Annotated in this window: 49 protein-coding genes and 1 tRNA gene (1 of these 50 cut by a window edge); 25 read left to right on the forward strand and 25 right to left on the reverse strand. The window is 64.4% G+C overall.

Annotated features, from left to right (window positions below; genetic code table 11):
- Window positions 1–52: 52 nt before the first annotated feature.
- The 4 genes from E3U47_RS10720 to rpoE all read right to left on the reverse strand — a co-directional run bounded on the left by E3U47_RS10720 (window position 53) and on the right by rpoE (window position 3,835).
- Window positions 53–1,453, reverse strand: coding sequence for a DegQ family serine endoprotease (locus tag E3U47_RS10720; RefSeq protein WP_372239502.1), 1,401 nt, complete (start codon window positions 1,451–1,453; stop codon window positions 53–55).
- 200 nt (window positions 1,454–1,653) lie between these two features.
- Window positions 1,654–2,619, reverse strand: a complete 966-nt coding sequence (locus E3U47_RS10725; RefSeq protein WP_134691417.1) for a MucB/RseB C-terminal domain-containing protein — start codon at window positions 2,617–2,619, stop codon at window positions 1,654–1,656.
- A gap of 12 nt (window positions 2,620–2,631) precedes the next feature.
- Entirely contained in the window at window positions 2,632–3,222 is a 591-nt protein-coding gene (locus E3U47_RS10730; protein WP_134691418.1) for a sigma-E factor negative regulatory protein, read from the reverse strand.
- A 31-nt stretch (window positions 3,223–3,253) separates the two neighbouring features.
- Entirely contained in the window at window positions 3,254–3,835 is a 582-nt protein-coding gene (gene rpoE, locus E3U47_RS10735) for an RNA polymerase sigma factor RpoE (protein WP_010220971.1), read from the reverse strand.
- 439 nt (window positions 3,836–4,274) lie between these two features.
- On the opposite strand from rpoE, the gene nadB reads away from it, so the two are divergent.
- Window positions 4,275–5,882 carry an L-aspartate oxidase gene (nadB, locus tag E3U47_RS10740; RefSeq protein WP_134691419.1) on the forward strand — a complete coding sequence of 536 codons (1,608 nt, stop codon included), beginning with the start codon at window positions 4,275–4,277 and terminating at the stop codon, window positions 5,880–5,882.
- A 40-nt stretch (window positions 5,883–5,922) separates the two neighbouring features.
- Here the strand turns inward: nadB and E3U47_RS10745 are convergent, their stop codons facing one another.
- Window positions 5,923–6,378 (reverse strand): protein YgfX, encoded by a 456-nt coding sequence (locus E3U47_RS10745; RefSeq protein WP_134691420.1) that lies wholly within the window; start codon window positions 6,376–6,378, stop codon window positions 5,923–5,925.
- Entirely contained in the window at window positions 6,362–6,616 is a 255-nt protein-coding gene (locus E3U47_RS10750) for a succinate dehydrogenase assembly factor 2 (RefSeq protein ID WP_134691421.1), read from the reverse strand. The genes E3U47_RS10745 and E3U47_RS10750 overlap by 17 nt, the downstream gene beginning before the upstream one ends.
- Window positions 6,617–6,749: 133 nt before the next feature.
- Here E3U47_RS10750 and E3U47_RS10755 point away from each other — a divergent pair, with 133 nt between their 5' ends.
- Both E3U47_RS10755 and E3U47_RS10760 read left to right on the forward strand, forming a co-directional pair.
- The gene (locus E3U47_RS10755) at window positions 6,750–7,691 is read left to right on the forward strand and encodes a folate-binding protein YgfZ (RefSeq protein ID WP_134691422.1); all 942 of its coding nucleotides are present in this window, start codon (window positions 6,750–6,752) and stop codon (window positions 7,689–7,691) included.
- A 55-nt stretch (window positions 7,692–7,746) separates the two neighbouring features.
- Window positions 7,747–8,553 (forward strand): HDOD domain-containing protein, encoded by an 807-nt coding sequence (locus E3U47_RS10760; RefSeq protein ID WP_134691423.1) that lies wholly within the window; start codon window positions 7,747–7,749, stop codon window positions 8,551–8,553.
- Between the two features lie 86 nt (window positions 8,554–8,639).
- Here E3U47_RS10760 and E3U47_RS10765 read toward each other — a convergent pair whose 3' ends face one another.
- Together E3U47_RS10765 and E3U47_RS10770 are read right to left on the reverse strand one after the other, a co-directional pair.
- Window positions 8,640–10,019, reverse strand: a complete 1,380-nt coding sequence (locus tag E3U47_RS10765) for a sensor histidine kinase (protein ID WP_134691424.1) — start codon at window positions 10,017–10,019, stop codon at window positions 8,640–8,642.
- A complete protein-coding gene (locus tag E3U47_RS10770; protein ID WP_134691425.1) occupies window positions 10,012–10,683 on the reverse strand; it encodes a response regulator in 672 nt (223 codons plus the stop codon). Before E3U47_RS10770 ends, E3U47_RS10765 begins: the two co-directional genes overlap by 8 nt.
- Before the next feature lie 202 nt (window positions 10,684–10,885).
- Here E3U47_RS10770 and E3U47_RS10775 point away from each other — a divergent pair, with 202 nt between their 5' ends.
- From E3U47_RS10775 to E3U47_RS10800, 5 genes are all read left to right on the forward strand, one after another.
- Entirely contained in the window at window positions 10,886–12,175 is a 1,290-nt protein-coding gene (locus E3U47_RS10775; protein ID WP_134691426.1) for an OprD family porin, read from the forward strand.
- 45 nt (window positions 12,176–12,220) lie between these two features.
- Window positions 12,221–13,201 (forward strand): tripartite tricarboxylate transporter substrate binding protein, encoded by a 981-nt coding sequence (locus tag E3U47_RS10780; protein ID WP_134691427.1) that lies wholly within the window; start codon window positions 12,221–12,223, stop codon window positions 13,199–13,201.
- Window positions 13,202–13,369: 168 nt separating this feature from the next.
- On the forward strand, window positions 13,370–13,828 hold the full coding sequence (locus tag E3U47_RS10790) for a tripartite tricarboxylate transporter TctB family protein (RefSeq protein WP_134691429.1): 459 nt from the start codon (window positions 13,370–13,372) through the stop codon (window positions 13,826–13,828).
- A 3-nt stretch (window positions 13,829–13,831) separates the two neighbouring features.
- Window positions 13,832–15,346 carry a tripartite tricarboxylate transporter permease gene (locus E3U47_RS10795; protein WP_134691430.1) on the forward strand — a complete coding sequence of 505 codons (1,515 nt, stop codon included), beginning with the start codon at window positions 13,832–13,834 and terminating at the stop codon, window positions 15,344–15,346.
- Window positions 15,339–16,370, forward strand: a complete 1,032-nt coding sequence (locus E3U47_RS10800; protein WP_134691431.1) for an AbrB family transcriptional regulator — start codon at window positions 15,339–15,341, stop codon at window positions 16,368–16,370. Before E3U47_RS10795 ends, E3U47_RS10800 begins: the two co-directional genes overlap by 8 nt.
- 69 nt (window positions 16,371–16,439) lie before the next feature.
- Here the strand turns inward: E3U47_RS10800 and E3U47_RS10805 are convergent, their stop codons facing one another.
- The 4 genes from E3U47_RS10805 to ung all read right to left on the reverse strand — a co-directional run bounded on the left by E3U47_RS10805 (window position 16,440) and on the right by ung (window position 24,315).
- On the reverse strand, window positions 16,440–18,971 hold the full coding sequence (locus tag E3U47_RS10805; protein ID WP_167659470.1) for an autotransporter outer membrane beta-barrel domain-containing protein: 2,532 nt from the start codon (window positions 18,969–18,971) through the stop codon (window positions 16,440–16,442).
- 239 nt (window positions 18,972–19,210) lie between these two features.
- Window positions 19,211–21,445: a hypothetical protein gene (locus E3U47_RS10810; protein WP_134691433.1), complete on the reverse strand. Its 2,235-nt coding sequence runs from the start codon at window positions 21,443–21,445 to the stop codon at window positions 19,211–19,213.
- A 70-nt stretch (window positions 21,446–21,515) separates the two neighbouring features.
- Window positions 21,516–23,504 carry a hypothetical protein gene (locus E3U47_RS10815; RefSeq protein WP_134691434.1) on the reverse strand — a complete coding sequence of 663 codons (1,989 nt, stop codon included), beginning with the start codon at window positions 23,502–23,504 and terminating at the stop codon, window positions 21,516–21,518.
- Between the two features lie 118 nt (window positions 23,505–23,622).
- On the reverse strand, window positions 23,623–24,315 hold the full coding sequence (gene ung / locus E3U47_RS10820) for a uracil-DNA glycosylase (RefSeq protein WP_134691435.1): 693 nt from the start codon (window positions 24,313–24,315) through the stop codon (window positions 23,623–23,625).
- Window positions 24,316–24,443: 128 nt separating this feature from the next.
- Between ung and E3U47_RS10825 the strand changes: the two genes are divergently transcribed.
- Window positions 24,444–25,550: an enoyl-CoA hydratase/isomerase family protein gene (locus E3U47_RS10825; protein ID WP_134691436.1), complete on the forward strand. Its 1,107-nt coding sequence runs from the start codon at window positions 24,444–24,446 to the stop codon at window positions 25,548–25,550.
- Between the two features lie 48 nt (window positions 25,551–25,598).
- Here the strand turns inward: E3U47_RS10825 and E3U47_RS10830 are convergent, their stop codons facing one another.
- Window positions 25,599–25,994, reverse strand: a complete 396-nt coding sequence (locus tag E3U47_RS10830; RefSeq protein ID WP_134691437.1) for a hypothetical protein — start codon at window positions 25,992–25,994, stop codon at window positions 25,599–25,601.
- Between the two features lie 200 nt (window positions 25,995–26,194).
- Here E3U47_RS10830 and E3U47_RS10835 point away from each other — a divergent pair, with 200 nt between their 5' ends.
- From E3U47_RS10835 to E3U47_RS10850, 4 genes are all read left to right on the forward strand, one after another.
- Entirely contained in the window at window positions 26,195–26,416 is a 222-nt protein-coding gene (locus tag E3U47_RS10835) for a cysteine-rich CWC family protein (RefSeq protein ID WP_134691438.1), read from the forward strand.
- A 17-nt stretch (window positions 26,417–26,433) separates the two neighbouring features.
- Window positions 26,434–27,126, forward strand: coding sequence for a 16S rRNA pseudouridine(516) synthase (locus tag E3U47_RS10840; RefSeq protein ID WP_134691439.1), 693 nt, complete (start codon window positions 26,434–26,436; stop codon window positions 27,124–27,126).
- Between the two features lie 613 nt (window positions 27,127–27,739).
- Window positions 27,740–28,624 carry an alpha/beta fold hydrolase gene (locus E3U47_RS10845; protein ID WP_134691440.1) on the forward strand — a complete coding sequence of 295 codons (885 nt, stop codon included), beginning with the start codon at window positions 27,740–27,742 and terminating at the stop codon, window positions 28,622–28,624.
- A gap of 116 nt (window positions 28,625–28,740) precedes the next feature.
- A tRNA-Gly gene (locus tag E3U47_RS10850) sits at window positions 28,741–28,814 on the forward strand.
- 106 nt (window positions 28,815–28,920) lie between these two features.
- Here E3U47_RS10850 and cynS read toward each other — a convergent pair.
- Together cynS and E3U47_RS10860 are read right to left on the reverse strand one after the other, a co-directional pair.
- Complete coding sequence (gene cynS / locus E3U47_RS10855) at window positions 28,921–29,391, reverse strand: cyanase (protein WP_134691441.1); 471 nt, start codon at window positions 29,389–29,391, stop codon at window positions 28,921–28,923.
- Window positions 29,392–29,422: 31 nt separating this feature from the next.
- A complete protein-coding gene (locus E3U47_RS10860) occupies window positions 29,423–30,082 on the reverse strand; it encodes a carbonic anhydrase (RefSeq protein ID WP_134691442.1) in 660 nt (219 codons plus the stop codon).
- A gap of 112 nt (window positions 30,083–30,194) precedes the next feature.
- Here E3U47_RS10860 and cynR point away from each other — a divergent pair, with 112 nt between their 5' ends.
- The 4 genes from cynR (at window position 30,195) to nadS (ending at window position 33,700) form a co-directional block, all read left to right on the forward strand.
- Entirely contained in the window at window positions 30,195–31,079 is an 885-nt protein-coding gene (cynR, locus tag E3U47_RS10865; RefSeq protein WP_134691443.1) for a transcriptional regulator CynR, read from the forward strand.
- A 185-nt stretch (window positions 31,080–31,264) separates the two neighbouring features.
- Window positions 31,265–32,965: a SulP family inorganic anion transporter gene (locus tag E3U47_RS10870; RefSeq protein ID WP_134691444.1), complete on the forward strand. Its 1,701-nt coding sequence runs from the start codon at window positions 31,265–31,267 to the stop codon at window positions 32,963–32,965.
- 130 nt (window positions 32,966–33,095) lie between these two features.
- Window positions 33,096–33,416 carry a type II toxin-antitoxin system RelE/ParE family toxin gene (locus E3U47_RS10875; protein WP_134691445.1) on the forward strand — a complete coding sequence of 107 codons (321 nt, stop codon included), beginning with the start codon at window positions 33,096–33,098 and terminating at the stop codon, window positions 33,414–33,416.
- Window positions 33,413–33,700: a NadS family protein gene (nadS, locus tag E3U47_RS10880; protein WP_134691446.1), complete on the forward strand. Its 288-nt coding sequence runs from the start codon at window positions 33,413–33,415 to the stop codon at window positions 33,698–33,700. The genes E3U47_RS10875 and nadS overlap by 4 nt, the downstream gene beginning before the upstream one ends.
- A 25-nt stretch (window positions 33,701–33,725) precedes the next feature.
- Here nadS and E3U47_RS10885 read toward each other — a convergent pair whose 3' ends face one another.
- The 5 genes from E3U47_RS10885 to E3U47_RS10905 form a co-directional block, all read right to left on the reverse strand.
- On the reverse strand, window positions 33,726–35,327 hold the full coding sequence (locus tag E3U47_RS10885) for an alpha/beta hydrolase-fold protein (protein WP_134691447.1): 1,602 nt from the start codon (window positions 35,325–35,327) through the stop codon (window positions 33,726–33,728).
- A gap of 7 nt (window positions 35,328–35,334) precedes the next feature.
- Window positions 35,335–37,698, reverse strand: coding sequence for a TonB-dependent receptor (locus E3U47_RS10890; protein ID WP_134691448.1), 2,364 nt, complete (start codon window positions 37,696–37,698; stop codon window positions 35,335–35,337).
- An 89-nt stretch (window positions 37,699–37,787) separates the two neighbouring features.
- Window positions 37,788–38,750, reverse strand: a complete 963-nt coding sequence (locus E3U47_RS10895; RefSeq protein WP_134691449.1) for a FecR family protein — start codon at window positions 38,748–38,750, stop codon at window positions 37,788–37,790.
- Complete coding sequence (locus tag E3U47_RS10900; protein WP_134691450.1) at window positions 38,743–39,279, reverse strand: RNA polymerase sigma factor; 537 nt, start codon at window positions 39,277–39,279, stop codon at window positions 38,743–38,745. The genes E3U47_RS10895 and E3U47_RS10900 overlap by 8 nt, the downstream gene beginning before the upstream one ends.
- A 74-nt stretch (window positions 39,280–39,353) precedes the next feature.
- On the reverse strand, window positions 39,354–40,412 hold the full coding sequence (locus E3U47_RS10905; RefSeq protein WP_134691451.1) for a glycerophosphodiester phosphodiesterase family protein: 1,059 nt from the start codon (window positions 40,410–40,412) through the stop codon (window positions 39,354–39,356).
- Window positions 40,413–40,555: 143 nt separating this feature from the next.
- On the opposite strand from E3U47_RS10905, the gene E3U47_RS10910 reads away from it, so the two are divergent.
- The 4 genes from E3U47_RS10910 (at window position 40,556) to E3U47_RS10925 (ending at window position 45,793) form a co-directional block, all read left to right on the forward strand.
- Window positions 40,556–41,572, forward strand: coding sequence for a DUF4917 family protein (locus E3U47_RS10910; RefSeq protein WP_134691452.1), 1,017 nt, complete (start codon window positions 40,556–40,558; stop codon window positions 41,570–41,572).
- Window positions 41,573–41,649: 77 nt separating this feature from the next.
- Window positions 41,650–42,171: an RNA polymerase sigma factor gene (locus E3U47_RS10915; protein ID WP_134691453.1), complete on the forward strand. Its 522-nt coding sequence runs from the start codon at window positions 41,650–41,652 to the stop codon at window positions 42,169–42,171.
- Complete coding sequence (locus E3U47_RS10920; RefSeq protein ID WP_134691454.1) at window positions 42,168–43,115, forward strand: FecR domain-containing protein; 948 nt, start codon at window positions 42,168–42,170, stop codon at window positions 43,113–43,115. The genes E3U47_RS10915 and E3U47_RS10920 overlap by 4 nt, the downstream gene beginning before the upstream one ends.
- 137 nt (window positions 43,116–43,252) lie before the next feature.
- Window positions 43,253–45,793, forward strand: a complete 2,541-nt coding sequence (locus tag E3U47_RS10925) for a TonB-dependent receptor (protein ID WP_134691455.1) — start codon at window positions 43,253–43,255, stop codon at window positions 45,791–45,793.
- A 42-nt stretch (window positions 45,794–45,835) separates the two neighbouring features.
- Here the strand turns inward: E3U47_RS10925 and E3U47_RS10930 are convergent, their stop codons facing one another.
- From E3U47_RS10930 to E3U47_RS10945, 4 genes are all read right to left on the reverse strand, one after another.
- Complete coding sequence (locus tag E3U47_RS10930; protein WP_134691456.1) at window positions 45,836–46,333, reverse strand: AlpA family transcriptional regulator; 498 nt, start codon at window positions 46,331–46,333, stop codon at window positions 45,836–45,838.
- Window positions 46,333–46,605, reverse strand: a complete 273-nt coding sequence (locus tag E3U47_RS10935; protein ID WP_134691457.1) for a hypothetical protein — start codon at window positions 46,603–46,605, stop codon at window positions 46,333–46,335. Before E3U47_RS10935 ends, E3U47_RS10930 begins: the two co-directional genes overlap by 1 nt.
- A 172-nt stretch (window positions 46,606–46,777) precedes the next feature.
- Window positions 46,778–47,998: an SAM-dependent methyltransferase gene (locus tag E3U47_RS10940; RefSeq protein ID WP_134691458.1), complete on the reverse strand. Its 1,221-nt coding sequence runs from the start codon at window positions 47,996–47,998 to the stop codon at window positions 46,778–46,780.
- A gap of 98 nt (window positions 47,999–48,096) precedes the next feature.
- Complete coding sequence (locus E3U47_RS10945; protein WP_134691459.1) at window positions 48,097–48,705, reverse strand: TPM domain-containing protein; 609 nt, start codon at window positions 48,703–48,705, stop codon at window positions 48,097–48,099.
- 201 nt (window positions 48,706–48,906) lie between these two features.
- Between E3U47_RS10945 and bglX the strand changes: the two genes are divergently transcribed.
- The 4 genes from bglX to E3U47_RS10965 all read left to right on the forward strand — a co-directional run bounded on the left by bglX (window position 48,907) and on the right by E3U47_RS10965 (window position 56,003).
- Window positions 48,907–51,198: a beta-glucosidase BglX gene (gene bglX / locus E3U47_RS10950; protein ID WP_134691460.1), complete on the forward strand. Its 2,292-nt coding sequence runs from the start codon at window positions 48,907–48,909 to the stop codon at window positions 51,196–51,198.
- Between the two features lie 119 nt (window positions 51,199–51,317).
- The gene (locus E3U47_RS10955) at window positions 51,318–53,075 is read left to right on the forward strand and encodes an ATP-binding protein (RefSeq protein ID WP_134691461.1); all 1,758 of its coding nucleotides are present in this window, start codon (window positions 51,318–51,320) and stop codon (window positions 53,073–53,075) included.
- Window positions 53,069–54,400, forward strand: a complete 1,332-nt coding sequence (locus E3U47_RS10960) for a sigma-54 dependent transcriptional regulator (protein ID WP_134691462.1) — start codon at window positions 53,069–53,071, stop codon at window positions 54,398–54,400. The genes E3U47_RS10955 and E3U47_RS10960 overlap by 7 nt, the downstream gene beginning before the upstream one ends.
- A gap of 283 nt (window positions 54,401–54,683) precedes the next feature.
- Window positions 54,684–56,003, forward strand: a complete 1,320-nt coding sequence (locus tag E3U47_RS10965) for an MFS transporter (RefSeq protein ID WP_134691463.1) — start codon at window positions 54,684–54,686, stop codon at window positions 56,001–56,003.
- 63 nt (window positions 56,004–56,066) lie between these two features.
- On the opposite strand, the gene E3U47_RS10970 is transcribed toward E3U47_RS10965, so the two are convergent.
- Window positions 56,067–56,800: the 3' portion of a hypothetical protein gene (locus tag E3U47_RS10970; protein WP_134691464.1), read on the reverse strand. It continues 19 nt past the right edge of the window; the window shows 734 of its 753 coding nt (coding positions 20–753); its start codon lies off the right edge, out of view; its stop codon occupies window positions 56,067–56,069.

The following is a 56,800-nucleotide window of genomic DNA, read 5'->3' on the forward strand; positions in this document are numbered from 1 at the left end:
TCTTCATGAAAAAAGGCAGCCGAAGCTGCCCTTTTCCTACCCTTCATCCCGCTTATTCAGCCAGCTTGAAGGTGATGAAGCTGGCACGCCCCTGACGCAGCACGCGCATCGACACCGAACGGTTCTTCGGCAGTTCCTTGGCGATTTCGGTGAACTGCTTGGCCGAGATGATCGCCTGGTTGTTCAGGTGACTGATGACATCGCCTGGGCGCAGGCCGATCAACGCTGCCGGGCCGTCCTGAACTTCCTTGATGACCACGCCGCCCTTGAGCTCCAGGGACTTTTTCTGCTCGGCAGTCAAGTCGGTGACCGAAACGCCCAGACGATTGCTGCTGCGCTCGGCGCCGCCTTGGCCGCCGGTGCCAATGTCTGCGTCCTCTTCTGGCAAGGCGCCAACAGTGATATCGAGGTTCTGGCGTTTACCGTTGCGGATGATCTCAAGCTTGGCCTTGGCGCCATCCTTGAGGCTGCCCACCAGGTGCGGCAGGTCGGCGGACATGACGATCGGCTGGCCATTCATGCTCAGGATCACGTCGCCCACCTGCAGGCCGCCCTTGGCGGCCGGGCCGTTTTCCAGGACCTGGGCCACCAGGGCACCAGCCGGCTTGTCCAGGCCGAACGACTCGGCCAGGTCCTTGTTGACCTCCTGGATCACCACGCCCAGCCAGCCGCGGCTGACCTTGCCGTCTTTCTTCAACTGGTTGGAAACATCCAGCGCCACGTCGATCGGGATGGCGAACGACAGGCCCATGAAGCCGCCGGAGCGGGTGAAGATCTGCGAGTTGATGCCTACTACCTCACCTTTCATGTTGAACAGCGGGCCACCGGAGTTACCCGGGTTGATGGCCACGTCGGTCTGGATGAACGGCACATAGGTGTCGTTGGGCAGGGTGCGCCCCTTGGCGCTGACGATGCCCTTGGTCACCGAGTGGTCGAAGCCGAACGGCGAGCCGATGGCCAAGACCCACTCACCGACCTTGAGTTTTTCCGAATCGCCCAGCTTGACGATCGGCAGGTTCTTGCCCTCGACCTTGAGCAGGGCCACGTCGGTGCGTGGGTCGGTGCCGACCAGCTTGGCCTGCAGCTCGCTGCGATCGGACAGGCGGACGATGATCTCATCGGCATCGGCGACCACGTGGTTGTTGGTCAGCACGTAGCCGTCGCTGGAAATGATGAACCCCGAGCCCAGCGACTGGGCCTCACGCTGGCGGTCGCCGCGAGGCGAACGCGGCTGCTGCGGCATGTTGCGCTCGAAGAACTCGCGGAACATCGGCGGCAGGCCTTCGAGGTCGGGCATCTGCCCGGCGGCGACGCGGCGGTCCGGCAGCTTTTGCTTGGTACTGATGTTGACCACCGCCGGCGAGGCCTGCTCGACCAGGGTGGTGAAGTCCGGCAGGGACTCCTCGGCCTGGGCGCTGAGCACCTGGCCGAGCATGAGCACGGCGGCGAACATCGATAGGTAGGTTTTCAAGCGTGGTATTGACATACGGCTCCCGTCACAACGAGCGTAGTTAGCAGTAAGGTCCCTGCAAACGCAGGAAAGGCCAGACTCCGAGAAGCCTGACCTATAGAAAATTTGCGGCTGGATTGCAAATGACAATGCTTTAATTTCATGTCAGCTCTGTGTAACAAGAGCTGTCAGGGACTGTGCCGTCATTGCCGTGCCTGGACATCCTGGGCCCGCATCGACAGGGCGACGCGTTCGGCGGTACCCAACGGGATCTCGCCGACCACCGTGACCATCACCTTGCCTTTGGGGGTGTTCAGCCGCCGCGACACGGCAACTGTCGGGCCGAGCTGGGCACGGGTATCCACGCCAGACTCGTTGCCGATCGGCTCGAGGAATACCGAGAAGCGGGCCAGGCCGTCGTCGTACATCAGGCTGCTGACCGTGCGCTTGCTCGAGGGATCACGCCGCTGCGCGCTGTTGACCAGCTCGAAACCCGGCGGCAGCCAGTCCGAGCGCCAGCCGGCAACGGCCACGGCCGCGCCGGAGGCGCCTCGCTCGACCGGCTTGCAGGCGGCGCTGGCCGTGAGGTCGGCGTCGCTGGGCAAGGTTTCGGTGTCCAGGCGGGTCATCTGGAAACGTTCGAGCAACTGGCCCTTGTCGTTGAGCATCAACGAGCGCAGCGGCAAGCCGCTACGACGGTCCAGGTGCAATTCGAAGGCGTAGCGATGCTGGTCGCGCGGGGTCAGCGTGACGATCACCGCGTCGCGCCCGGCGACGCGTGACTTGCCCGCCACGCTCAGGTCGTACCAGCTCATCAGTTTCAGGGGATCGAGCACGCGCGGCGCGGAATCGGGGGGCGTGCCCACACCGCTGGCCAAGTCGCCACTGACGCATTGCACCTTGCCATCGACCCGCACGATTTCCTGGGCCGAGCCGTCGAGCTGCAACAGCCGCTCGCTGACCTTGCCGTCCTGGACGCGATGCCAGATATCGTGGGTTGAGAAGCTGCCGTTGCGTTCGTAGACGAAGGCGCCCTGGTAACTCTGCGCCTGTTCGGCCCGTGCCAGCTTGTTCAGCCACTCGCTCGCCTCAGGCGAGGAGTTGGCCGCCAGTGCCTGCACCGTCAGGCTGCTGCCGAGCAGCAGCGACAGGAGAGGTAGCGCGCGCATGATCCTCCTTACTTAGCGGTTTTCCAGGCTGGCGGCGCGGGCGTAGGGCAGTGCCGTCTCGTTGCCCTTGAGCGCGGACTCCTGGGCGTGCTGGCGCAGGTAGCCTGGCAGGCGCTGATCCCAGCCGGCCTGGTTCTGCAGCACACCGTTGGCCATCGGCCCGGTGGGTTGTTCACTGCTTTCACTATAGCCTGCCAGAACGGCCGGGCCCTGTGCCTGTGGCATGCTCAGCCCCTGCTGGGCAGGTTGCTGGGCGGCAAGTTCGACACCGGTGATCTCGTCCTGGTTATAAAAACGCACACCGGCCAGCACGGCGACGGTCACCGAGGCGGCCACGGCCAGGCGACCGATGCTGCGCCAAGGGCCCTGCCTGACCTTGGCTGGCACGGCCTCGTCGGCCAGCGCCGCGGAAACCGCCGAGGCGATATCCAGCTTGGGCAGCAGCAGTTCCTTGTGCATGGCGGCACGGGCAACCTGGTAACGCGACCAGGTGGCACGGGTTTCGGCGTCGTCGACGGCGTTCAGCACGCGACGCAGTTCAAGTTCGTCCGCTTCGTTATCCATCACCGCGGACAGCGATTCCTGCAAAGCTTCACGACTCATGGCGGTTCCTCTCTTGGCTGTCGCCGCTGTCTCAGGTTTCCTGCAACAAAGGTTGCAGGGCTTTGTCTATGGCCTCCCGAGCGCGGAAGATTCGAGAGCGCACGGTACCCACCGGACATTGCATGACACTGGCAATGTCTTCGTAACTCAGTCCATCGAACTCGCGCAGCGTCAATGCTGTACGCAGGTCTTCCGGCAGTTGCTGGATGGTGCGATGGACAGTGCCTTCGATTTCATCCCGCAACAACGCGCGCTCTGGGGACTCGAGATCCTTGAGACCATGATCGCCGTCGTAAAACTCCGCATCCTCGGAGCTCACATCGCTGTCTGGTGGCCGTCTTCCACGGGATACCAGGTAGTTCTTCGCCGTGTTGATGGCGATGCGGTACAGCCAGGTATAGAACGCACTGTCACCGCGAAAATTCCCAAGCGCACGGTATGCCTTGATGAAGGCTTCCTGCGCCACGTCCTGCGCTTCATGGGTGTCGTGAACAAAACGCACGATCAACCCGAGAATCTTGTGCTGGTACTTCAGCACCAACAGATCGAACGCTCGCCTGTCACCGCGCTGCACGCGCTCGACAAGCTGCTGATCCTCTTCCTGGGTTAGCATGAACACTCCTCGGTAGTCTCGAAGGAGCGTTGCAACAGCCATCGTTCAGGCTTGCAACCATAGACTCGGGCTTTGCGCAAAAGTTCTCCCCTCCAAGCAAGTTTCCTAACGGCCCTTGGTTGGCTCGCACGGAAGACGCAGCGCGGTCACGGCCGGCTGCGTCGATAATCTGGTCTCATGTACGCAGGTGTCAGCCCAAGATAGAGCTGCCGCCCTGCATCGCCTCGGCAAACTGTGAGGTATGGGCAGCCTTCATAGGATTTCCCAGGGTATCGGAAAGTTCCCACGAAGATCGTCGCAACCTGCGCAAGCGCCATTGGAAATCAGGCACCTGGGGCTGCTATAAAGGCATCCCGGTCTGCTTTCACGATAGTTTCACAGTGCCATCTGCGCTCGACTATTGTGCCGTGCCCCCTCCAAAGATTACTAGTGTCCCGACATGAGCCAACAATTCCAACATGATGTCCTGGTGATCGGCAGTGGTGCCGCCGGTCTCAGCCTGGCACTGAACCTTCCTGGCCACCTGCGCATCGCCGTGCTGAGCAAGGGCGACCTGGCCAACGGTTCGACCTTCTGGGCCCAGGGCGGCGTCGCCGCGGTGCTCGATGACACCGATACCGTGCAGTCCCATGTCGAGGACACCCTCAACGCCGGCGGCGGCCTGTGCCATGAAGACGCCGTGCGTTTCACCGTCGAGCACAGCCGCGAGGCCATCCAGTGGCTGATCGAGCAGGGCGTGCCGTTCACCCGCGACGAACACTACAGTGTCGACGACGGCGGCTTCGAGTTCCACCTGACCCGTGAGGGCGGCCATAGCCATCGGCGCATCATCCATGCCGCCGACGCCACTGGCGCGGCGATTTTCAAGACCCTGCTCGACCAGGCCCGCCAACGCCCGAACATCGAGCTACTGGAGCAGCGCGTTGCGGTCGATCTGATCACCGAGCGGCGCCTGGGCCTTGCGGGCGAGCGCTGCCTGGGCGCCTATGTGCTCAACCGCGACAGCGGCGAAGTCGACACCTTCGGCGCGCGCTTCACCGTACTGGCCACCGGCGGCGCGGCCAAGGTCTACCTCTATACCAGCAACCCCGATGGCGCCTGCGGCGATGGCATCGCCATGGCCTGGCGCGCCGGCTGTCGGGTCGCCAACCTTGAGTTCAACCAGTTCCACCCTACCTGCCTGTACCACCCGCAAGCCAAGAGCTTTCTGGTGACCGAGGCCCTGCGCGGCGAGGGCGCGCTGCTGCGCCTGCCCAATGGCGAGCGCTTCATGCCACGCTTCGACCCTCGCGAAGAGCTGGCGCCACGGGATATCGTCGCCCGCGCCATCGACCACGAGATGAAGCGCCTGGGCGTGGACTGCGTATACCTGGACATCAGCCACAAGCCCGCAGACTTCATCAAGAGCCACTTCCCCACCGTGTATGAACGCTGCCTGGCCTTCGGCATCGACATCACCCGCCAGCCGATCCCGGTGGTGCCGGCTGCCCACTACACCTGTGGTGGGGTCATGGTCGACGAGCGCGGCCACACCGACGTGCCCGGCTTGTACGCCATTGGCGAAACCAGCTTTACCGGCCTGCATGGCGCCAACCGCATGGCCAGCAACTCGCTGCTCGAATGCTTCGTGTATGGCCGCGCCGCCGCCGCCGACATCGAGGCGCACCTTGGTCAAGTCAACATGCCCCGTGCCCTGCCCTGCTGGGATGCGAGCCAGGTCACCGATTCGGACGAAGATGTGATCATCGCGCACAACTGGGACGAACTGCGGCGTTTCATGTGGGACTATGTCGGCATCGTGCGCACCAGCAAGCGCCTGCAACGCGCCGAGCACCGGGTGAGGTTGCTGCTGGATGAAATCGACGAGTTCTACAGCAACTACAAGGTCAGCCGCGACCTGATCGAGCTGCGCAACCTGGCCCAGGTGGCCGAATTGATGATCCGCTCGGCAATGCAGCGCAAGGAGAGCCGAGGGTTGCACTACACCCTGGATTATCCAGGCATGCTGCCCGAAGCCGTGGACACCATCCTAATCCCCACCCTGTAGGAGCCAGCCTTGCTGGCGAAGCAGGCGCTGCGGTGACGCATCACCCCGGCACTTCGGCCCAACGCCGCCGGCTGAATTTCAGCCGCACCCGCAAACGCCGATGCTGCTCATGCCCCAGTGCATCCCTCGGGATGCACTGCCCCTCGCTCCACCACCGCCCCTTGCGCACGAAGCGCAATACCACCAGCCCCGGCAGCGCGACACTGTCACGGCACAGCCGCACCGCCTGCCAGCCCCGCGCGCGGCTGTACAGGCGCCACCCACGCGCATCACGGCGCAAGCCGGTGATGGCCTGGGGATGGGTCAGCAGGATGCGACGGGGGATGGCCCAGCAGGCGTGGGCAAGGCAGGCGATCGCCAGCAGGCAACGCAGCCAGGCCGGCAAGGTGAGCACAACGAGGGTCAGCAGCGCCAGCACCAAGCTGGCCAGGTAGGCCGTCAGCAGCAGGCGCGAGCCCTGCCAACGGCACTCGAATACTTCACTTGGGCTGGACACGGTCCAGGATGATGCGGACCATGCGTTGCAGCTCCGGATCTTCCGACTCGGTGCGCTCCATGAACCAGCCGAACATGTCCTGGTCTTCGCAGGTCAGCAGGCGACGGTACAGCTCGCGGTCGGTTTCGCTCAGGCTCGGGTAGACTTCCTGGGTGAAGGGGACCAGCAGCACGTCCAGTTCCAGCATGCCACGGCGGCTGTGCCAGAAAAGCCGGTTGAGTTCAGTTTGTTCGACCATGGGGCCCTCCTCGAGTGGGCGCGCAGTATACCGCGCGGCGAACGAAGCGGCACAAGGCGTTGGTCTAGTCACCTACCTATTTTGTTACTGGCGTTCTATGATGACCGCCAGTCTCTAGCTACCGCGATGACCCATGGCCGATTCCGCTTTCTTCTGTTCCCTCACCCATGAGGGCATCCTCGCCGTCCGCGGCTCCGACGCCGGCAAGTTCCTGCAAGGTCAGCTGACCTGCAACATCAACTACCTCAGCGACGATCATGCCGGCCTTGGCGCCCGCTGCATGGTCAAGGGCCGCATGCAGTCGAGCTTCCGTATCCTGCCTGAGGGCAACGGCTATCTGCTGGCCATGGCCTGCGAGCTGCTCGAGGCGCAACTGGCTGACCTAAAGAAGTACGCGGTGTTCTCCAAGGCCACCCTGGCCGACGAAAGCGCGGCCTGGGTGCGCTTCGGCCTGCATCAGGGCGAGGCCGCCCTGCGGGCGCTGAACCTGTGCGTGGCGGACGAGGCCGGCGCGACCGCCCGTCATGACGGGCTGATTGCCGTCCGCGCCTCGGCCGGTCGGGTCGAACTGTGGGCGCCTGCCGACCAGGCTGGCGCCGTTCACGAGAAATTGGCCGCCACGCTGCCCGAGGGTACGCTCAACGACTGGCTGCTGGGCCAGGTCCGCGCCGGCATCGGCCAGGTGATGGGCCCAACCCGCGAGCTGTTCATCCCCCAGATGATCAACCTGCAAGCGGTCGATGGGGTCAGCTTCAAGAAAGGTTGCTATACCGGCCAGGAAATCGTCGCCCGCATGCAGTACCTGGGCAAGCTCAAACGCCGCCAGTATCGCTTGGCGCTGGCCGAGACAGCGGTACCCCAGCCGGGCGCCGAGATTTTCTCGCCCACCCATGGCTCGTCGGTCGGCGAGGTGGTGATCGCTGCCAGCAGCGGCAGTGCCGTCGAACTGCTGGCCGTACTCAGCGCCGACGCGGTAGCCGATGACAACCTGCACCTGGGCAACCTGGAAGGCCCGCGCCTGACGCTGCTCGACCTGCCTTACGAACTGGACCGCGACCGGGAAATCCAGCGCTGACCAGCCCGCCCCGTGGTAAAAGCGGGGCTGCACCACCATTGCCGTAGAGACGTTCATGAACAAGCTGGCCGAAATGGTCCAGGCGCAATTGCTCGCCGCCATCGACAAGGACGACCTGGTCCTGCCGACCCTGCCGGAAGTCGCCCTGAGCATCCGCGAAGCCGCCGAGGACAGCGACATCAGCGTGTCCGCCCTGAGCAAGGTGATCGGCCGGGATGCCGCGCTGTCGGCGCGCCTGATCAAAGTAGTCAACAGCCCGCTGATGCGCGCGGCGGTAGAAGTCACCGACCTGCACACCGCCATCACCCGCCTGGGTATCAACTACAGTTGCAACCTGGCCATCGGCCTGGTGATCGAGCAGATCTTCCATGCCCGGGCCCCGGCGGTGGAGCAGAAGCTTCGCGATATATGGGCCAACAGCTTGGAAGTCGCAGGCATCAGCTATGAACTGTGCCGCCGCTACACCCAACTCAAGCCCGACCAGGCCACCCTCGGCGGCCTGGTCCACCAGATCGGCGCCCTGCCGGTGCTGATCTACGCCGAGGAGCATAACGAGCTGCTCTCCGACCCGGTCTGCCTGCATTTCGTGATCGAGCAGATCCAGCCGGTGCTGGGCGACAAGATCCTCAGCGCCTGGGAGTTCCCCGAGCAGTTGATTACCCTGCCCGGCCAAGTGCAGGACCTCGACCGGCGCACCGACCAGATCGACTACATCGACATCGTGCAGATCGCCCGCTGCATCAGCCAGCGCGGGCGCAGCCGGCCATTGGCGGCGTTGCCGGCCTATCGGCACCTGGGGCTGCCGTTCGGTACCGAACTGGATATGCAGGAATTGCTCGATGCGCGCAGCATGCTGCGCTGAGTCGCCAGGGCTGATCATCGGGCATGCCTGCTCCAGGTTGCGCCAGTGCCACCGGTGGCAACGGGCTTGCCCGATGAAGACCTTGGTCAATCCGCAATAAAACTCACCCGCACCTTCAACCCACCCCGCTCGCCGTCATGCAAGCTGATCTGCGCCAGGTGCGCCCGGCAGATCTCGCCGACGATCGCCAGGCCCAAGCCACTGCCCTGGGCGCTGCGCCGGTAGAAACGCTCGAACACCCGCTCGCGCTCGGCCTCGGGAATTCCCGGCCCGTCGTCCTCGACCTCGAGCACCGCCGGTGCCAATACCCGCAGGATCACATCGCCGCCCGGCGGGGTATGCGCCAGGGCGTTGTCCACCAGGTTGCTGAGCAGTTCGTTGAGCAGGGTCGGCTCGCCCTTGAGCCACACCGGCGCCTCGGCCTCCAGCGCCAGGGCCACGCCACGGGCGTGGGCCAGCGGCGCCATGGCCATGCCCAGCTCGCGGGCCAGCTGGCTCAGGTCCAGGCGCTGGGCGCCACCTTCGGCGATGGCGCGGGCGCCGTTCTCCACCCGCGCCATCGACAGCAACTGGTTGGCCAGATGGGTCAGGCGGTCGGTGCCCTGGGCGGCGGCTTCCAGGGTGCTGCGCCACTCGTCAGGCTCACGTGAACGCAAGCCCAGTTCCACGCGCGCCTTGAGCGCCGCCAGCGGCGTGCGCAGTTCATGGGCGGCATCGGCGATAAACTGCGCCTGGCGCTCGAACTGGCCACGCAGCCGCTCGGTAAAATGGTTGAGGGCACGCACCAGCGGCCCCAGCTCACGCTGCACCTGCACCACCGGCAAGGCGCGCAGGTCGTCCGGCTGGCGCTCTTCCACCGCCGTGCGCAGGCGCTCCAGCGGGCGCAGCGCGGCGCTCACCGCGAACCACACCATCACCAGCGCGCCCAACGCCAGCATGCCCAGGCGCAGCAGGGTGTCAGCCATCAGGCCGCGGGCCATGCGCACCCGCGCCTCTTCGGTCTCGGCCACGCGAATTTCCGCCATGCCGTTCATGTTCGGTTCGCTCACCGCCTTGAGCAGGCTGACCACGCGCACATCCTGGCCCAGGTAGGTGGCATTGTAGAAACGCGCCAGGGCCGGGTAGTCGTCGGTACGCGGCGTGCCCGCCGGTGGCGGCGGCAGGTGCTCGTAGCCGGAGATCAGCTTCTGCTGGATGTCCAGCACCTGGTAGTAGATACGCCCGGCGCTGTCATAGGCGAAGGTGTCCAGGGCCACGTAGGGCACATCGGCGCTGAGGGTGCCGTCGCGCTGCGACAAACCGGCGGCGATGGTCCGCGCCGAAGCCAGCAGGGTGCGGTCATAGGCGGTGTCGGCGGCTTCGCGGCCGTTCCAGTAGGCGCTCAGGCCGCTGGCCAGCATCAGCACCACCAAAAGCAGCGCCAGGTTGCCCAGCAAGCGCCCGCGCAGGCTGCCGTTGTCACGCATCGCGGTGCTCGAGCAGGTAGCCCAGGCCGCGGAAGGTAACGATATGCACCGGCTGGCCGTCGAGCTTCTTGCGCAGGCGATGGATGTAGATCTCGATGGCGTCGGGGCTGGCCTCCTCGTCCAGGCCGAACACCTGGGCAGCCAGTTGCTCCTTGCTCATCACCCGCCCTGGCCGGGCGATCAGCGCCTCGAGCACGCTCTGTTCGCGCTGGGTCAGAGTCAGCGGGGCGTCTTCGAGGGTAAAACGCCGGGTATCCAGGTCGTAGACCAGCGGCCCGCAGCGCTGCTGGCGCTCGCCACCCAGCACGCTGCGGCGCAGCAAGGCCTTGACCCTTGCTTCCAGCTCGGTCAGCTCGAAGGGCTTGGCCAGGTAGTCGTCGGCCCCCAGGTTCAGGCCATGCACACGGTCCTTCACATCGCTACGCGCAGTGAGCATCAGCACCGGCAGGGTCTTGCCGCGCCCACGCAGGCGCGCCAGCACCTCGAAGCCGTCCAGCCGCGGCAGGCCCACATCGAGCACCGCCACGGCGTAGTCCTCGCTGGCCAGGGCCAGGTCGGCGGCCACGCCGTCATGCAGCACGTCCACGGTCAGGCCCTGGCTCTTGAGGGCCTGGGCCACGCTTTCGGCCAGTTGCGGATGGTCTTCGACCAGCAACACTCGCATCGTATTCTCCCTGCCCGGCATGGGCCTTTTGCGCGGAGTGTACCGCCGTGGCGAGGCCTGTGAAGCCCTCGCGAGAAACCTTTCACGCTGAAAGGTTAGCGAAAGGTTGGTTACCTAGCATCGCACCACGGTCGCCCCGCGCGCCGGCAAAAAGCACCAGCAAGGTGCAAACACATAAGAACAATAAATGGAGTCACCGACGATGCTGTCCATGCAGCCGCAGGCGTTCGCGCCTACCCGTTCGTTCGCCGCCCGACCTTCCGCCCTCGCCAGCGCCTTCGCCCTTGCCGGTGTCGCGCCCATGAGCCAGGCCGCCTTCTTCGAAGACAGCACGGCCACCTTCGAAACCCGCAACATGTACTTCAACCGCGACTTCCGCGACGGCACCAGCGCGCAGCAATCCAAGCGCGACGAATGGGCCCAGGGTTTCATGCTCAACTTCGAGTCCGGCTATACCGAAGGCACCGTGGGCTTCGGCCTGGACGCGCTGGGCATGCTCGGGGTCAAGCTCGACTCCAGCAAGGACCGCACCGACACCGGCCTGCTGCCGACCCACGACAACGGCAAGGCCGCCGACGAATATTCCAAGCTCGGCCTGACCGGCAAGGTCAAGGTCTCGCAGACCGAACTGAAGGTCGGCACGTTGATTCCCGAGCTGCCCACGTTGCAGCCCAACGATGGGCGCATCCTGCCGCAGACCTTCGAAGGCGGCCTGGTCACCTCGAAAGAGATCAAAGGCCTGACCTTCACCGGCGCGCGCCTGGAAAAAGCCAAGGACCGCAACGACACCAACTGGGAAGACCTGGCCCTCAACAACAAGAACAGTCGCTTCGGCGGCACCTTCAGCGCCGACCACTTCGACACCGGCGGCCTGGACTACCAGTTCACCGACCGCATCACAGGCAGCTACCACTTCGCCCAGCTCGACGACATCTATCGCCAGCACTTCATCGGCATGCTCGCCACCCAGCCGTGGGGCCCGGGCACCCTGGGCGCCGACCTGCGCCTGGCGATCAGCGACGATGCCGGCGCGGCCAAGGCCGGCAAGATCGACAACACCACCTTCAACGGCATGCTCAGCTACACCCTGGGCGGGCACAAGGTCAGCGGCGCCTGGCAGCAGTTGTCCGGCGACAGCGCCTTCCCCTATGTCGATGGCGCCGACCCCTACCTGGTCAACTTCGTCCAGATCAATGACTTCGCCGGCAGAGACGAGCGCTCCTGGCAGGCGCGCTACGACTACAACTTCGCCGCCCTCGGCATCCCCGGCCTGACCTTCATGACCCGCTACATCAGTGGCGACAACGTCAGCCGCGTTGCCGGCGGCGAGGGCAAGGAGTGGGAACGCAACACCGAACTTAAGTACGTGGTACAAAGCGGCCCGTTGAAAAACGTCGCCGTACGCCTGCGCAACGCCACCTTCCGCTCCAACTTCGCCCGCGACGCGGACGAGGTGCGGCTGCTGGTGAGCTACAGCGTGGCCCTGTGGTAAGCCATTAGCGGTAATCCATAACAACAACGCTCACGGAGTTAGACGATGACCTTTTCACTGCGCCGCCTCGTCCTCGCCACCGGTTGCCTGCTGTTGGCCGGCAACGCCCTGGCCGCCGAACCGAAACGTCCCGAATGCATCGCCCCGGCCTCGCCCGGCGGCGGCTTCGACCTGACCTGCAAACTGGTGCAAAGCGCCCTGGTCAACGAGAAGATCCTCAGCAAGCCGATGCGGGTCACCTACATGCCCGGTGGCGTCGGCGCGGTGGCCTACAACGCCGTGGTCGCCCAGCGGCCAGGCGATGCCGGCACCCTGGTGGCCTGGTCCAGCGGTTCGCTGCTGAACCTGGCCCAGGGCAAGTTCGGCCGCTTCGACGAGAACGCGGTGAAGTGGCTGGCGGCGGTCGGCACCAGCTATGGCGCCATCGCGGTGAAAAGCGATTCGCCCTACAAGACCCTCGATGACCTGGTCGCGGCCCTGAAGAAGGACCCGAGCAAGGTGGTGATCGGCTCGGGCGGCACCGTCGGCAGCCAGGACTGGATGCAGACCGCGCTGATCGCCAAGGCTGCCGGCATCAACCCGCGCGACCTGCGCTACGTGGCCCTGGAAGGCGGCGGCGAGATCGCCACCGCGCTGCTCGGCGGGCATATCCAGGTGGGCTCCACCGATATTTCCGACTCCATGCCGCATATCCAGAGCGGCAACATGCGCATCCTCGCGGTGTTCTCCGAGAACCGCCTGGACGAGCCGGAGATGAAAGACATCCCCACCGCCAAGGAGCAGGGCTACGACATCGTCTGGCCGGTGGTGCGCGGGTTCTACCTGGGGCCGAAGGTCAGCGACGAGGACTACGCCTGGTGGAAGGCCTCGTTCGACAAGCTGCTGGCCTCGGAAGACTTCGCCAAGCTGCGTGACCAGCGCGAACTGTTCCCGTTCGCCATGACCGGCGAGGAGCTGGACAGCTATGTGAAGAAGCAGGTGGCGGACTACAAGGCGCTGGCCCGCGAATTCGGGCTGATCCAGTAACCCTCCCACGATCCCTGTAGGAGCGGCCTTGTGTCGCGAAAGGGCTGCAAAGCAGCCCCGGCAAAACGTGCTGCGAAGCTGACATCCTGGGGCCGCTGCGCAGCCCTTTCGCGACACAAGGCCGCTCCTACAGGGACGCGTGTCAAGCCGAACCATGAGGATTTCCCCATGATCCTGCAACGCATTTTCGCCCTGGCCCTGCTGGCGCTGTGCGCCGTGCTGGCCGTGATGGCCTGGCCCTACCAGGCCGCCTTTTCCTACGAACCGGTAGGCCCACGCGCCTACCCGCTGCTGATGCTTGGCCTGATGAGCCTGGGCCTGCTGTACCTGGCCATTCGCCCTACGCCCATAGTACGCAAGGACGACGAACCCGAACTGGACCGCGATACGCTGATCAAGATCAGCGCCTGCGTCGGCCTGCTGATCGTCTTCGCCGCCACCTTCGAGGCCCTGGGCTTCATCCTCAGCGCCATCCTCGTCGGGGTGCCCATGGCCCGCCTGTACGGCGGCCGCTGGCTGCACAGCGCCCTGGTGGTGGTCGGCATGAGCCTGTTCCTCTACTGGCTGTTCGACCGCGTGATGGACGTGCCCCTGCCCCTCGGCCTGCTCGACGTACTGGAGAACTGACACATGGATACCTTGAGCTACCTCGGCCAGGGCTTCGGCGTCGCCCTGAGCCCGTACAACCTGGTCACCGCCCTGACCGGCACCTTGATCGGCACCGTGGTCGGCCTGCTGCCAGGCCTGGGCCCGATCAACGGCGTGGCCCTGCTGATCCCCATCGCCTTTGCCCTGGGCCTGCCGCCGGAGTCGGCGCTGATCCTGCTGGCCGCGGTGTACCTGGGCTGCGAGTACGGCGGGCGCATCAGCTCGATCCTGCTGAACATCCCCGGCGAAGCCTCTACCGTGATGACCACCCTCGACGGCTACCCCATGGCCCGCCAGGGCCTGGCCGGCGTGGCCCTGTCGCTGTCGGCGTGGAGCTCGTTCATCGGCGCGCTGATCGCCACCTGCGGCATGGTGCTGTTCGCCCCGCTGCTGGCGAAATGGGCGATCGCCTTCGGCCCGGCGGAGTACTTCGTGCTGATGGTGTTCGCCATCGTCGCCCTCGGCGGCATGGCCGGCGACAAGCCGCTGAAGACCTTCATCGCCGCGCTGATCGGCCTGTTCCTGTCGGCGGTGGGCATCGACGCCAACAGCGGCGTGTACCGCTTCACCGGCGACAGCGTGCACCTGGCCGACGGCATCCAGTTCGTGGTGCTGGTGCTGGGGCTGTTCTCCATCAGCGAGATCCTGTTGCTGCTGGAAAAGACCCATCACGGCCATATCGCGGTCAAGGCCACCGGGCGCATGCTGTTCAACTTCAAGGAAGCGGCCTCGGTGTTCTTCGTCAATATCCGCTGCGGCCTGCTCGGCTTCTTCATGGGCGTGCTGCCCGGTGCCGGCGCGACCCTGGCCAGTGCCGTGGCTTACATGACCGAAAAGCGCATGGCCGGCGACAAGGGTAACTTCGGCAAGGGCGACGCCCGCGGCCTGGCCGCGCCGGAAACCGCCATCGGCGCCTCCTGCTGCGGCGCCCTGGTGCCGATGCTGACCTTAGGCGTACCCGGCTCGGGCACCACCGCGGTGATGATCGGCGCGCTGACCCTGTACAACATCACCCCTGGCCCGCTGCTGTTCGAACAGCAACCGGATATCGTCTGGGGCCTGATCGCCTCGCTGTTCATCGCCAACATCATGCTGGTGATCCTGAACATCCCGATGATCCGCATCTTCACCCGCATCCTCGCCGTGCCGAACTGGGCGCTGGTGCCGGTAATCGCGATCATCACCGCGATCGGCGTGTACGCCGTGCATGCCACCACCTTCGACCTGTTCCTGATGGTCGGTATCGGCATCATGGGCTACATCCTGCGCAAGCTGGACTTCCCACTGTCGCCGATCCTGCTGGGGTTCATCCTCGGTGGGCTGATGGAGCAGAACCTGCGCCGCGCGCTGTCGATCTCCAATGGCGAGCTGGGCATCCTCTGGTCGAGCCCGATCAGCATGGGCGTGTGGGTGCTGGTGGTGTGCATGCTGAGCCTGCCGCTGCTGCGCATCTGGCGCAAACGGGCCCAGCAACGCCGGGCCATGGCCGATGCCTGACCGCGCGTTGCCGCTGTACTGGGCCACCGGGCTGGTCGGCCTTGCTGGCGGTTTTATCGCCAGCAGGGTCGGCTGGCCCTTGCCGTGGATGGTCGGTGCGCTGCTGGCGATCATCCTGGTGCGCTGCCTGACACCCTGGCTGTTGCCGGAAATTCCCAATGGTCGCAAGTGCGGGCAATGCGTCATCGGCATCGGTATTGGCCTGCACTTCACCCCGGCAGTGATCGAACAGGTCGCCGACCACTTCGTGCTGATTTTCTTTGGTGCGCTGTTCACCACGCTTTCCAGCGTGATCAGCGTGTGGTTGTTGCGACGCAGCGGCGAGGACCGGGCCACGGCGTTCTTCGCCAGCATGCCAGGTGGCTCGGGCGAGATGGTCAACCTTGGGGCGCGCAATGGCGCGGTGCTCAGCCAGGTGGCCGCGGCGCAGAGCCTGCGGGTGCTGGCGGTGGTGTTGTGCGTGCCGGCGCTGTTCAAAGTGTTGCTGGGCGATGGCGTACCGCTGAATCACGCCGGCAGTGTCAGCTGGGGCTGGCTGGCCCTGATCGCACCGTTGGGCGTTGCCGTGGCACTGATCTGGCAACGCTTGCGCCAGCCCAACCCCTGGCTGTTCGGGCCGTTGCTGGTGGCTGCCACGGTGAGCCTCGCGGGCAATATGCAGATCGGCCTACCCAACGGCGCCAGCCAGATCGGCCAGTGGCTGATCGGCAGCGGCCTGGCCTGTCACTTCAACCGGGCGTTCTTCCGCCGCGCGCCGTCGTTCCTCGGGCGCACCTTGCTGGCCACGGGGTTGTGCATGCTGATCGCCGCAGGCGCGGCATGGGCGTTGAGCCTGCTCACGCACCTGGACCTGCGTTCGCTGACCTTGGGGATGATGCCGGGTGGCATCGCGGAGATGAGCCTGACGGCGGAGACGCTGCAACTGTCGGTGCCGTTGGTGACGGCGTTGCAGGTGATGCGGTTGTTGTTCGTGCTGTTTTTGGCGGAGCCGTTGTTTCGGCGTTGGAATGCGGGTGAAGGATGAGCCATCCGAAACGACTGCCAACAAAAAACGAAAAAGGAAGCCCGGCAGGCTTCCTTTTCCACACATCGGTCAGAAGTCGTAACGCACGCCCACGTTCACACCATAAGGCTGCTCGATGTTCTTACCGTTGCTGTACTCCACATCGGCATGCACACGGAACTGCTTGGACAGCGCCAGCGACACCCCAGCACCCAGCTCGGCACGCGAACCAGACAGGTCATTGTTGAACACGTTGTTGTTGACCTGTACCTGGTTGCGCTGGGCAAATTCATGGGCGAACGCACCTTTCACGTAGGGCTGCACCATGGCCCCGCCATCGAGCGGGATGGTCTTGCCGACGGTGGTACCCACCTTGCCCAGTAACGACTTGGCCATGTCGCCTTCGGCACGCAGGCCGTTGTCGAAGGTGTAGTCCTTGCCAGCGACGGCAGCAGTGGCCACCTGCACGAAGGGCTCGATGAAGTAACCGTCGTTGAGCTTGATGTGCTTGCCCGCCTCCACCGACGCGCTCACGCCGTGGGTGTCGTAGTCACCCTTGCTGCGGGTGTGGTCACTCATACCGACCTTGGCGTTGTTCTGGTAGCGGTTGTACTTGAGCACGGTGTCGACGTAGAAGCCCGTCTGGCGATCCAACCAAGTGGCGTAGCCGCCCACGTAGTAGCTGTCGACGGTACCGGAAGTGCCGTAGTCGAGGTTCAGGTCCGAACGGCTGCTACCGGCCAGCACGCCTAGCAGCCAGTCGCTGTCGGCCAGTTGCATGTCGGCGCCCAGGCTCATGCCGCGCTGGTTCTGCTGGTAACCCGCGCCCTGGGAGGCGCCGCTGACGTTGTACTGGTTGCCGTAAGCACGCATCCATACACCCGCGTTGCGCCCTTCGCTGTAGCGCAGTTCACCCATGCGGCTGCGCAGCGAACTGAGTTCGCCGTAGGCCACGGTGATCGGCGTATTGAACAGCGCCATGGCGGCCATGGTGATCGGCGCGACGGTGCGGGTCTCGCGGTTCAGCACCCAGTCGTTGCCGTCCTGTGCAAGCTCGTAGGAGTAGGCGCCCACGTCAACCCGTTCACGGTCGTTGAGCAGATGGAATTGCGCACCACCGTCGGCGGTCTGGACCAGGCGCAGCGATTCGACACTCGCTTCCTGGCCGCTGCTGCCCACCAGCAGCCCGTGATTGCCCTCGGATGTACCGGTGACGATCAACTGGTCGCCGCTGCCGGTGACGAAATCGCTGTCCATGACGAAGGTGCCATTGCCAGAGAGATTGGTCACCGCCAGGTTGTGGAAGCGGCCTGGGTCGCCAAAGGTGACCTGCCCACCCTGCATGACCAGATCACCGACAGTGCTGTCGTCATTCAGCGTCCAGTGGCTACCGCCACCGAGCGTGGCACTGTTCACATTGTGCAAGGCGCCCAGCAACTGCGCGCCGTTCTGCAGATCGAGGGTGGCACTTCCCCCCTGCGTCACAGTCACGTCGCCTGTCATCTGCCCTTGCTCCAGCAACAGATCGAAGGCGCCGGTAGAACCGACATCGACGTTGCCGGTCAGCGAGGAACGGGTGAAGTTCGCGTGGGTGGTACCGGCGGACTGGATATTGCCCGCCATGGCAGAATCGGTGAGCGTAAGGCCGAGCGTGCCGTTCTGCGCAGTCGTGGCATTGCCGTTCAAGGACGAGCCAGCGAAGGTCACTGTCGATGTGCCTGAGCTTTCGATATCGCCATTCAACGAGGAACGCACCAGGTTTGCCTGGGTGATGCCCGCAGACTTGATGCTGCCGTTCATCGTCGAGTCCTGGAACGCCAGGTCGAGTTTGCCGGTGGCGCTGGTAACAGCATCACCGTTCAGGGTAGAGCCGCTGAAGTTGATGGTCGAAGTGCCAGCGTTGTCGATCCCACCTGTGAAGGTGGAGGCATCGACGCGCACATTTGCCATGCCCTGCTGGCGTACCTGCAAGGCAGTGCCGTTGCCGCCCGTCAGGCTGGAGCCATTGAGCACGTCCAGCGTCGCGACGGTCCCTTGGCCAATCACGACAGCCGGGCCGGCGACTCCGGACACGTGGCTGTTGTCCAAGGTCAACTGGGGCGCATTGTTGGTCGTGCTTTCGACCAGCATCTGCACGCCAGCGGTCTGCCCGGTGATACGGCTACCACCCTCGACCCGCGCCGTGCCACCAAACAGCCGCAGGCCTGGGCCGACCCTACCGGTCACCTGGGTGTTGCGCAACAAAAGTTGACTGCCAGCCGTGACCTGGGCACCAATGCCTGCGCTGATCTGGCTGTCACTCACGCTGGCGGTCGATTGGCCGAAGCTGCGCGCCAGTAACAGGCCCATGCCGTTGCCGGTGTTGACGATGTTCGCGTTGGCAATGGTGGCAGTGCCGTCGAGCAAACCGATGGCATTGCCGGAGGTCACTGAAACCACGCCGCTGGTCATGTTCAGCGTCGACTGGTTCATCTGCAGGGCCTGGGTCTGCGCACCGTTGACATTCAAGGTGGAGTTGGCGCTGGCATTGTAGAAAGTGATGGGAGTAGTGGCGTCGATGGTCAACGTTTCACCCACCAGGTTGCGGGCGGTGGCGTGGCCGGAGTAGGCCGCGAGTGTCAACAGGGCGATGACGCCCGTAAGAGAAAAGGTAAGACGATTACAGGTACTAACGTTCGGCATTCTGGACCTCTCGGCTTAATCGCAATGGGTGCGCAGAAAGCTGGGTACTGCCCGCCAGCCTCACTGCAGGGTCGAGAAGGCTAGTTGGAATAAAAATCTTGATGTGTAGGGGAATTCAACAATGAGATGCAGACTTTTCAACAGCCAGGGCGGTCAGCGTCCACCCTGGTTGCCTTGCCTCATACCCCCCGAGGGCGACCGGTTCCCCACAAAGCGCAGTAACCGTTATTGCTGCCATCGACCGCGTAACGCACCATGACCGCGTTCGACATGTCGACCACACCGTCCTCACGCAGGACCGTGAAGCTACTGAGGAACGAACCTCTCACAGGTCCACGAGGCTCAGGAGGGTCTTGTACGGGGAAATTGATGTCACTGAAAGGCACCACCAGCGTGATCGTGCCTGAGCTTGTGACACGACCGCTGACTTCGGTAGCCGCCTGGTACGGAGCGGTGCCCCTAGCGCTGGCGGAATACTGCAACTGGACGGTGACAGTTGCGCCAACGTTCAGCGTCGGCTCGTTGATCTGCAGCTGAATGCCGTTCCAGGGTTGAGAGTTGCAGTTGAGGATGTTGGTGGTGTTGATGGCCGAACCTGCTGGCCGGTTTTCCCTTGCACCATGACCGGTGCCTGGATTGACCGGGTCCGTGATGTCGACGTTCGAGTAACGCACGAAGGACGTCAGCGTGACGACTGCGGCGACGGTGACTGGCGTCACCGGGGAAAGCATGGCGTTGTCTTCGAACTCGGTGCCAGCGGGCGGATAGACCTCGAAGTAGGCATCCTTCAATCCATTCCCGTGGCGCGCGATCGTTGCCCATGGCAACTCGACATTGATGGTCGAACCTTCGACGGGAGGGTCCGGCAGCTCGATCGCAGGCACCGCAATGATCTCCTCGACGTTCTCTTCGGATCGGTAGTAGATCCGAACCCTGCTACCGGCTTGCGCGCCAGGGTACGTGGTAAAGACGATGGTGGCCGGCAGATTGAAATCTTCTGGTCGAATCCTGTTGTCCACCGGATTGGCACCCCCACCCCGCACCACAAGCTGGCCCAGCAGAGGGTTCGGGCTGCCATCGTCCGGATCCGGAATCGGCCCCATGGTCCGCAGGTCCACCGCCACGACGGCAGGTGCCGATAGTCGCGGGGTCACTTCACCCCGGGACCATTCATAGGTTACCGACAACTCATAGTTGGCCTGCCCATCTGGCTGGGCCAGGTTTTCCCACGTCGCGACCACCGTCCGAGGCGCCGTGCCATAGGTGATGGGAGACAGCCTTTGCGGGCCAGAAGACGTTTGCAGGATCACGACGAGACGATCATTGGGCTGCGCAGAGACGATATCCGGAATCTGGATGGTCAGCCCTGCCCTCGCCACCTCGCGATTGACGCGTGCGGCCTGCAGGATCGGAGCTGGCAAGGTCGTGGGCACATCCTCCAGCTGAATCTCCACCACGAGGCTGCCAGACTCCGCCGACTCCCACCCCGTACGATCGCGCAGCTTGTACTTGACCTGCTTGGTGCCCGCTCCCCAACCTTCGACGACGGTGTTGCTCAGGTCGATCGTCTGTACCAGCTCGTCGCCGACCGGATAGATCTCGATAGGTGCCAGCTCAACACCATTGACGTTGATCACAATCTGGTCAGCAGGCCATTTACCCGAGTAATCCCGCAAGGGGAAGGAAATGGTGGGGTTGTTTCGCAGGTAATCCCGGTCGATCAGCGCGCCTGCCGGAAGATTGGCCGGCCGCTCCAGGGCACGGGGCTGAGTGCCTCGGGAGGGTGGGAATTGGTCGACGTAGACGCGTTGAGGGTCGGACGGTACTTCGTTACCAATTTGATCGTTGCCCAGCGTATAGAAGATATCAACGAAACCCTCTGGAAGCTGATTCCAGAAAGCCGGGTCGATTGCCACATTGACAGGGCCTCCTCCACCTCCCGCAGGGTCGAAAGGCACCCTTGCCAGCGCCTCCATCTTAACCTTTGTAGGAACCGCAATCGGCGTGCCGAACTGATCAAATTGATAATCCATTCGCCACAGGTAAATCAGGTCGAGTGAACCAGCGTAATCACCAGGGTCGTCAGGCACCGTGGACGGCCAAGCCGGAATCGTCAAGGTTACGTAGTTATTGCGTTCGTCCGTAACCTCAAAGGCTTCACGCTTGATTGTGATACCCCGCCCGTCACCGTTCTCAGGCAGGACTTTGTCGGCATCAATGATGAACGGATTACTTGCTTGAACACCTACAGACATTAGCCCATTGCTTTTCGAGCGGACATAATCAGCCAGTGCCTTGTCAATCTTCTTGGAGAGTTCCAGGTACTCCTCTTTGGTCTTTGCTGGATCCGGTGTAGTAGCACCCGGCGCGGAAGTTTCTCCCACCACCGTGCTGTTTTTTTCAAAGCTTGTCATAGCATTCTCCTGGGAATTGAAAAATCAACTACAAACGGCTTCACTGCAGCCGGAATACCTACAAGACCGATTAAAGCGTCCTGAAGCTGCACCCCATTGTGCTGGAGAAGATAAAGTCGACGCGCACTTCGAGCGGGCGTGAAAAGCCCACGCTGCCATCGTTCTTCTCAACGTCGTACCAAACCCTCAACTGGCCTTCTTTCCTGAAACTTCCAAACTGATCGTGAAGTGCCTGCTTCACCGGTCCCAAGAGCAAGCGCAGGTTCTGGTTCGCGCGGGTCACCGGCACGAGGGCGGAAAACTGCTCTTCACCCACCGCAATAAACTTCGTGCCTTCTATTCGATACAGCCGCCAACGCAAGCGAACTTGATCCCCTACTTGCAGCCCAGCACTCGCGGGCACATCGAACGGAATGTCAGCGTCCGCGGGGATCGGCTCAGCGAGGGCGTTATACAAAGAGTCGCAACTGAGGTTGCCCCAGAAGTTGACATAGGGCTCGACATACGCCGGCTCTGGATACGTCGCTACCCACGCCACCGTGACCGTGGTGACCGGCGAACGCTGCCGGTTGACGCCGTTGCTGGCCCAGTAGTGCACTGGAACCCGACCACTGCTGTGCTTGACCTGGCTATAGGGAATGGGCGGAAAAGTGATCGTCTGGTTTTCCTGGTCGCCCGCCTGTACCACATAGGTCGAAACGGGAAGCTGCGAGCCATTCCAATGCAATTCCAACCGTTGTCCCAGCTCAGGCCGTGCGTAGAGCAGCACTTCCACCCTCACGTCCTGATCGATATCCGGAGTACCCAGGTGATTGTCTCCCGTACGGCCCTTGACCACGACGGGCGCCAGCAGCGGGTTTTCTGGCCCAGGGCCTTCCGGGTCGGGGCCTGCGACACGCAGGTCGACCATGACCTGGATACCCGTCGTTTCCTGCGAGCCACCATGGCGGTTGCTGGTGTAGTACACGTTCGCCAGCACAGGCCCGACAAACCCCTGGGCTGTGATATCCGCCCAAGGTACCTCCACACGCACAGGCCATTGCTGAACGGCACCCACCGTGACAGCCTGCAATGGTCGGTTGTTCCAGAACACCTGCAGCACATCGCCAGGCTGCGCCGCTTCGATCCTGGGGATCTCGACCCGCACAGGCGTACGGGCGTCCTGTAGGTTCACCAGCCCATCGGTGGCCAGTGGCACTTGGGCACGCGGAAGCTCGACGGGTACAGGCAACAGCACTTCCACATTGAGTGCAGATGATTGCATCCCCACGTTTCCAGAGCGATCCAACAACCTGCAAACCACACGAAACTTGCCATTGGTCAATTGCGCGGCGGGCACTTCGACAAGAAACGGGGTTTGCTGCTTGTTATCCGCATTTACGGTAACTTCGAACAAGGGATTAAAAGGCAGGTTCGTCGTGCCCGACGTACTCGAATCGAGCATGAAAAGTTGCACTTTGTCTTCAAGACGAATATCGGCCCAGCGGTCAACCTTGAAGATTGCCTTGTTTCCGCTCTGATCCAGATAGGCTTGATCGATGACCGTTACATTGTCTTCCCGCAACGGGCAAGGGCGACCAATATTAGGTGCCGCCTGGTCTATCCGGACCCTGGTCTCAGGAGAAGGTTCTCGGTTGTTGATATACTCGACCCAGACTTCGAACTTGAGCGTGCCCACATTGGGAACTAGTTTTGCTGCGGGCACACTCAGATCGACCGGAAAGTACCGTTCACCGTTTGCATCCTCTTCAACACTGGGTTGCATCTCCCAATAAACAACTTCGCCTACCGTTCTGTCGTTCCAGAACGGCTGAAATCCCAGCTGGGGACTCTCGTAACCGTCCGCGATCAACTGCCTGTAGTCGCTTTCGTAGTCAGCCCAGGCCTTTACCCGAAAAGGCAACGCAATGATCTGCCTTTCAAGGGGCAGTGTGAAGGCACCCTCCTCGTCATCGAGCAACGGCAGCACCCCCACTGGCACAGGGGCATCGAGAAAGACTTCGCCGGGTTCTGGAGAGAGGATGGAGCCCTTGCTTTTAGCCTTCACCAGCCTCGACATTTTCAACCCCCGGCAATTTAAAGCCCTCGCACTGCAAGGGCTGTACGGCTTCGATGGGGCTGAATCTAGCGCTGACGGAAATTCCGCGAAACTGGCAAAAATACTAGGTGCGGCGGCACTACAACGGTGGCAGCGCCCAATCGATCGGCGCCATCCCATGCTGCTGCAGGAAGCCATTGGCCCGGCTGAAATGCCCACACCCAAAGAACCCGCGATACGCCGATAGCGGCGACGGGTGCACCGACTTGAGCACCAGGTGGCGGGTGCCGTCGATCAGCTTCTGCTTGCTCTGGGCATGGGCGCCCCACAGCAGGAACACCACGTTCGGGCACTGTTCGCTGACCACCTGGATGATCCGGTCGGTGAAGAACTCCCAGCCTTTCTTCGCATGGGAGGCGGCGTTGGCGCGCTGCACGGTCATGGTGGTATTGAGCAGCAGCACGCCCTGCTCGGCCCAGCTCTGCAGGTAGCCGTGGTTGGGGATGGGCAGGTTCAGGTCGCGCTGCAACTCCTTGTAGATGTTCACCAGCGACGGCGGCGCGGGCACGCCGGGCTGCACCGAGAAGCACAGGCCGTGGGCCTGGCCTGGGCCGTGGTACGGGTCCTGGCCGAGGATCACCACCTTGACCTGGTCCAACGGCGTGGAGTTCAGGGCATTGAAGATCAGCGGCCCAGGCGGGTAGATCTCCTTGCCGGCGGCGTACTCGGCCCGCAGGAACTCACGCAGCTGGTGCATGTAGGGCTGGTCGAACTCGGCGCGCAACGCGGCTTTCCAGCTGGGTTCGAGCTTGATGCGATCGTCGTCGGTCATGGGGGTATCCAATAGCAAAGTGGCGCGACACTAGGAAAGCCGCGCCGGCTTGTCAATCGATCCGACCGGCGACCGGCAGCTTCGTGCCAGCCGGCCATACTGGTGGGATGACCTGCGCGAGGTAGCCCATGTCCATTCACTGCGAGGTACTCACGGGAGCCGACGGCGCCCGTCTTGGCATCGCCACCCTGGATGCACCCAAGACGCTCAACGCCCTGACCCTGCCGATGATCGAGATGCTCGACGAGCAATTACATGCCTGGGCCGACGACCCCGGCATCGTCTGCGTGCTGCTGCGCGGCAACGGGCCCAAGGCCTTTTGCGCCGGGGGCGATGTGCGGGCGCTGGTGCAGGCCTGCCGTGAACACCCCGGCAGCGTGCCGCCGCTGGCGGCCACGTTTTTCGCCAGCGAGTACCGCCTAGACCATCGCCTGCACACCTATCCCAAGCCGCTGCTGTGCTGGGGCCATGGCCATGTGCTGGGCGGCGGCATGGGGCTGTTGCAAGGCGCTTCGGTGCGTATCGTCACCCCCAGCAGCCGCCTGGCCATGCCCGAGATAAGCATCGGCCTGTACCCGGATGTCGGTGCCAGCTGGTTCCTCGCCCGCCTGCCCGGCAAGCTTGGCCTGTTCCTGGGCCTGACCGGCGCGCCGATCAATGCCCGTGATGCCCTGGACCTGGGGCTGGCCGACCGTTTTCTTGGCGAACATCAGCAAGACGCCTTGATCGAAGAGCTGCTGCAGTTGAACTGGCAGGAGCAAACCGCCCTGCAGCTCAACAGCCTGCTCAAGGCCGAGCAGCACCGCGCCTGGGCCCAGCTGCCCGAAGGCCAGTGGCTGGCGCGCCGGGCAGTGATCGATGAGGTTCTCGACGTAGCCGACCCGGTGGCAGCCTGGCGTGCCTTGGCAGGGTTGGCCAGGCACCCCGACCCACTGTTGGCGGCGGCGGGCCAGCGCCTGCGCGACGGTTGCCCGCTAACCGTGCACCTGGTGTGGGAGCAGATTCGCCGGGCTCGGCAGCTGTCGCTGGCGCAGGTGTTGCAAATGGAATACGGCATGAGCCTGAACTGCTGCCGTTATCCGGAGTTCAGCGAGGGCGTGCGGGCGCGCTTGCTGGACAAGGACGACACCCCGCACTGGCATTGGCCAGACGTGGCACAAGTGCCAGCGGCGGTGGTGCAGGCGCATTTTGCCAATGAGTGGGAAGGCCGGCATCCGCTGGCTGAGCTGGGCTGAGTTCAAGCAAGCCGCTTGGCCCGTAGGCACCGGCTTCGCCAGCTAACCTCAACGCTGCCAGTTGTGGTTGCCTCGCGGGTTACCCTGGCGGTTCGAATGCCAACGGTCCCCGCGACCATCACGACGGTCCTGGCGGTAGTCGTTGCGGTTGCGATCCCCCCCGTAGTCGTAGCGTTGGCGATTGCCGTAGTCGTACCGTGGGTTGCCGTGCCAGCGTGGCTGCATGCCGGGCGCCGGATACGGTCGGTAGTAACGCGGTGCGGGCTGGTAGTAATAACGCGGCTGCGGCGCCACGTAGTAACGGTCCTGACGATAGTAGCCGGGGTACACGTAGCGGTCGCTGGTGTAGTAATCGCTGCGGTAATAGCCACCGCTCTGGTAATAAGGGGCGCAGGCGGATGTCAGCAGCCCCAACAGGACAATGAGCAGGATTCGTTGGTACATGGCGGCCTCCTGGACCGCGAGGATGCCCAGCACAGCGGCACTGGCGGGCGTCGACGGCAATGCGTGCATCGACACAGGATCAGACAACGCCACCGGGGTTCGGTGCGTTTTCTGCAACAATTTGAAACAGCTCGTCCTACCCAGGCGCGCCCCTGCACCTCGCTCCGATATACTGGCCAGCCTGACACCCGGAACCGACCATGCCCGACCCTCGCCATTGCCCCGCCTGCGGCGCCCTCAACCAGTGCGGCCTGGCCGACCCTCGCAGCGCCACTCAGGGCTGCTGGTGCTTCAGCGTGCGCATCGAGCCGGCGATCATCCAGGCCCTGCCTGCCGAACTGCGCGACCAAGCCTGCCTGTGCCCGCGCTGCGCCCAGGTAGACGCGCAACTCAAGGCGCTGTCGCCACCGCCGATCCGCTAGAGCCAAGACCCGCCACCATGCGCCTCGACCGATTCCTCGGCAACCTGCCCTGCTACAACCGCCAGCAAGTACGCCTGCTGCTAATCCAGCGCCGTGCGCGCGTGGACGGTGAGATAGTGACCGACCCACTGCACCCGGTGCGCGAGTTCAGCCGCGTCGAGGTGGACGAACAGGTGCACCAGGCAGGCCGCCCGACACGCTACCTGATGCTGCACAAGCCCGCCGGTTGTGTCAGCGCCACCCATGATCCGCAACACCGCACGGTGCTCGACCTGCTGCCGGAAGAGCTGCGCGCGGACCTGCACATCGCCGGGCGCCTGGACTACAACACCACCGGGCTAATGATCCTGACCAACGACGGCCAGTGGTCACGACGCCTGACCCAGCCGCGCACGAAGTTGCCAAAGGTCTATCGCGTGCACACCGAGGACGAGATCGGCGCGCATTACATCGACAAGTTCCGCGAAGGGTTCTACTTCGCCTTCGAGGACCTCACCACCTTGCCCGCCCAACTGGACATCCTCGCCCCGCGCGAGGCCAGGCTGGCGATCGTCGAAGGGCGTTATCACCAGGTAAAGCGGATGTTCGGGTATTTCCAGAACAAGGTGGTGGGCTTGCACCGCGAGCGCATGGGGCCGATCGAGTTGGACCCGACCTTGGCCCCTGGTGAGTTCAGGGCTTTGAGTTCAGCGGAAATCGCCGCTGTTTGATCCACATCCCCTGTAGGAGCCAGCTTGCTGGCGAACCAGACACCAAGGTGAATGGCACCGGCTATGCCGGTGTTCGCCGGCAAGCCGGCTCCTACGTCGATTGCGCCCCAACACCCGTAGGAGCCAGCCTTGCTGGCGAACCTGGCACCGGCGTGCGGTGTTCGCCGGCAAGCCGGCTCCTACGTCGATTGCGCCCCCAACACCCGTAGGAGCCAGCCTTGCTGGCGAACCTGGCACCGCGGTGGATGGCACCGGCGGGCCGGTGTTCGCCGGCACGCCGGCTCTTGGGTGGGCAAGCCCGCTCAGGCGCTCCCTGGCAAAAGATCCTCTGAACGGCACTTGCGCGATCCCGTCGCCGCTGCTTGACTGCTAACTCGTCGGTCTGCATGTGACCATTCAGTCACTAACGCAGACCAAGACGCCCTTGCCGGCCACCCAAGGTCTCGATGCCCTGGGGCACGGCAATCGCCCGCCACAACAATTACCGTCGACAAATGCGTCAAGGATCGACACCAGGGCCCACCGGTTTCTCTTCCAGGCAAATGCCTACCTGTCATAAAGAACGTGCACCCTAGGTGACGCGAATACCCTTTTTGCGCCAGGAGTCGATGACATGAGGCCAGAAATCGCTGTACTTGATATCCAAGGGCAGTACCGGGTTTACACGGAGTTGCATCGCGCCCAAGGCGCCGAGAAGACCATCATCCTGATCAATGGCTCGCTGGCCACCACGGCGTCGTTCGCACAGACCGTGCGCAACCTGCACCCGCAGTTCAACGTGGTGCTGTACGACCAGCCGTACGCCGGCAAGTCCAAGCCGCACAACCGCCACGAGCGGCTGCTCAGCAAGGAGACCGAGGCGCACATCCTGCTCGAGCTGATCGAGCATTTCCGTGCCGACCACATGATGTCGTTCTCCTGGGGCGGTGCCTGCACCCTGCTGGCGCTGGCGCACCAGCCGCGCCTGGTGCAGAAGGCCATCGTCAGCTCGTTCTCGCCGGTGATCAACGAACCGATGCGCGACTACCTGGAACGTGGCTGCCAGTACCTGGCCGCCTGCGACCGCTACCAGGTCGGCAACCTGGTCAACGACACTATAGGCAAGCACCTGCCATCGCTGTTCAAGCGCTTCAACTACCGGCATGTCAGCAGCCTCGACAGCCATGAGTACGCGCAGATGCACTTCCACATCAACCAGGTGCTCGACCACGACCTGGCGCGGGCATTGAAGGCGGCGCGCAACATCGACATCCCGGTGCTGTTCATCAACGGCGACCGTGACGAATACACCACAGTCGAAGATGCCCGCCAGTTCAGCCAGCATGTCAGGCGCAGCCAGTTCAGCGTGATCCGCGATGCCGGGCACTTCCTCGACATGGAGCACAAGGCCGCCTGCGAGGATACCCGCAGCGCCATGCTCGGCTTCCTCAAGCCGGTCGTGCGCGAACCCCGCCAACGCTACACAGCGGTACCGGGGCAGCATGCATTGGCGATCTGAGCGCATCGGCGACCTGTAGCCCTCCCCTACCCGCAGGCTATCGGCCGCCGACAGGCTTTTTTATAACCTTGGGCTTCTAATTGGAGGGGGGTTATGGTAAAAAGTCGAGCGCCGAAGCGGGTATAGTTTAGTGGCAAAACGAAAGCTTCCCAAGCTTTAGTTGAGGGTTCGATTCCCTCTACCCGCTCCACTTTCGCTCTGGATACCCGCTGTATCCATCGCGCTTCTGGCAACACCCGAATCCACGCACAAGGCCCGACTGGCGACACGCCAGCCGGGCCTTGTGCATTGTGCGATCAGAACGGCTTGGTCGGCAGGTACTTGCCATCCAGGGTGATCACCGCCCGCGAACCGCCTTCAGGGTCCTCGACCTTCTTCACGTCCAGCTTGAAGTTGATGGCGCTGATGATGCCGTCGCCGAACTTCTCATGCACCAGCACCTTCAGGGTGGTGCCGTACACCTGCAGCATCTCGTAGAAACGGTAGATGGTCGGATCGGTGGGCACGCGGTTGTCGATGCTGCCGCGCAGCGGGATGGCCTGCAGCAAGGTCACCGCGTCGACATCGAGGCCAAGCTTGTCGGCGACCGCCTGGGCCGCTTCGCGCGGCAAGGCGTGCTGGCCCAACAGCGCGGCGGTGACGAAGGCCTCGGACAGGCCGGTACCCTCGCTGATCTGGGCGAACGACAGGTCCTTGCGGGCCTTGGCCAGGAGGATGACGTCGGTCAGGGCGAGACGGGCGTTCTGGCTGACTTGGGACTGGATCATGGCATTGCTCCTAGGGTGGGATGAATCGGTTTCAAACCGCACGCGGCAGTTGCGGGGCCAGGGCGCGCACCTCGGGGTGATGCGCCAGGGACAGGAAGTGCCCGCTGGCGCCATCGAAAGTGTCGATGCGGCCACTGGCGATGTCGTAGACCCAGCCATGCAGCGCCAGCCGCCCCTGCTCCAGGGCCAGGCGTACCGAGGGATGGGTTTGCAGGTTGGCCAATTGGGCGATCACGTTCTCGCGCACCATCGACTCGACCTTGGCCGCCGCGCTGGCATGGCGCCGGGCATCGTTGACCACCCGGGCCGACTCGGCGTAGCGCAGCCAGCCGGCCACTGCGGGCATGTGCTCGAGGCAAGCGCAGTTGGCGATGGCGCTCATGGCGCCACAGTCCGAATGGCCGCAAATGACGATGTCGCTGACCTGCAGCGCGGCAACTGCGTATTCCACCGAGGCCGACACGCCGCCCGGCTCCGGCCCGTACGAGGGCACGATGTTGCCGGCGTTGCGGATGACGAACAGCTCGCCCGGTTCGCGCTGGGTGACCAGCTCCGGCACCAGCCGGCTGTCCGAGCAAGAGATGAACAGAGCCCGCGGCTGTTGCCCGCAGGCCAGGTCGCGGAACAGCCCGGCGCGTTCGGGGAACGCGTCGCGCTGGAACTTCAGGAAGCCGTCGATGATGTCCTGCATGGTGCAAACCTCTAGCTCGCGTGGCGATGGAGCAGAGGTTAGACAGCGGTTCGCATAAGGTAAAAGTCTCATTTATTATGATGAACATCGGATTATCTTATGCAGGTAAACCATGCTCGCCCGTCATGTCCATTACTTCCTGGCCGTCGCTGAACACCACAGCTTCACCCGCGCCGCTGCCGCGCTGCATGTCTCGCAACCGGCGTTGTCGCAGCAGGTTCGGCAACTGGAGGACAGCCTCGGCGCGCAGCTGTTCGACCGCTCCGGACGCAGCACCCGCCTGACCGATGCCGGCGAGGTCTACCTGCGCCACGCCCGCGCCGCGCTGCAGGCGCTGCAACAGGGGCAGCGCGCCCTGCACGATGTGGCCGACCTGAGCGAAGGCCTGTTGCGCCTGGCGGTAACGCCGACCTTCACCGCCTACCTGGTCGGGCCGCTGGTCGAAGCCTTCCACCGCCGTTACCCGAATATTCGCCTGAGCGTGCGCGAACTGTCCCAGGAGCAGATGGAAGCGCTGCTGCTGGCCGATGAACTGGATGTCGGTATCGCCTTCGAGCAGGCCAATGCCCAAGATATCGAGGCGCGTCCGTTGCTGGTGGAAACCCTGGCCTTGGTGGTCGGTGACGGCCATCCGCTGGCCCAGCAGGCCACGATCAATGCGCAGGCACTGGGGAGGGAATCGCTGATCCTGCTTGCCAGCGAGTTCGCCACCCGCGAGCAGATCGACCGTTACTGCCGCCAACATGCCATCCAGCCGCGCATCCTGATGGAAGCCAACGCCATCAGTGCCGTGCTCGAGGTGGTGCGTCGCACATCGCTGTCGACCTTGCTGCCGGCCGCCATCGCCAGCGAAGCTGATGGCCTCAGCGCCCTGGCCCTGGAGCCCTGGCCTCTTGAGCGCACCGCCGCGCTGCTGCAACGCCGAGGTAGCTACCAGAGCGCCGCCGCGCGTGCGTTCATCGAGGTAGCGAACGAGCTGGCAAGACCGGCGCCTTAGCAAACACTGGGCGGGCTTGCCTTGCGATGCCGGCGCCCCCCCTCGCGGGTCAAGCCCGCTCCCACGACCGTTCATTGACCTGGCCCATAGCCATCTCGCATGGCCTGCAGCAGAATCGACTTGCACGCGCAGCGACTCTCGGCGCATACACCTAAGCTCGCAGAGACATTTCCAAAGGACGGCACATGTTTCTTTACCGCTGGCTACCGGGCCTGGCCAACCTGCTGCACTACCGCCGCGAGTGGTTCCACGCCGACCTGCAAGCCGGGCTGTCAGTGGCCGCGATCCAGATCCCGATTGCCATCGCCTATGCGCAAATCGTTGGCCTGCCTCCCCAATACGGCCTGTACGCCTGCGTGCTGCCGATGATGGTCTACGCCCTGATCGGCAGCTCGCGCCAACTGATGGTCGGCCCCGATGCCGCCACCTGCGCCATGATCGGCGGCGCCGTGGCGCCGCTGGCCATGGGCGACCCGCAGCGCATCGCCGAACTGTCGGTGATCGTCACCGTGCTGGTGGGCGCGATGCTGATCGGCGCTGGGGTGGCACGGGCCGGTTTCATCGCCAGTTTCTTCTCGCGACCGATCCTCATCGGCTACCTCAACGGCATCGGCCTGAGCCTGATCGCCGGGCAGTTGTCGAAGGTGGTGGGGTTCAAGATCGAAGGCGATGGTTTCATCCTCAGCCTGATCAACTTCTTCCAGCGCCTGGGCGAGATCCACTGGCTGAGCCTGGCCATCGGCCTGGCTGGGCTGGGCCTGCTGATCTGGCTGCCGCGGCGCTACCCGCGCTTGCCGGCGGCACTGGTGACCGTGGTGGTCTTCACCGCCCTGGCCGGGCTGTTCAGCCTGGATCGCTTCGGGGTGGCGATCCTTGGCCCGGTGCCGGCCGGCATCCCCGAGCTGGCCTGGCCGCAGAGCAACCTGGCGGAAACCAAGAGCCTGCTGCGCGACGCCCTGGGTATCGCCACCATCAGTTTCTGCAGCGCCATGCTCACCGCCCGCAGTTTCGCCGCCCGCCATGGCTACGCGATCAACGCCAACCATGAGTTCGTCGCCCTGGGCGTGAGCAACCTGGCCGCCGGCATCTCCCAGGGCTTTGCCATCAGCGGCGCCGACTCACGCACCGCGGTCAACGACATGGTCGGTGGCAAAAGCCAGCTGGTAGGCATCATCGCCGCGCTGGTGATCGCCTTGATCCTGCTGTTCTTCACCGCGCCCATGGCCTGGATCCCCCAGGCCGCGCTGGGTGCCGTGCTGCTGATGGCCGGCTGGGGGCTGATCGACGTCAAGTCGCTCAGGAGCATCCGCACCCTCAGCCGCTTCGAGTTCTGGCTGTGCCTGCTGACCACCGTCGGCGTGCTCGGCCTGGGCGTGCTGCCGGGCATCGTGTTCGCCGTGACCCTGGCCATCCTGCGCCTGCTGTACAGCATCTACCAGCCCACCGACGCGGTGCTCGGCTGGATGCCGGGCGTCGAGGGCCAGGTCGACGTGCGCCAGCACAAGGAGGCGCGCACCGTGCCGGGGCTGCTGGTATACCGCTTCGACGACGCGATCCTGTTCTTCAACGCCGACTACTTCAAGATGCGCCTGCTCGACGCCGTGCAGGGCAGCGAGCAGACCCAGGTGGTGCTGTTCGACGCCGAGGCGGTGACCAGCATAGATGTCAGTGGCATCGCCGCCCTGCGCGAGGTACGCGACACCCTGGCCGCCCAGGGCATCCACTTCGCCATCGCCCGCGCCCGTGGCACCTTCCTGCGCATGCTGGTGCGCTCGGGCATGGCCCGGGAACTGGAGGACAAGCTGCTGTTCGGCTCGGTACGCGCGGGGATTCGGGCGTATCGGGTATGGCGCAACAGGAGCCGCCAGGCGCTGAAAGAGCAGTAAAGGAAAGGGACTACGCCGTCTGTTGAGGCGAATGACACCACCGGCAGAAGCCCTGTAGGTAGCCTGGGGGCTCATTTTCCTCCGTAGCGTCGCCCCGACGAAATGCTACGCCAATGGCGTATACAGTGCTCTGCTCTTCACCGAAACGGCCATCTTCACCAAGCGCGTCCAGGAACTGCTCGACGATGAGAGCTACCGGTTGCTGCAGGTCCGTCTGCTGATATGCCCCGATGCAGGCGATACGATCGAAGGCACGGGTGGCCTGCGCAAGATCCGCGTCGCCGCAAAGGGGCACGGCAAACGGGGTGGAGCCAGGGTGATCTATTACCACTTCGTATCCGCATCGCAAATTGCAATGCTCTACATCTACCCCAAGAACGAACTACCCGACCTCAATGCCGAGCAACGCAAAGCACTGAAAGCCGTCATCGAACACTGGAGCCAACCATGAATCGCTTCTTCGACGAACTGATGCAAAGCGTGGAGCAGATGGACGCCATCGTCCATGGCCGGCGCCAACCCGACCGCCAGTTCGAGATCGACGCCCTGCAGGTCAAAAATATCCGCAAGGCGACCGGGTTGTCCCAGACGCGCTTTGCCGAAATGATCGATGTGCAGGTAGCGACCCTACGTAATTGGGAACAGGGGCGCCGGGAGCCTACCGGGCCGGCCAAGGCGTTGCTGCGGGCTATCCACAACGACCCCGAACACGTCCTGAAAGCACTCGCCCACTGATCCACGCGTCACATCACCAGGCGCCTCAGCCCTGCGGCACGCAGGCCTGCGCAACCGCCTGGGTCCCCCGGCCAAGCAAGCTGATCAGCCCACAGGGCAGGCTGCCGCGCCATTGCAGGTAATCATGCCCCGCCGGGAACTCCACCTGCTCCACGGGGTAGCCCTTGGCCAACAGCACATCGCGCAGGTGGCGGTTGGTATCAACGATCTTCGGCCCTTCGAACAAACCGGATTGCAGATAGAACCGCAGCGGCTGGCGTGGGGCCTTGACGTACTCGCGGGTCAACCAGCCGGGTTCCCCACCAGTCAGCGGCCACCAGTACGAGCCGGACATGCTCAGCACATTGCCGAACAGTTCAGGGTGCTTGAGGCCCAGGTAGGCCGATGCCAAGCCACCGTAGCTGGAGCCTGCCACCACCGTGCGCGCAGCCGGCGCCGCAAGGCCCTGGCCAGCGGCCCAGGGCATCAGCTCCTCGGCCATGAAGCGGGCGAATAGCGGGTTGGGCGGCAGTTCGCGCTCACGGCTGGCCCCACTGGGGTTGGCAATGATGATTGCCGCGGTGGGCGGCATCAGGCCATCGGCGATCAGGTTGTCGAGAATCGTCGGCGTGGGCACCTGGCGGGTATAGGCATGGGCATCGAACAGCACCAGCAGTGCCTGATCGGCCTTGCCGGTGCGCCAGCCGGCCGGGCGGTAGAAGTAGATGTCCCGTTCATTGCCCAATAGCGCACTGGCCAGGCGTTTGCGCTCGATGCTGCCCCGCGCCACCCCGGCGCGGCGTGCAACCCATGGTTGCGGCGCGGCATCCGGCAACTCCAGGCGCGAGCGCGACAACCACGGATCACCGCTGGCATCGGCGAAGCCGTTCGGGTTGAGCGGGTCGCGGCGTGTGGTGGCCAGGATCATCCGGCGGTCATCCGAGGCCGGCACGTCAGGCGCCATCTGGTAGCTGAAGCGGCTGCTCGCCGGTATCTCGAAGCTGCGGTACCAGACATCGCTCTGGGCAAGTCGCAGCAGCGCTTCATGGTTACCCGTGGGCGCCCCGAACACCCGCACATTTTCCCGCGCGCCACGCCAGAGGAAGGTCACCAGACGCAGCCCTGGTTGCCTGGGCACAATCTCGACCATCGGCGTGCCGGCCTCGGCCCGTGCCTTCCAGAACGCCTCGGTGCCTGCGCCCGATGCCAGTTGTCGCGCCAGTGCCCGCAATGCCGGGCTGCGCAATGGCTCGGCTGGGCGAGCTTGTTCGGCCTGCGGCACGACGTGCTCCAGGCGCAATGCGAAGCGCGCCTGTGGACGTGTCGGTAGCGGCTCGGCACGCACGGCAAAATCCCCGGTTCGATCAGCGACGAACAGGAAGTCGCGGGGCTGATCCATGCCGTCGATCAACAAGCGCAGAGGATTACCCCTGGCATCGAGCAGGCGCAGGCTGATATCGCCATCCACCTTGCCGCGAACCAGGTCGCCCGCCTGGAGGGGCAGGTGCCAGGCGGGTCGACTGGCGTCACTGACCTGGCCTTCGACCGCTTGCCCGACCGTCAAGGTGCTGCTGGCGCCAGCCAAGGCCGGGCTCGAGCCCCAGGCAACCAGGGCCAATACACTGCAATAGCGCTTGAGTGTTCGCATGCTCACCTCAGAAGTCGATGCTGGCGGAAAGCTTTAGCGTGCGCGGCTCGCTGACGGTGGCATAACCGTCGTTGAACACCCCGGCCCAATAGGCGCGGTTCTCGACGTTCTCCAGGCTGGCGCGCAGGGTCACGTCCTTGCTCAGCACGCGGGTGGCATAGCGTGCGCCGAGGTCGTAACGGGTCCACTGCGGGATTTTCAGATCGTTGGCGGAGTCGAGGTACTGGGAGCTGCTGTGAATGCCCAGTACGGTCAGGGTCAGGCCCTGGACCCAGGGCAGGTCCCACTCGGCGCCCAGGTTGGCCGACCAGGCCGGCACCCCGCGGGCGGTGTTGCCGTCCATCGTGCCACCTGCGGTCTTGCTCAATTGCGCCCGGGTATAGGTGACGCCGCCGAGCAGGCGCACGCTGGGGACGAGCTCGCCGAACATCGTCCACTCCACGCCCCGGTTGCGCTGCTCGCCGTCGTCGGTGTAACGGTTGCTGGGCTTGTCGTAGATCATGCTCGGCTTTTCGATCTGGAACAGCGCCAGGGTGTGGGTGAAGTCGCCCAGGTCCCACTTCACCCCAGCCTCCATCTGCTTGGCGACATAGGGCGCGAACTGCTCGTTGTAGTTGGCCGCCTTCACATCGGTGACCATGCCGCCCTGGGTCAGGCCCTCGATATAGTTGGCGTACAGCGATACCGGCGCGTCCCAGGGCTTGAGCACGATGCCCAGGGCCGGGGTCAGCTTGCGCTCGTCATAGGACGGGTTGCTCATCTTCTGCCGCACCCGCTGCGCGCGCACGCCCAGGGTCAACAGCACGCGCTCGTCGAGAAAGCCCAGGGTGTCGGCCACGGCGAAGCTCGACAGGGTATTGTCGCCGGTCTTTTTGCTGCTGCCAGGGTCGGCGGCGATGATCGCCTTGCCGGGGTGATAGATATTAGTGGTGTAGCCCTTGCCGGTGACGGTGGGCGCGCGGCCGATGTCCTGGTGCAGCAAGGTGGTGCTGAGCACCAGCTGGTGGCTGACTGGGCCGGTCATGAAGTTGCCGCGCAGGCCGGCCTCGGTGGACAGGCTGTGGGTGTAGCCGGCCTGGTTGTAGGTTTCGCCGCTGGCGGTGCCATCGGCCTTGGTCACCACCACCCGGGTACCGTTGAGGAAACCGGCATAGCGGGTACGCGCGCCACCGACGCTGACATAAGCGCTCCAGCTGTCGTCCAGTTGATACTCGCCACGCACCACCACGGCCTTGCTGATCTGCTTGGCATGGATACCTTCAAGAATGTTGGTGTCCGGCTTCGGTGCCCGGGTGACCTGCTTGAGCTTGGAAAACCCGACCATCATCGGGCTGCCATTGTCGAGTTTCTCGTGGCTTTCGTAGGCGTCCAACTCGAGCTTGAAGTCATCGCCGCGGTAGTCCAGCCCCAAGGAGGCCAGGGTACGGTCCTTGGACTGTTCGTTCACGCCGGTGTCACCACTGCCGTACACGCCGTTGAAGCGCACACCGAAACGGCCATCGGCGAAACGCCGGCCAATATCGACATGCTCGGCCACATAGCCGTCCGACACATAGCTGCTGGTCAGCCGGGTCAGCGGCGCTTCGCCGGCGCGCTTGGGCACCAGGTTGACCACCCCGCCCACGCCACCGTTGGGCGCCATGCCGTTGAGCAGCGCGCCAGGGCCCTTGAGCACTTCGACCCGCTCGAGGAACTCGGTCGGCACATGGCCGTCGGGCGCCAGGCCATACAGGCCACCCAGCGCCAGCTCGGTGGAGTCGAGGGCATAGCCGCGGATCATGAAGTTCTCGTAGGCGTGCCCTTCGCCAGTGCTGAAACGGATCGACGGATCGTTGCGCAATACCGCGCCGACCGTGCCGCTTTGCTGGTTCTCGATGGCCTTGGCGGTGTAGGCGGTGACGCTGAAGGGGGTGTCCATCAGGTCGCGGTTGCCCAGCATGCCGATTCGCGCGCCGCGGGCCACCTGGCCGCCGCTGTAGCTCTCGGGCAGGTCGCTGTTGAAGCCCGAGGCATTGACCGTGGTCGCGCCCAGGGTCAGCGCGCCGTCATCGCCGGGGCCGCGCAGGATGATCACGCCATTCTCTTCCACTGCCACCAAGTCGGTGCCAGCCAACAGCTGCTGCAGGGCCTGCAGCACCGTGTAGCGGCCGTGCAAGGCCGGCGCGCTGCGCCCGGCCAGCAAGCGGCTGTCGGCGGCGATCGCTACCCCCGATTCGTGGGCCAAGGCATGCACCGTGGCTTCCAGCGGCTGGCCCGGCAGGTCGAGGCTCAGCGCCTGGCTGTCGGCAAGCGCCAGGCTGCTGCCACCCAGGGCGCAGGCCAGGGCCAGGCGCCGCAGGGTGCCGGGGAAACGGGGTGTGAACGACGACATGATCAGTCCTTGCGAGAGGTGGGTTCACAGCTGAAGACGCGGCAGTGGCGGTTTACCCCTCAAACGTATTTCAACCCAAAGGCAGCGCCTCAATTGCGTACCAACCGCCGCGACCCCGCCTGCTGTACCAACCTGACCGGTAGGATGGACGGCAATGCCTCGAGCAGCACCTGAGGCCGGGCGCTCGGGAAACTGCCGGTCAGACGCAAATCCGCCACACCTGGGTCGACCTCGATGGCAGGTGTGACATAGGCGTTGAGTTCAGCGACCACCTCATCCAAGGGTTGCTCGGTGAACGACCACCAGCCGCGCTGCCAGTGCGCCAGGTCCGGACCATGGGCACCGCCACCACGCAGGTGGCCAAGTCGCCCATCGGCGTCCAGGCAAATGCGCTCACCGGCGCGCAACAGCTGTTCGCCACCTTGCAGGTCCCGCACCTGCACCCGCCCCCGGGCCACCGCTACCTGCACCCGACCGCCGCGGTCACTGACCGTGAAGGCGGTGCCAAGCACTTCAACGCTACCCAGCCGGGTACTGACCAGGAACGAACGCCAGCGCTCATGAGCCACGTCGAAGTAGACATGGCCATGCAGCAGCAGCACCTGGCGCCGGAGATGATCGAAACGTACCCGCAGGTTGCTTTCGGCCGCCACCTGCAACTGGCTGCCATCGGCCAGCGACAAGGCTTGCAGCGCTTGCCCGTGGCTGGTCTGCAGGTCTTGCTGGTACGGGGCTGTACGCTGGAACATCCAGCCCAGCCAGCCCCCCGCGGCCAGCAGCACCGCCAGCGCGCCGCCCTGGCGCAGCACACGCCGGCGCCCAGGGTCGAAGGCCTGCGGTTGCACCGCACCACGCAATTGCGGCGCCAGGCAATGCACCAATTGCCAGCGCTGTTCGGCCTCCTGCCAGGCCCGCTCATGCTCGGCGCTCTTGCCACGCCAGCGCTGGACCAACCCCTGGGTCCTGCCGATACGCTCGGGATCTTCGCCGTGCAACGCCGCCAGGTAGACCAGCGCCTGCCGCACCTTGCGCGGCGCCACCGGCTCAGTCATGACGAGCGGCCAGACGTAGCTCGGACAAGTCGAACACGGCCCGGGCGATATGCAGCTCGACCGACTTGGCCGATAGCCCCAGCGCCTCGCACACTTCGCGATGGCTATGGCCATGCAGGCGCACGCGGACGAACACCTCGCGGCGCAGGCGCGGCATGCGCTCGATACGCGCAATCAGGTGCTGCAGCTGTTCGCGGGCGATCATGATCGCCTCCACGCTCGGGCTGAACGGCTCGGCGCGCACCAACCAGTCTTCCAGTGCCGCCAGCTCGGTGGTACGCCGCCGGTACTGGTCGATGCACAGGTTGCGCGCGGCCTGGAACAACAAGGCGCGGGCGTTGAGCACCGGGGCGTTGAGCGCGTGGGCATAAGCCTGGGCGAAACTCGATTGGGCGATATCGGCGGCGTCGTCAGGATTGCGCAGGCGTCCGCCGAGGTAGCGCCGCAGGTCGCTGTAGTGAGCCAGGAGATCATCGACGATGGCCTGGAACGCCGGCTGGGCGTTCCAGGGGGTGGAAAGGCTTGTCATTGCGGTGACTGTGCGAGACCGTTAATAGGAATTCCTATCATTCTCACACATGTCGGCGAGCCATCGCCAGCGGCTCAGTAACCCAACGTGCGCAGCAACTGCCCTTCGTTATGGGGTACGGGCCGCCCATAGAAACGCATCAGTTCGCCGGCGCGGTTGGTGAAGATGCCATCCACGCCGGCCTTCATCGCCTTGTCGTAATCCACCGCTGCGTCGAGGGTGTACACATGCACCAGCAGCCCTTTGTCGTGGCTGGCCTGGTTCATCCATGGCTGGATCAGGTCGGAATAGCTCTGCTCACCCAGGTGGGTACGCACCGCCGAAGGACCGGTGCCGATGGCGCCGTCGGCCTTGGCGTAGTCCAGCCAGCGCTCGAACTCGGCACGGTCCTTGGGTTGCTGGCGGGCGTAGAAGGCCGACTTGTCCTGCTCGCCGGAGTCACTGAAGTCCTGCCCGGAGGCCGGCTCGATACTGCCCTTGGCGACCCACAGCAGGAGAATTTTCGGTACCTGCGGCATGGCTTGGTGCAGCAGCTTGAGGCTGTTGCGATCGAAGGTCTGCAGCACCACCTGCCCTGGCTTGTCGAGCCAGCCGCGGGCTTCGAGGCGTTTTTTCAGGTCCTGCTCGATACCGGGAAACTGGGCAGGCTCCTTGGTCTCGATGTACAGGCCGGGATGACGTTCGGGGTTGCCTTCGGCGATATCGATCACCTCGTCCAGGGTGAGGATGCGCTGCTGCTTGAAGGCGTCTCGGGCTCGCTCGGGATAGGCCTTGTTGAACCAGCTGCCGGCATCCAGCGCCTTGAGTTCGGCCAGGGTGAAGGCACTGACCGGGCTGGACTTGCGCTCGGGATAGCGCTCGGCAACATCGCTGGTGCGCCCCAGCACATCGTCGTGGACCACCACCAACACACCATCGCGGGTGCGTTGCAGGTCCATTTCCAGGTAATCGGCGCCCAGCTCGCGGGCCAACAGGTAGGCCGGCGTGGTGGACTCCGGCGCATCAAAGGAAGCACCGCGGTGGGCGATCACCGCCGGGTGGGGGATGCCCTGGGCGCGGGCCAGCGCCTGACCATCGGCGGCCTGGGCAGTGGAGGTCGCCAGCAACGTGGCCAGCAGGAAGGATTTGTACATTCAGGTAGTCCTTTGCAAATCAAGACCGGCCCTGGCTGGGGCCGGCGGGGTCAACGGGGCAATCCTTGAGCGCGCAAGCCTCGCACACTCTGCATGACATGCTAAAGTCCCCGGCGTTTTCCGCCTCACCCAACGGACCACCCATGCCCGCACTCGACGCCCACCTGCCCACCTGGGCCGACCTCAACCAGCGCCACCCCAGCACTGCCCTGCTCCTGGGCAACGGTGCCAGTCGCGCGCTGTGGAAGCCGTTCGGCTACTTCTCGCTGTACGAGCAGGCCCAGCAGGTACGGCACAAGGGCCTGGGGGTGAGTGACCAGGCGCTGTTCAAGGCCGTGGGCAGCGAGCTGTTCGAACCACTGCTGAGCAGCCTGAACACCACCGTGCGGACCAACGCGGCCCTGGCGATCAACTCCACCGCGCCGCTGAACCGCTATTACTCGATCAAGGAAGCCTTGATCCATGCGGTGCGCGCCGTGCACCTGCCCTGGCCGCTGTTCGATGCCAGCGCCCGCGCCGCTATCAACCAGGCCTTGCGTCAGTACCGCAACGTCTACACCAGCAACTACGACCTGATCCTGCCCTGGGCCGTGGCGGACAACCCGAAGGGCTTCGCCAGCCTGTTCGACGAGCAAGGTTTCTTCGACGTACGTCGCACTGCCAGTGAAGGCACCCGCATCCTGCACCTGCATGGCGGCATGCACCTGCTCAAGCTACCCGATGGCAGCACCCGCCAACGCAGCGCGGCGCAGGCCGAACTGCTCGAAGGCTTTGCCGTGAACATTCCCGGAGAAGTACCGCTGTTCATCAACGAAAGCCGCAGCGAAGACAAGCTGCGCGCAATCCGCCACTCCGACTACCTGGCCTGGAGCCTCGGCGAACTGGCCCGCGAGCAAGGCAGCCTGTGCCTGTACGGTCAGCACCTGGACAGCAGCGACCAGCACCTGCTCGATGCCATCCGCCAGGCATGCCCGCGGCACCTCACCATCGCCATCCGCCCTTTGAGCGAGGCGTCGATCATCAACCAGAAGCAACACTTCATCGACCGTTTCGGCGATCTCGAACAGGTTTCGCTGCACTTCTTCGACGCTTCCAGTCATCCACTGGGCCTGGCGGAGCTGGCGATCAGCGTTCCTGCCGCGTTCAATCGTCGGCACTGATGCACGCACTTTGCAAATGTAAATAATTCTCGATAAGATCCGCACCCTTTCCTCAAGGCCAGCCCCGGAAAGCGTGCATGCAACGCCCAAAACCCGACCCTGTCGCCCACGGTTTCTACGCCGACATCCTGCATTTCCTGCGCAAGCGCATGGACAATGCCAGCGATGCCGCGGACATGACCCAGGACGTGTTCGCCCAGTGGCTGGGTTACCGCGATCGGGCCAAGGTCGAGCAACCCCGGGCATTCCTGTTCCAGGTGGCGCGCAATCTGCTCAGCGACCACTGGCGCCGGCAAAAGGTGCGCCATGCGGCGCTGGCCGACGAGCCCCTGGCCGATGCGCATGCACCAGCCGCCAACGACCCGCTGGACCATGCCCAGCAACAACAACGGCTGAATCAATTGCGCCAAGTGCTCGACGAGCTCTCGCCGCGGCGGCGCGAAGCCCTTATGCTGCACCGTTTCGAGGGCCTGACCCAGGCCCAGATTGCCGCACGCATGAACATTTCCGTCAGCATGGTCGAGAAGCACATCGCCGCCGCCCTGCTGCAATGCAAGCAACGCCTGGACAGTGACACCGGCACGGAGCAGTCCCCATGACCCCCACCGACGCGCGTGACCCACGCCCGATCGACGCCCAGGCGGCGAGCTGGTTCAGCCGCAACCGCAACAACCCGACGCGGCCCGAGCGCAAGGCCTTCAGCCAGTGGATGCAGACCGCAGAGCACGCGCATGCCTACCGCCAGTTCGAGCAACTGTGGGACGACCTGGCCGCGCTCAAGCAGGCCAGTCGGCCGCTTGCCTTACCCGTGCGACGAGCGCCCCGCTGGCGGCCGGCCCTGGCAACCGCGGCGGCGCTGCTGTGCGCCCTGCTGGTCGGAAACCTGGGAGCCGGCAGCACCACCTTCGACGAGCGCATCGCCGCCGGCCCGACCCTGCGCACATTACAACTGCCCGATGGCAGCGTGTTGTCCGTCAACGCCCAGACTCGCCTACGCCTGGCGTTCGATGCCGAGCGCCGGTTGATCCACCTCGACCATGGCCAGCTGTACATCGAAGTCGCCCCCGACAAGGAACGCCCGTTGTTCGTCGATGCCGGCAGCGGCCGTGTGCGCGTGGTCGGCACCGGCTTCGACCTGCGCCGTGGCGAGCGCGAGCTGGTGGTCGGCGTCGCCCATGGCCAGGTGGCCTTCGAAACCCCCGGTGAGCGCCACCCGCCGGTGCTGCTCGGCGCCCAGCAGGGCGCCACCTACGACCTCGCCCGCGGCACCCTGACCCGCCAGGACCTGGGCGAGCAGGCAGTGGCCGACTGGCGTGAAGGGCACGTGAGCTTTCGCAATCGCGAACTGGCCAGCCTGATCGACGAAGTCGGCCTGTACCGCCAGCACCCCGTGCTGCTGGCCGACCCGGCGCTGGGTCGCTACAAGGTGTCCGGCAACCTCGACGTGCATGACCCCGATGCCCTGCTCAATGCCCTGCCGGCCCTGTTGCCGGTCAAGACCACGCTGCTGGCCGACGGCCGCTTGCGCATCGAACGACGCTGAGGCGCGTGACGGCAGCGCGATATTTATGAGAATTTTTATCATTCGCAGGTGAGGTTTTTTCGCAAGCACGCGTCTTCCTCCCCGCCTGCTCCTTGATGGCAGGCATTTTTCCGGCCTTTTGCCGTTTGGGGGAAACCATGTTGTCGCTGCACTGCCTGCCTGTCCGACCCACCCTGCTCGCCCTGTGCCTGTCCGTGAGCCTGGCCGCCGAAGCCGCGCCGGTGCCACTCGACCTGCCGGCCCAATCGCTGGCCCGCTCGCTAAGCCAACTGGCCCAGCAGGCCAAGGTGCAACTACTGTTCGACGAAGCCCTGCTCGGCAGCGCCCAGGCGCCAGCGCTCAAGGGCGACTATGAGGCCGAGGCGGCCATCGGCCGTCTGCTGACAGGCAGCCGCTTCAACGTGGTGCGCATGGGCAATACCTATGTGGTGCGCCTGCGCGACGACGACCCGGTCGGCGACAACAGCCTGCAACTTGGCGCCGTGAGCATCGTCGGTGACGGCCAGCAGGTCGACCCCAGCAACGTCGGCCGTTCGACCCTCAACCAGGAGCAGATCGACCGTTACCAGCCGAGCAACATCCCCAGCGTGCTAGCCACCCTGCCCGGGGTGAATATGGGCGGCTCGGCCAAGCCCGGCGGGCAGACCATCAACATCTGGGGCATGGGCGATGCCGAAGACGTGCCGATGACCGTCGACGGCGCCCCCAAGAGCGGCTTCGAGCGCTACCAGCAAGGCACCATCTTCATCGAACCGGAGTTGATCAAGTACATCGAGGTCGAGAAAGGCCCGCACTCGGTCAAGACCGGCAATGGCGGCCTCGGCGGCAGCGTGCACATGGAAACCAAGGACGCCACCGACCTGTTGCAAGAGGGCCGCAACAGTGGCGCCATGCTCAAGTACGGTTACGCCAGCAACGATCACCAGCAGGTCTACAGCTCGGCGGTGTTCGGCCGTAGCGACGACGGGCGCATCGATGGCCTGGCCTATTTCACCAAGCGCGACGGTGGCGACCTGAAGATGGCCGACAAGCTGCCCGACCCCACCAACAGCTGGCCGATCAACCCGCAGCGCCTGCCCAACAGCGCCCTGGACCTGGAAGGCGCGCTACTCAAGACCAACATCCACTTCACCGACGAACACAGCCTGGGCTTTTCCTGGTCGCGCTCGGAAAGTGAGCGCTGGGCTACGTTCGCCTCCACCGCCTACCCAGTACCGCCGTCGGCGGCGAGCATCGAAAAGTACGGTTACGCCGACGCCCTCAAGCGCTTCCTGGCCAACCGTACCACCATCGATACCACCTGGTCGGCCACCTACAAGTACCAGCCAATCGAAAACCCCTGGCTCGATCTGCAGGTGAAGTATTCCGAATCCGATACCCGGCAAACCGACGAGCGCAACGCCAATGCAGTGTTGCAGCCGTCCACCGGCGGACGGCGGATGGATACCGAATACCAGGACCGCATGCTTGAGGTGACCAACACCAGCACCTTCCTCACCGGTCCACTGGAGCATGCCCTGACCGCCGGTGTGCAAGTGCGTCGCCACGATCGCGACACGCAGATGTGGATGCCCGGCAAATCCTATGAAATCCCCCGCTACAACTACGGCTACTACCAGCCGTACTTCATGCCCAGCGGCAAGGTCGACAGCCAGGGCTACTACCTGCAGGACGCCATCACCCTGGGCGACCTGACCATCACCCCGTCGTTGCGCTACGACCATGTCACCAACGAGGGCAAGCCCAACCAGGCGCCGTACTACAACAACCCGGCCGCTGGCCACGACTACAGCGCCAAGACCTACACCGGCTGGTCGCCACGCCTGTCGCTGTTCTGGAAGATGAACGAGCAGACCGTGCTGTTCGCCGACTACAGCAAGACCTGGCGCGCCCCGGTGCTGGACGAGCAGTATGAAGTACAGGGCATCGGCAGCCGCACCGCCAGCAGCCGCAACCTCGACCCCGAACGCATCGTCGGCCTGCGTGCCGGCAGCATCAGCACCTTTGCCGATGTCTTCACCCAGGGCGACAGCGCACAGATCCGCACCACGCTGTTCCGCAACAAGGTCAGCGACGAAATCTTCAAGGCCACCGGCATCGGCTGCCAGCAGCAGATGGTCACCGGCGGCAACATCGACAAGACCTGCGGCAAGGGCCTGATGGGCAACTACCGCAATATCGGTGACGTGGTGTACAAGGGCTTCGAGATCGAAACCTTCTATGACTCCACCTACCTGTTCGGCGCCGTGTCTTACGCCTGGATGGAAGGCCGTCACCAAGGCGCGTACACCAATCCCTGGGGCCCGGACGTCTGGGCCAAGGATGTGCCGGCACCGAAATGGATCACCACGCTGGGGGTCAAGATCCCGGCCTGGGATGCCCGTGTAGGCTGGACCGCGCAGTTCGTCGGCGCCACCAAGCACCTACCCAGCGACAAGTATTTCGAGGGGCCGGCCAGTGCCCTGGGCGACCGCTACTACGACAACTTCGGCAACGAGCGCTACGACATCCATGGCCTGTTCGCCAACTGGAAGCCACAGCAGCCCTACTTGAAAGGGACTGAGGTCAACCTGACAGTCGACAACCTGTTCAACAAAGCCGTGCGCCCGGAGTTGTCAGGGGAGAACGCCTATACCGTCGGGCGCAATGCCAAGATCAGCGTGACCCGGTTCTTCTGAACCAGCCAGGCGACGCGGCAAGGGACTGCACCGCGCGCCTGGTCAGTCGCTTGCGCCGCCAACACGCTCCTGTGCCCTGGCGACATTCACTTGCATTGCACTGGATGCCACATCGAAAACCGCCTGGGCGACCGCGTGGGTACCACGCGCCTGCATCCAGGCGAGGATATCGGCCAGGTGCCAGAGCGACAGGCTGCCGTCGTGCACCGGTGCCGGAAACGTGCTCGGGTGAGTGAGCATGAGTTTGCGCATGTTCTGCCGCGACCCCCCCACCACTTCCGCCACATCAGTGAGGCCGACCAGGTCAGGGCTCACTTCGATCAGCTGGGCCTGCGGCAAGGCCCGCCGGACATCCGCCAGGGCGCTGTGCAGTGCCTCCTGCGCCGTCGCGCCCTTACGGGCAAAGGCCAGGGCCAGGCGGCCCGGCTGGCCGCTGCCAACCACGGCGTCGTCACAACCGGCCTCGGCCAGGCGCTCGATCAGCGCATCGATGTCTTGTGGGCCGGACAATTGATACTTGAGGGTGAATTCGTATTCCATCAGGTGCGCTCCGCTGGCTGGTTGACGATCCCGCGAGTCGACGTGCAGTTGTCGACGATCCGGCGCAACTGCCGGGCAAAGATGCCTGGGTTTCGTGGCGTACTCCACACACTGGTGATGCAGAACTCGCCACAACGGCATTCGCGGTCGTTATTGGGGCAGTAGATGCGCCCCCAGCAATAGCCTCCCCGAACCACTACCTTCCAGCCCTGTGCCTCGGCATGGGCCAGGGTTTGCTCAACTTCCTTGTTGAGATGGGTAGGACGGGCCATCGGCTGTGCTCCAGTATGGATATCAGGACAAGGTTGTCAAGTGACAACCATCATAACGCCGACAGGCGTCATCCCGAACCAGCCTAGGCCCTGGCGCAACGCATCCCAGTCCATGCAGACGTCTTGGGAAGGATCCTATAAAGAGAAGGGCAAAACCGCGCAACCAGGCGCCTTACCCGGCAATCAACCCATCCGCCCGCAACAGGCTTTCCAGGCAATGCTCCTGCACCCCGTAGAACGCCTTGAGCTGGCTGATCTTCTCCAGCAAGGCAGCATTGTCCTGAGGCTGGCGCCGCTTCACCGCCAGAATCATCTTGTTCTTGTTGGTGTGTTCCAACGAAATGAACTCGAAGACTTTGGTCTCGTAACCACAAGCCTCCAGATACAGCGCGCGCAGGCTGTCAGTCAGCATCTCGGCCTGCTGCCCCAGGTGCAGACCGTACTGCAGCATCGGCTGGAGCAGGCCAGGACTGTGCAACTGCGGGCGGATCTGCTTGTGGCAACACGGCGAGCACATGATGATCGCGGCGTTGCAGCGAATGCCGGTATGGATGGCATAGTCGGTGGCGATGTCGCAGGCATGCAGGGCGATCATCACCTCGATGGCCTCGGGTACCACGCTGCGCACATCGCCGCACTCGAACACCAGGCCCGGATGCTCCAGACGCGCGGCGGCGGCGTTGCACAGCTCGACCATGTCCGGGCGCAGTTCAACGCCGGTTACTTGTGTCTCACGCCCAAGGCTGTTGCACAGGTAGTCGTGGATGGCGAAGGTCAGGTAGCCCTTGCCCGAACCGAAGTCGGCCACCCGCAGCAGCTGCTCAGCCGCCAGCGGCGCACCGGCCAAGGCGTGATCGAAGACTTCGATGAACTTGTTGATCTGTTTCCACTTGCGAGACATCGACGGGATCAGCGCGCCCTGCGCATCGGTCACGCCAAGGTCACGCAGAAACGGCCGCGACAGCTCCAGGTAGCGCTTCTTCTCGCGGTCGTGCGCGGCGGTCGCCGCTGCGCGCGGGGCCTGCTGAGCCAGGTGACGACGCAGCATCGGCTTGCCCTTCTTGCTGAACTCCAACTGCACCTCCCCTTCGGTGATGAACAGGTGGGCATTGCGAAAGCTCTGCGGCAACAGCTCTGCAATCAACGCCTGGGCTTGTTGCAGCGGCAAGTTGCGGGTGATATCGCGGGTCTGGTGGCGATAGACCAGTTGCAGGCACGGCTCGCCCTTGATCTGCACCGGTTTGCCGATGATGCGTTGCAGGCTCTGGTCTGCGCCGACATGGCGGGCCAGGACCAGCTTGGTCAGGCTGCCATCGGCCAGGGCGTCGGCCAACTGGCCGAGGAACTGGGCACGCGCGTCCGGCGCGGTGGGGGCGGTCGATGAGGAAGACATGTAAACGGGTGCCTCGGAATGCGGGGGGCGCGTTGCGCAATGCCGCGCATTCTACGTCGATGACGGTCCATCGCGAAGGTTTTCGCGATAGACGCCGGTCAGTCGAGAATGACCAGGCGATTGGGCAACTCGTTGCGCGCATGGGTCGGCGGCACATGCTCGCTGAGCAGCTCCCCGCAGGCTTCGATGCATTCGACGAAGCCCTGGAGGGTGTGCCCCTGGCGCACCTGCTCGGCAAACCGGGCGACGATCGCCGCTCGCGCCTGCTCGGGCAGGTGCCGGTCGATGCCCTCGTCGACCAGGATCTCCACATGTTGCTCGGCTTCACTGACGAAGATCAGCACCCCGGTGGCGCCGGCGGTGCGCTGTAGGTTGAGTTCAAGAAATTGCTGGCGGGCAAGCCCGGAGGCTCGTCGCCGCCGTAGCACCGACGGCACGACCCAGGCCGCCAGGCGTGGCTGGCGCAACACCAGGCACAAACTGATGAAGGTGAGCATCTGCGTCAGCAGCAGAGCGTTGACACCGATCCCGCCCAACCACAGGTGCAGCAGGCCCGGTACCAGCAAGGCCAACAACGCGGCCCAGAGCAGAGGCAGATACGGAAAGTCGTCGGCGCGGCGCGCCAGCACGGTAACCAGCTCCGCATCGGTGCGCCGCTCGGCGCGGGCGATCGCCTCGGCGATCTGGCGCTGTTCGTACTCGGTCATGCCATCGTCTCTCGAGCGTTCTTATCGTTGTTATCCCGGCACTCGGGTGGGCGAGAGTGTATCTCAACAAGCGGCTCATATAAGGCATAATCCGCGACTGCTCCGGATCATGGACGAATGATTCGGCATACACCCGGCGGACTCTACAACAACGAACGTAGGAAACGTCTCGAAAACCGCTTTCACACGACAACGGAACTGATGATGAAACTGTCTTTGCTGGGCCTGGCCATGGGCCTTGCCAGTCAGGCGGCCCTGGCCGCCCCCACCGCCCCGCCCCTGCAAGACAAGCAGGCGTTCATCGATCATCTGGTCGGCCAGATGACCGAGGCCGAGAAAATCGGCCAGTTGCGCCTGATCAGCATCGGCCCCGAGATGCCCCGCGAAAAGATCCGCGAGGAGATCGCCGCCGGCCGCATCGGTGGCACCTTCAACTCGCGCACCGCCCCCGAGAACCGGCCGATGCAGGACGCGGCCATGCGCAGCCGCCTGAAGATCCCGATGTTCTTCGCCTACGACACCATCCACGGCGAACGTACCATCTTCCCGATCGGCCTGGGCCTGGCCTCGTCCTGGGACATGGACGCCATCGCCAAGGTGGGCCGCACCTCGGCCATCGAAGCCGCCGCCGATTCCCTGGACATGACCTTCGCGCCGATGGTCGACATCGCCCGTGACCCGCGCTGGGGCCGCACCAGCGAGGGCTTCGGCGAAGATACCTACCTGACCTCGAAGATCGGCCAGGTAATGGTCAAGTCGTTCCAGGGCACAAGCCCAGCCAACGCCGACAGCATCATGGCCATCGTCAAGCACTTCGCCTTGTACGGCGCGGTGGAGGGCGGGCGCGACTACAACACGGTCGATATGAGCCTGCCGAAGATGTACAACGACTACCTGCCACCTTATCGCGCCGCGCTCGATGCCGGTGCCGGCGGGGTGATGGTGGCGCTGAACTCGATCAACGGTGTGCCGGCCACCTCCAACACCTGGCTGATGAACGACCTGCTGCGCAAGGAGTGGGGTTTCAAGGGCGTGACCATCAGCGACCACGGCGCCATCCAGGAACTGATCCGCCATGGCGTCGCCCGCGACGGCCGCGAAGCCGCCAAGCTGGCGATCAAGGCCGGTATCGACATGAGCATGAACGACACCCTCTACGGCGAGGAACTGCCAGGCTTGCTCAAGTCCGGCGAAGTCAGCCAGGCCGAACTGGACCAGGCGGTGCGCGAAGTACTGGGCGCCAAGTACGACATGGGCCTGTTCAAGGATCCGTATGTGCGCATTCCCAAGGCCGAGACCGACCTCAAGGACTACTACGCCGATGAGCGTCTGCACCGCGCCGCCGCGCGCGACGTGGCACGCCGTAGCCTGGTACTGCTGGAAAACCGCGAGCAGACCCTGCCGCTGAAGAAAAGCGGCACCATCGCCCTGGTCGGCCCGCTGGCCGACGCCCCGATCGACATGATGGGCAGCTGGGCCGCCGACGGCAAACCGCAGCACTCGGTCACCGTGCGCGAAGGCCTGCGCCGCGCCGTCGAAGGCAAGGCCAAGCTGCTGTACGCAAAGGGCTCGAACGTCACCGGCGACAAGGCGATGTTCGACTACCTGAACTTCCTCAATTTCGACGCCCCGGAAATCGTCAACGACCTGCGTCCGGCTGCGGTGCTGATCGACGAGGCGGTCCAGGCCGCGCAGCAGGCCGACGTGGTGGTGGCCGTGGTCGGCGAGTCCCGCGGCATGTCCCACGAGTCCTCCAGCCGCACCACCCTGGAAATTCCGGCGGTGCAGCGCGAGCTGATCAAGGCGCTGAAGGCCACCGGCAAACCACTGGTACTGGTACTGATGAACGGTCGTCCGCTGTCGATCGCCTGGGAGCGCGAGCAGGCCGACGCCCTCCTGGAAACCTGGTTCAGCGGTACCGAAGGCGGCAACGCCATCGCCGACGTGCTGTTCGGCGACTACAACCCGTCCGGGCGCCTGGCGATCACCTTCCCACGTTCGGTCGGGCAGATCCCGATGTACTACAACCACCTGCGCATCGGCCGGCCGTTCACCCCGGGCAAACCAGGCAACTACACCTCGCAGTACTTCGAGGAGCCCAATGGCCCGTTGTATCCGTTCGGCTACGGCCTGAGCTACACCCAGTTCGAGCTGTCCGGGCTCAAGCTGTCGGCGGCGAAGCTGGCACGCGGCGCCAAGTTGCAGGCCAAGGTGACGGTGAAGAACAGCGGCAAGCGTGACGGCGAAACCGTGGTGCAACTGTACATCCAGGACCAGAGCGCGTCGATGAGCCGCCCGGTGAAGGAGCTGAAGAACTTCCAGAAGCTGATGCTCAAGGCCGGCGAGTCGCGAACCTTGACCTTCGACATCAGTGAGGAGGACCTGAGGTTCTACAATGGCCAGCTGCAGCACGTCGCCGAGCCGGGCCAGTTCAATGTCCAGGTCGGCCTCGACTCCGAGGCGGTGCAGCAGCAGAGCTTCGAACTGCTGTAAGCCACACCCGGCCTGCTTGCGGGGCAGGCCCGCTCGCACAAGTCTGTGATAAAACTTGTGGGAACGGGCTTGCCCCGCAGGCAGGCCGGCACAGACAATCAAGACCCCGGATCCGCGCCATGCCCTCATCCTTCCGCGCCCTGCGCCTGGGCCTGATCATCCTGCTGATCCTGGTCGGCACCACCCTCAGCGCCGGCTGGGCGATGCACCAGGCCAAGCGCCAGGCCATGGAGACCGACGCCCGGCGGGCCAGCCAGCAATTGGGCCTGTACGCCAACGCCCTGCATACCCTGATCGAGCGCTATCGCGCCCTGCCCGCCGTGCTGGCGCTGGACCCGGAGCTGATCGCCGCCCTGCGCGGCCCAGTCACCGAGCAGGTGCAGGACGCCCTGAACCGCAAACTCGAACGCATCAACGGCGCCGCCAACTCATCGACCCTCGAGCTGCTCGACCGCACCGGCCTGGCCATAGCCGCCAGCAACTGGCGTTTGCCGACCACCTACGTGGGCTCCAACTACGGCTTTCGCCCCTATTTCAAGCAAACCCGCAGCCAGGGCAGCGGCCGTTTCTATGCGGTCGGCGTGACCAGCGGCGTGCCGGGCTACTTCCTGGCCAGCGCGGTGAACGACGAACACGGCCGCTTCCTCGGCGCCATGGTGGTCAAGCTGGAGTTCCCCGAGCTTGAACGCGAGTGGCGCCAGGGCAACGATATCCTGCTGGTCAGCGACGCCCGCGGCATCACCTTCATCGCCAACCAGGACGGCTGGCGTTATCGCGAACTGCAGCCGCTCAGCGGCGTCGACCGCGCCGAACTGGCCGAAACCCGCCAGTACGACAAGCAGCCGCTGGTGCCGCTGCAGCACCAGGCGTTGACCCGCTTCGCCGCCAATAGCCACCTGACCCGCGTGCAAGGCCCCGATGGCAGCGCCGACTACCTCTGGGAAAGCCTGCCACTGGAAGCCGAGGGCTGGACCTTGCACCTGCTGCGCAAGCCCCAGGTGGCCGAGGACGGACGCAACGCCGCGCTGGCCGCCGCCGCGGTCTGGCTGACCCTGGTGTTCGCCGCGCTGTTCGTCAGTCAGCGCTTGCGCCTGGCCCGCCTGCGCCAACGCAGCCGCGAGCAGCTCAAGGACCTGGTCGAGGCGCGTACCCGCGAGCTGCGCACCGCCCAGGAAGGCCTGGTGCAATCGGCCAAGCTGGCGGCGCTGGGGCAGATGTCGGCCGCCCTCGCCCACGAGATCAACCAACCGCTGACCACCCAGCGCATGCAACTGGAAACCCTGCGCCTGCTGCTCGACCATGGCCGCCACGAACAGGCCCGCCAGGCCCTGGAGCCGCTGGAGCAGATGCTCACGCGCATGGCCGCGCTCACCGGCCACCTGAAGACCTTCGCGCGCAACAGCCCTGGCGGCCTGCGCGAGCGCATGGACCTGGCCACGGTGGTCGACCAGGCCCTGCACCTGCTCGACGCGCGCATCCGCGCCGAGGCCGTCGAGGTGGCCCTGTACCTGGCGCGCCCGGCCTGGGTGCGCGGCGACGCGATCCGCCTGGAGCAAGTGCTGATCAACCTGCTGCGCAACGCCCTCGACGCCATGGCCGACAAGCGCTACAAACGTCTGGAAATCCGTATCGAGGCCGACGCCGAGCTGTGGCGCCTGAGCGTGCTCGACTCTGGCGGCGGCATTGTCGAGGCCGACCTGGCCAAGGTCTTCGACCCGTTCTTCACCACCAAGCCGGTCGGTGAAGGCCTGGGCCTGGGCCTGGCGATCTCCTATGGCATCGTGGTCGATGCCGGCGGCGCCCTGCAGGTCGACAACCTGCCGGGCGGCGCGCGCTTCAGCCTGACCCTGCCCCGCGACCTGGAGCCTGTATGTTGAATTCAGTGATCGTCGTCGACGACGAAGCCAGCATCCGCACCGCGGTGGAGCAGTGGCTGAGCCTGTCGGGCTTCAGCGTGCAGCTGTTCGCCCGTGGCGAAGACTGCCTGGCCCGGCTGCCGCGCGATTTTCCCGGGGTGGTGCTCAGCGATGTGCGCATGCCTGGCCTGTCGGGCATGCAACTGCTCGAACGCCTGCGCCAGCTGGATCCCGACCTGCCGGTGATCCTGCTCACCGGCCACGGCGACGTGCCGATGGCAGTGGAGGCCATGCGCAATGGCGCCTACGACTTCCTGGAAAAACCCTTCACCCCGCAACACCTGATGGGCAGCCTGGGCCGCGCCCTGGAAAAGCGCCAGTTGGTGCTGGAAAACCGCCGTCTGCACGAGCAGGCCGATCTCAAGGCGCAACTGGAGAGCACCTTGCTGGGCATGTCCCAGGGCTTGCAGCAGTTGCGCCGCCAGGTGCTCGAACTGGCCAGCCTGCCGGTCAACGTGCTGATCCGTGGTGAGACCGGCAGCGGCAAGGAACGCGTGGCCCGCTGCCTGCACGACTTCGGCCCGCGCGCCGACAAGCCGTTCGTCGCCCTCAACTGCGCGGCGATCCCCGAAAGCCTGTTCGAAGCCGAACTGTTCGGCCATGAAAGCGGTGCCTTCACCGGCGCCCAGGGCAAGCGCATCGGCAAGCTGGAGTACGCCAACGGCGGCACGCTGTTCCTCGACGAGATCGAAAGCATGCCGCTGGCCCAGCAGGCCAAGTTGCTGCGGGTGATTCAGGAGCACAAGCTTGAGCGCCTGGGCGCCAACCAGAGCATCGAGGTGGACCTGCGAATCATCGCGGCGACCAAGCCTGACCTGCTGCAAGAGGCCCGTGCCGGACGCTTCCGCGAGGACCTGGCCTACCGCCTGAATGTCGCCGAACTGCGCCTGGCACCGCTGCGCGAACGACGTGAGGACATCCCGCTGCTGTTCGAGCACTTCGCCCGTGCCAGCGCCGAACGCCTGGGGCGCAACGCCTCGCCAGTGAGCGGTGCGCAGCTGGCGCACCTGCTGGCCCATGACTGGCCCGGCAATGTGCGGGAGCTGGCCAATGCCGCCGAACGCCATGCCCTGGGGCTGGATGCGCCAACCTTGGCCGCCGCGCCCCAGACGCACTCGCTGGCCGGGCAGATGGAGGCTTTCGAGGCCCAGTGCCTGCGTGCCGCGCTGCGCCAGCACAAGGGCGAGATCAAGGGGGTGATGGAAACACTGCAACTGCCCCGACGCACGTTGAACGAGAAAATGCAGCGACATGGGTTGGTGCGCGAGGATTTTCTCGGCGACTGATAAGCGGACTTCCGCCTATTCGACAGGGTGAGTGAGCGAAACTTCGCCTATTGATCACGGCATTGCCGGGGCTGCCTTGCAGCCCTTCGCCGGCACGGCCGGCGCCTACAGCAATCGCGTCACGCCAGGAGTTACGCCGCTTCTGTGGCAGCCGACCTTGCCGATGAACGGCCTTCACGCCCCCGAATGGATCATTGCGCACCCATTTGGCACAGCTTCTGCAAAACCCTTCTCAAGCTGCGCTCAGGCGCGCTCCACAAAAACAACGAGAAGGTATCCCCTGATGGATAACGCCAGCACTCTGCCCACCGGGGCGGCCGTTGCACCCGCCGCGGAAAAATCCACCGCCAGCCGCCTCAAATCGATCTTCAGTGGTTCCATCGGCAACATGGTCGAATGGTACGACTGGTATGTCTACGCCGCATTCTCGCTGTACTTCGCCAAGGCCTTCTTCCCAGCTGGCGACACCACCGCGCAACTGCTCAACACCGCCGCGATCTTCGCCGTGGGCTTCCTCATGCGCCCGATCGGTGGCTGGCTGATGGGCCTGTACGCCGACCGCAAGGGCCGCAAGGCGGCGCTGATGGCCTCGGTACTGCTGATGTGCGCCGGCTCCCTGGTCATCGCCCTGACCCCTGGCTACGAAACCATTGGCGTCGCCGCGCCGATCCTGCTGGTGGTCGCCCGCCTGCTCCAGGGGCTGTCGGTGGGCGGTGAATACGGCACCTCGGCCACCTACCTCAGCGAGATGGCCAGCAAGGACCGCCGTGGTTTCTTCTCCAGCTTCCAATACGTGACGCTGATCTCCGGCCAGCTCATCGCCCTGGCGGTGCTGATCATCCTGCAGAACGTGCTGACCACCGAAGAGCTCTACGCCTGGGGCTGGCGCGTGCCGTTCGTGATCGGCGCGCTGTGCGCGGTGGTCGCGCTGTACCTGCGCCGCGGCATGGAAGAAACCGCCTCCTTCACCAAGAAGGAGAAGTCCAAGGAAAGCCTGATGCGCACCCTGATGCGCCACCCCAAGGAGCTGCTGACCGTGGTCGGCCTGACCATGGGCGGCACCCTGGCCTTCTACACCTACACCACCTACATGCAGAAGTACCTGGTCAACACCGTGGGCATGAGCATCAGCGACTCGACCACCATCTCGGCGGCCACGCTGTTCCTGTTCATGTGCCTGCAGCCGGTGATCGGCGGCCTGTCCGACAAGATCGGCCGACGCCCGATCCTGATCGCCTTCGGCGTGCTGGGCACCCTGTTCACCGTGCCGATCCTCAGCACCCTGCACACCATCCAGACCTGGTGGGGCGCGTTCTTCCTGATCATGGCGGCGCTGATCATCGTCAGTGGCTACACCTCGATCAACGCGGTGGTCAAAGCCGAGTTGTTCCCCACCGAGATCCGCGCCCTGGGCGTCGGCCTGCCCTATGCGCTGACCGTGTCGATCTTCGGCGGCACCGCCGAATACGTGGCCCTGTGGTTCAAGAGCAACGGCATGGAGACCGGTTTCTACTGGTATGTCACCGGCTGCATCGCCTGCTCGCTGCTGGTGTACGCGACCATGAAGGACACCAAGCAACACTCGCGGATCACCACTGACTGATCCAGGTTCGCGGAACGTGAAAAGGGTCGCCCCGGTTGACGAGGCGCCCCTTTCTGCTGCTGCTCAGGACATCTCCACCACCCGCACCGGCTCACGTCGCTGGTAATAGGTGGCCATCACCACCAGCACCAACAGCACCCCACCCAGCACCGCCGACGAACCGATGGTGCCGAAGTCCAGTCCGCCTTTTTCGTGCGATTTGGTCAGCACGTCGCCCAGCGTTGCGCCGAACGGGCGGGTTAGGACGAAGGCGATCCAGAACAGCACCACGCCAGAGATCTTCGTCCAGTAGCGGGCGCCGGCCACCACCGCGATGGCCACGCCGATCAGCAGCGCGCCGCCAGCGAAGCCCAGCCCCGAGTCATCCGCCAGGTAATCACCCAGCGCGGTGCCCAGGGTATTGGAGAACAGGATCGCCACCCAGTAGAACAACTCGCCGCCCCGGTTGCCGATGCGATTGACGTCCAGCGGATTGCCGCTCAGGCGCCACAGGGCGAAGGTCAGCAGCAGAATGCCGATCAGCAACGCCGAGCCCGTCGCGTAGCCCAGGCCCAAGGTGCGGTCCATGAAGTCGGACATCGTGGTGCCGGCGGTGCTGGTGGAAAGGATCACCAGCCAGTACAGCATCGGGTGGTAGCGGCGCGAGTAGAGCTGGGTGACCAGCGTCACCAGGAACACGCTGATCAGCAGCAGCGAACTCATGGCGTAGCCGATGTTCAAGGTCATCGACAACAGGTCGCCGGCCGTCTCGCCAAGGGTGGTTGCGCAGATCTTCATGACCCAGAAGGCCAGGGTGA

The sequence above is a fragment of the Pseudomonas sp. RIT623 genome, assembly GCF_004519305.1.
GTDB lineage: Bacteria > Pseudomonadota > Gammaproteobacteria > Pseudomonadales > Pseudomonadaceae > Aquipseudomonas.

Excerpts from the sequence above, each read along its gene's own strand:
- E3U47_RS10720 (WP_372239502.1), bottom strand. The coding sequence starts at position 1,453 with ATGTTCGCCGCCGTGCTCATGCTCGGCCAGGTGCTCAGCGCCCAGGCC.
- E3U47_RS10725 (WP_134691417.1), bottom strand. The coding sequence starts at position 2,619 with ATGCGCGCGCTACCTCTCCTGTCGCTGCTGCTCGGCAGCAGCCTGACG.
- E3U47_RS10730 (WP_134691418.1), bottom strand. The coding sequence starts at position 3,222 with ATGAGTCGTGAAGCTTTGCAGGAATCGCTGTCCGCGGTGATGGATAAC.
- rpoE (WP_010220971.1), bottom strand. The coding sequence starts at position 3,835 with ATGCTAACCCAGGAAGAGGATCAGCAGCTTGTCGAGCGCGTGCAGCGC.
- nadB (WP_134691419.1), top strand. The coding sequence starts at position 4,275 with ATGAGCCAACAATTCCAACATGATGTCCTGGTGATCGGCAGTGGTGCC.
- E3U47_RS10750 (WP_134691421.1), bottom strand. The coding sequence starts at position 6,616 with ATGGTCGAACAAACTGAACTCAACCGGCTTTTCTGGCACAGCCGCCGT.
- E3U47_RS10755 (WP_134691422.1), top strand. The coding sequence starts at position 6,750 with ATGGCCGATTCCGCTTTCTTCTGTTCCCTCACCCATGAGGGCATCCTC.
- E3U47_RS10760 (WP_134691423.1), top strand. The coding sequence starts at position 7,747 with ATGAACAAGCTGGCCGAAATGGTCCAGGCGCAATTGCTCGCCGCCATC.
- E3U47_RS10765 (WP_134691424.1), bottom strand. The coding sequence starts at position 10,019 with ATGCGTGACAACGGCAGCCTGCGCGGGCGCTTGCTGGGCAACCTGGCG.
- E3U47_RS10770 (WP_134691425.1), bottom strand. The coding sequence starts at position 10,683 with ATGCGAGTGTTGCTGGTCGAAGACCATCCGCAACTGGCCGAAAGCGTG.
- E3U47_RS10775 (WP_134691426.1), top strand. The coding sequence starts at position 10,886 with ATGCTGTCCATGCAGCCGCAGGCGTTCGCGCCTACCCGTTCGTTCGCC.
- E3U47_RS10780 (WP_134691427.1), top strand. The coding sequence starts at position 12,221 with ATGACCTTTTCACTGCGCCGCCTCGTCCTCGCCACCGGTTGCCTGCTG.
- E3U47_RS10790 (WP_134691429.1), top strand. The coding sequence starts at position 13,370 with ATGATCCTGCAACGCATTTTCGCCCTGGCCCTGCTGGCGCTGTGCGCC.
- E3U47_RS10795 (WP_134691430.1), top strand. The coding sequence starts at position 13,832 with ATGGATACCTTGAGCTACCTCGGCCAGGGCTTCGGCGTCGCCCTGAGC.
- E3U47_RS10800 (WP_134691431.1), top strand. The coding sequence starts at position 15,339 with ATGCCTGACCGCGCGTTGCCGCTGTACTGGGCCACCGGGCTGGTCGGC.
- E3U47_RS10810 (WP_134691433.1), bottom strand. The coding sequence starts at position 21,445 with ATGACAAGCTTTGAAAAAAACAGCACGGTGGTGGGAGAAACTTCCGCG.
- E3U47_RS10815 (WP_134691434.1), bottom strand. The coding sequence starts at position 23,504 with ATGTCGAGGCTGGTGAAGGCTAAAAGCAAGGGCTCCATCCTCTCTCCA.
- ung (WP_134691435.1), bottom strand. The coding sequence starts at position 24,315 with ATGACCGACGACGATCGCATCAAGCTCGAACCCAGCTGGAAAGCCGCG.
- E3U47_RS10825 (WP_134691436.1), top strand. The coding sequence starts at position 24,444 with ATGTCCATTCACTGCGAGGTACTCACGGGAGCCGACGGCGCCCGTCTT.
- E3U47_RS10830 (WP_134691437.1), bottom strand. The coding sequence starts at position 25,994 with ATGTACCAACGAATCCTGCTCATTGTCCTGTTGGGGCTGCTGACATCC.
- E3U47_RS10835 (WP_134691438.1), top strand. The coding sequence starts at position 26,195 with ATGCCCGACCCTCGCCATTGCCCCGCCTGCGGCGCCCTCAACCAGTGC.
- E3U47_RS10840 (WP_134691439.1), top strand. The coding sequence starts at position 26,434 with ATGCGCCTCGACCGATTCCTCGGCAACCTGCCCTGCTACAACCGCCAG.
- E3U47_RS10845 (WP_134691440.1), top strand. The coding sequence starts at position 27,740 with ATGAGGCCAGAAATCGCTGTACTTGATATCCAAGGGCAGTACCGGGTT.
- cynS (WP_134691441.1), bottom strand. The coding sequence starts at position 29,391 with ATGATCCAGTCCCAAGTCAGCCAGAACGCCCGTCTCGCCCTGACCGAC.
- E3U47_RS10860 (WP_134691442.1), bottom strand. The coding sequence starts at position 30,082 with ATGCAGGACATCATCGACGGCTTCCTGAAGTTCCAGCGCGACGCGTTC.
- cynR (WP_134691443.1), top strand. The coding sequence starts at position 30,195 with ATGCTCGCCCGTCATGTCCATTACTTCCTGGCCGTCGCTGAACACCAC.
- E3U47_RS10870 (WP_134691444.1), top strand. The coding sequence starts at position 31,265 with ATGTTTCTTTACCGCTGGCTACCGGGCCTGGCCAACCTGCTGCACTAC.
- nadS (WP_134691446.1), top strand. The coding sequence starts at position 33,413 with ATGAATCGCTTCTTCGACGAACTGATGCAAAGCGTGGAGCAGATGGAC.
- E3U47_RS10885 (WP_134691447.1), bottom strand. The coding sequence starts at position 35,327 with ATGCGAACACTCAAGCGCTATTGCAGTGTATTGGCCCTGGTTGCCTGG.
- E3U47_RS10890 (WP_134691448.1), bottom strand. The coding sequence starts at position 37,698 with ATGTCGTCGTTCACACCCCGTTTCCCCGGCACCCTGCGGCGCCTGGCC.
- E3U47_RS10895 (WP_134691449.1), bottom strand. The coding sequence starts at position 38,750 with ATGACTGAGCCGGTGGCGCCGCGCAAGGTGCGGCAGGCGCTGGTCTAC.
- E3U47_RS10900 (WP_134691450.1), bottom strand. The coding sequence starts at position 39,279 with ATGACAAGCCTTTCCACCCCCTGGAACGCCCAGCCGGCGTTCCAGGCC.
- E3U47_RS10905 (WP_134691451.1), bottom strand. The coding sequence starts at position 40,412 with ATGTACAAATCCTTCCTGCTGGCCACGTTGCTGGCGACCTCCACTGCC.
- E3U47_RS10910 (WP_134691452.1), top strand. The coding sequence starts at position 40,556 with ATGCCCGCACTCGACGCCCACCTGCCCACCTGGGCCGACCTCAACCAG.
- E3U47_RS10915 (WP_134691453.1), top strand. The coding sequence starts at position 41,650 with ATGCAACGCCCAAAACCCGACCCTGTCGCCCACGGTTTCTACGCCGAC.
- E3U47_RS10920 (WP_134691454.1), top strand. The coding sequence starts at position 42,168 with ATGACCCCCACCGACGCGCGTGACCCACGCCCGATCGACGCCCAGGCG.
- E3U47_RS10925 (WP_134691455.1), top strand. The coding sequence starts at position 43,253 with ATGTTGTCGCTGCACTGCCTGCCTGTCCGACCCACCCTGCTCGCCCTG.
- E3U47_RS10930 (WP_134691456.1), bottom strand. The coding sequence starts at position 46,333 with ATGGAATACGAATTCACCCTCAAGTATCAATTGTCCGGCCCACAAGAC.
- E3U47_RS10935 (WP_134691457.1), bottom strand. The coding sequence starts at position 46,605 with ATGGCCCGTCCTACCCATCTCAACAAGGAAGTTGAGCAAACCCTGGCC.
- E3U47_RS10940 (WP_134691458.1), bottom strand. The coding sequence starts at position 47,998 with ATGTCTTCCTCATCGACCGCCCCCACCGCGCCGGACGCGCGTGCCCAG.
- E3U47_RS10945 (WP_134691459.1), bottom strand. The coding sequence starts at position 48,705 with ATGACCGAGTACGAACAGCGCCAGATCGCCGAGGCGATCGCCCGCGCC.
- bglX (WP_134691460.1), top strand. The coding sequence starts at position 48,907 with ATGATGAAACTGTCTTTGCTGGGCCTGGCCATGGGCCTTGCCAGTCAG.
- E3U47_RS10955 (WP_134691461.1), top strand. The coding sequence starts at position 51,318 with ATGCCCTCATCCTTCCGCGCCCTGCGCCTGGGCCTGATCATCCTGCTG.
- E3U47_RS10960 (WP_134691462.1), top strand. The coding sequence starts at position 53,069 with ATGTTGAATTCAGTGATCGTCGTCGACGACGAAGCCAGCATCCGCACC.
- E3U47_RS10965 (WP_134691463.1), top strand. The coding sequence starts at position 54,684 with ATGGATAACGCCAGCACTCTGCCCACCGGGGCGGCCGTTGCACCCGCC.